The 57,671-nt window shown below is 56.7% G+C and carries 44 protein-coding genes and 1 CRISPR repeat array (2 of these 45 only partly in view); of the genes, 30 read left to right on the top strand and 14 right to left on the bottom strand.

Annotated features, from left to right (window positions below):
• The 16 genes from AFK63_RS15000 to mutT all read left to right on the top strand — a co-directional run.
• Nucleotides 1–1,739, top strand: the 3' portion of a protein-coding gene (locus tag AFK63_RS15000) for a peptidoglycan glycosyltransferase FtsI (protein ID WP_038864862.1). It extends 25 nt beyond the left edge of the window; only the last 1,739 of its 1,764 coding nucleotides appear in the window; the start codon falls outside the window, past its left edge; it ends in the stop codon at nt 1,737–1,739.
• Nucleotides 1,726–3,213, top strand: a complete 1,488-nt coding sequence (gene murE, locus AFK63_RS14995) for a UDP-N-acetylmuramoyl-L-alanyl-D-glutamate--2,6-diaminopimelate ligase (protein ID WP_038864860.1) — start codon at nt 1,726–1,728, stop codon at nt 3,211–3,213. Before AFK63_RS15000 ends, murE begins: the two co-directional genes overlap by 14 nt.
• Nucleotides 3,210–4,568 carry a UDP-N-acetylmuramoyl-tripeptide--D-alanyl-D-alanine ligase gene (gene murF, locus AFK63_RS14990; RefSeq protein ID WP_038864858.1) on the top strand — a complete coding sequence of 453 codons (1,359 nt, stop codon included), beginning with the start codon at nt 3,210–3,212 and terminating at the stop codon, nt 4,566–4,568. The genes murE and murF overlap by 4 nt, the downstream gene beginning before the upstream one ends.
• On the top strand, nt 4,562–5,644 hold the full coding sequence (gene mraY, locus AFK63_RS14985) for a phospho-N-acetylmuramoyl-pentapeptide-transferase (protein WP_007709802.1): 1,083 nt from the start codon (nt 4,562–4,564) through the stop codon (nt 5,642–5,644). The genes murF and mraY overlap by 7 nt, the downstream gene beginning before the upstream one ends.
• Nucleotides 5,645–5,646: 2 nt before the next feature.
• Nucleotides 5,647–6,963 carry a UDP-N-acetylmuramoyl-L-alanine--D-glutamate ligase gene (gene murD, locus AFK63_RS14980; protein WP_038864856.1) on the top strand — a complete coding sequence of 439 codons (1,317 nt, stop codon included), beginning with the start codon at nt 5,647–5,649 and terminating at the stop codon, nt 6,961–6,963.
• A complete protein-coding gene (gene ftsW, locus AFK63_RS14975; RefSeq protein WP_038864851.1) occupies nt 6,963–8,207 on the top strand; it encodes a cell division protein FtsW in 1,245 nt (414 codons plus the stop codon). Before murD ends, ftsW begins: the two co-directional genes overlap by 1 nt.
• A complete protein-coding gene (murG, locus tag AFK63_RS14970) occupies nt 8,204–9,271 on the top strand; it encodes an undecaprenyldiphospho-muramoylpentapeptide beta-N-acetylglucosaminyltransferase (RefSeq protein ID WP_038864849.1) in 1,068 nt (355 codons plus the stop codon). The genes ftsW and murG overlap by 4 nt, the downstream gene beginning before the upstream one ends.
• A 68-nt stretch (nt 9,272–9,339) precedes the next feature.
• Nucleotides 9,340–10,806 carry a UDP-N-acetylmuramate--L-alanine ligase gene (gene murC, locus AFK63_RS14965; protein WP_038864847.1) on the top strand — a complete coding sequence of 489 codons (1,467 nt, stop codon included), beginning with the start codon at nt 9,340–9,342 and terminating at the stop codon, nt 10,804–10,806.
• Nucleotides 10,799–11,719: a D-alanine--D-alanine ligase gene (locus AFK63_RS14960; RefSeq protein WP_038864845.1), complete on the top strand. Its 921-nt coding sequence runs from the start codon at nt 10,799–10,801 to the stop codon at nt 11,717–11,719. The genes murC and AFK63_RS14960 overlap by 8 nt, the downstream gene beginning before the upstream one ends.
• 1 nt (nt 11,720) lies before the next feature.
• Nucleotides 11,721–12,551, top strand: a complete 831-nt coding sequence (ftsQ, locus tag AFK63_RS14955; protein ID WP_038864843.1) for a cell division protein FtsQ — start codon at nt 11,721–11,723, stop codon at nt 12,549–12,551.
• Nucleotides 12,548–13,804, top strand: coding sequence for a cell division protein FtsA (gene ftsA, locus AFK63_RS14950; protein WP_004388394.1), 1,257 nt, complete (start codon nt 12,548–12,550; stop codon nt 13,802–13,804). The genes ftsQ and ftsA overlap by 4 nt, the downstream gene beginning before the upstream one ends.
• Nucleotides 13,805–13,867: 63 nt before the next feature.
• Nucleotides 13,868–15,019 (top strand): cell division protein FtsZ, encoded by a 1,152-nt coding sequence (gene ftsZ / locus AFK63_RS14945; RefSeq protein ID WP_007677031.1) that lies wholly within the window; start codon nt 13,868–13,870, stop codon nt 15,017–15,019.
• Nucleotides 15,020–15,120: 101 nt separating this feature from the next.
• Nucleotides 15,121–16,038 (top strand): UDP-3-O-acyl-N-acetylglucosamine deacetylase, encoded by a 918-nt coding sequence (gene lpxC, locus AFK63_RS14940; RefSeq protein ID WP_004388392.1) that lies wholly within the window; start codon nt 15,121–15,123, stop codon nt 16,036–16,038.
• Nucleotides 16,039–16,326: 288 nt separating this feature from the next.
• Nucleotides 16,327–16,830 (top strand): secA translation cis-regulator SecM, encoded by a 504-nt coding sequence (gene secM / locus AFK63_RS14935; RefSeq protein ID WP_071603733.1) that lies wholly within the window; start codon nt 16,327–16,329, stop codon nt 16,828–16,830.
• A gap of 58 nt (nt 16,831–16,888) precedes the next feature.
• Complete coding sequence (gene secA, locus AFK63_RS14930) at nt 16,889–19,594, top strand: preprotein translocase subunit SecA (RefSeq protein ID WP_038864833.1); 2,706 nt, start codon at nt 16,889–16,891, stop codon at nt 19,592–19,594.
• Between the two features lie 59 nt (nt 19,595–19,653).
• Nucleotides 19,654–20,049 (top strand): 8-oxo-dGTP diphosphatase MutT, encoded by a 396-nt coding sequence (gene mutT, locus AFK63_RS14925; RefSeq protein ID WP_038864830.1) that lies wholly within the window; start codon nt 19,654–19,656, stop codon nt 20,047–20,049.
• Here mutT and yacG read toward each other — a convergent pair.
• Genes yacG through coaE form a run of 3 tightly spaced genes read right to left on the bottom strand, consistent with a single transcriptional unit; the run spans nt 20,046 to nt 21,619 of the window.
• A complete protein-coding gene (yacG, locus tag AFK63_RS14920; protein ID WP_007748637.1) occupies nt 20,046–20,246 on the bottom strand; it encodes a DNA gyrase inhibitor YacG in 201 nt (66 codons plus the stop codon). The two genes, mutT and yacG, sit on opposite strands and share 4 nt — an antisense overlap.
• A gap of 9 nt (nt 20,247–20,255) precedes the next feature.
• Nucleotides 20,256–20,999: a cell division protein ZapD gene (gene zapD, locus AFK63_RS14915; protein WP_038864825.1), complete on the bottom strand. Its 744-nt coding sequence runs from the start codon at nt 20,997–20,999 to the stop codon at nt 20,256–20,258.
• A complete protein-coding gene (gene coaE / locus AFK63_RS14910; RefSeq protein WP_038864822.1) occupies nt 20,999–21,619 on the bottom strand; it encodes a dephospho-CoA kinase in 621 nt (206 codons plus the stop codon). The genes zapD and coaE overlap by 1 nt, the downstream gene beginning before the upstream one ends.
• A gap of 265 nt (nt 21,620–21,884) precedes the next feature.
• Between coaE and AFK63_RS14905 the strand changes: the two genes are divergently transcribed.
• Nucleotides 21,885–22,928, top strand: coding sequence for a GMP reductase (locus tag AFK63_RS14905; protein WP_038864818.1), 1,044 nt, complete (start codon nt 21,885–21,887; stop codon nt 22,926–22,928).
• Between the two features lie 38 nt (nt 22,929–22,966).
• Here the strand turns inward: AFK63_RS14905 and hofC are convergent, their stop codons facing one another.
• From hofC to nadC, 4 genes are all read right to left on the bottom strand, one after another.
• Complete coding sequence (hofC, locus tag AFK63_RS14900; RefSeq protein ID WP_038864815.1) at nt 22,967–24,166, bottom strand: protein transport protein HofC; 1,200 nt, start codon at nt 24,164–24,166, stop codon at nt 22,967–22,969.
• Nucleotides 24,159–25,541 (bottom strand): type II secretion system protein GspE, encoded by a 1,383-nt coding sequence (gspE, locus tag AFK63_RS14895; RefSeq protein ID WP_038864812.1) that lies wholly within the window; start codon nt 25,539–25,541, stop codon nt 24,159–24,161. Before gspE ends, hofC begins: the two co-directional genes overlap by 8 nt.
• Nucleotides 25,542–25,555: 14 nt before the next feature.
• Nucleotides 25,556–25,990 carry a prepilin peptidase-dependent pilin gene (gene ppdD / locus AFK63_RS14890; RefSeq protein WP_038864809.1) on the bottom strand — a complete coding sequence of 145 codons (435 nt, stop codon included), beginning with the start codon at nt 25,988–25,990 and terminating at the stop codon, nt 25,556–25,558.
• A gap of 264 nt (nt 25,991–26,254) precedes the next feature.
• Entirely contained in the window at nt 26,255–27,145 is an 891-nt protein-coding gene (gene nadC / locus AFK63_RS14885) for a carboxylating nicotinate-nucleotide diphosphorylase (protein ID WP_038864805.1), read from the bottom strand.
• 87 nt (nt 27,146–27,232) lie between these two features.
• Between nadC and ampD the strand changes: the two genes are divergently transcribed.
• Nucleotides 27,233–27,796, top strand: a complete 564-nt coding sequence (gene ampD, locus AFK63_RS14880; protein ID WP_038864804.1) for a 1,6-anhydro-N-acetylmuramyl-L-alanine amidase AmpD — start codon at nt 27,233–27,235, stop codon at nt 27,794–27,796.
• The gene (ampE, locus tag AFK63_RS14875; RefSeq protein ID WP_038864803.1) at nt 27,793–28,647 is read left to right on the top strand and encodes a beta-lactamase regulator AmpE; all 855 of its coding nucleotides are present in this window, start codon (nt 27,793–27,795) and stop codon (nt 28,645–28,647) included. The genes ampD and ampE overlap by 4 nt, the downstream gene beginning before the upstream one ends.
• A gap of 18 nt (nt 28,648–28,665) precedes the next feature.
• On the opposite strand, the gene AFK63_RS14870 is transcribed toward ampE, so the two are convergent.
• From AFK63_RS14870 to aroP, 3 genes are all read right to left on the bottom strand, one after another.
• The gene (locus AFK63_RS14870) at nt 28,666–29,619 is read right to left on the bottom strand and encodes a glycoside hydrolase family 43 protein (protein ID WP_038864802.1); all 954 of its coding nucleotides are present in this window, start codon (nt 29,617–29,619) and stop codon (nt 28,666–28,668) included.
• A gap of 9 nt (nt 29,620–29,628) precedes the next feature.
• Nucleotides 29,629–31,029 (bottom strand): glycoside-pentoside-hexuronide (GPH):cation symporter, encoded by a 1,401-nt coding sequence (locus tag AFK63_RS14865; RefSeq protein ID WP_038864798.1) that lies wholly within the window; start codon nt 31,027–31,029, stop codon nt 29,629–29,631.
• Between the two features lie 156 nt (nt 31,030–31,185).
• Complete coding sequence (gene aroP, locus AFK63_RS14860) at nt 31,186–32,556, bottom strand: aromatic amino acid transporter AroP (RefSeq protein WP_038864895.1); 1,371 nt, start codon at nt 32,554–32,556, stop codon at nt 31,186–31,188.
• A 541-nt stretch (nt 32,557–33,097) separates the two neighbouring features.
• Between aroP and pdhR the strand changes: the two genes are divergently transcribed.
• From pdhR to acnB, 5 genes are all read left to right on the top strand, one after another.
• The gene (gene pdhR / locus AFK63_RS14855) at nt 33,098–33,862 is read left to right on the top strand and encodes a pyruvate dehydrogenase complex transcriptional repressor PdhR (protein WP_038864792.1); all 765 of its coding nucleotides are present in this window, start codon (nt 33,098–33,100) and stop codon (nt 33,860–33,862) included.
• A gap of 254 nt (nt 33,863–34,116) precedes the next feature.
• Entirely contained in the window at nt 34,117–36,780 is a 2,664-nt protein-coding gene (gene aceE / locus AFK63_RS14850; protein ID WP_038864790.1) for a pyruvate dehydrogenase (acetyl-transferring), homodimeric type, read from the top strand.
• Nucleotides 36,781–36,794: 14 nt separating this feature from the next.
• Nucleotides 36,795–38,696: a pyruvate dehydrogenase complex dihydrolipoyllysine-residue acetyltransferase gene (gene aceF / locus AFK63_RS14845; protein ID WP_038864788.1), complete on the top strand. Its 1,902-nt coding sequence runs from the start codon at nt 36,795–36,797 to the stop codon at nt 38,694–38,696.
• 207 nt (nt 38,697–38,903) lie between these two features.
• The gene (lpdA, locus tag AFK63_RS14840; RefSeq protein WP_038864893.1) at nt 38,904–40,328 is read left to right on the top strand and encodes a dihydrolipoyl dehydrogenase; all 1,425 of its coding nucleotides are present in this window, start codon (nt 38,904–38,906) and stop codon (nt 40,326–40,328) included.
• 810 nt (nt 40,329–41,138) lie between these two features.
• Nucleotides 41,139–43,736 (top strand): bifunctional aconitate hydratase 2/2-methylisocitrate dehydratase, encoded by a 2,598-nt coding sequence (acnB, locus tag AFK63_RS14835; protein WP_108695705.1) that lies wholly within the window; start codon nt 41,139–41,141, stop codon nt 43,734–43,736.
• Nucleotides 43,737–43,820: 84 nt separating this feature from the next.
• Here acnB and AFK63_RS14830 read toward each other — a convergent pair whose 3' ends face one another.
• Complete coding sequence (locus tag AFK63_RS14830) at nt 43,821–44,207, bottom strand: hypothetical protein (protein WP_038864784.1); 387 nt, start codon at nt 44,205–44,207, stop codon at nt 43,821–43,823.
• A 184-nt stretch (nt 44,208–44,391) separates the two neighbouring features.
• Here AFK63_RS14830 and yacL point away from each other — a divergent pair, with 184 nt between their 5' ends.
• Entirely contained in the window at nt 44,392–44,757 is a 366-nt protein-coding gene (gene yacL, locus AFK63_RS14825; RefSeq protein ID WP_038864782.1) for a protein YacL, read from the top strand.
• 27 nt (nt 44,758–44,784) lie between these two features.
• Here the strand turns inward: yacL and speD are convergent, their stop codons facing one another.
• From speD to AFK63_RS14810, 3 genes are all read right to left on the bottom strand, one after another.
• Entirely contained in the window at nt 44,785–45,579 is a 795-nt protein-coding gene (gene speD, locus AFK63_RS14820; protein WP_038864780.1) for an adenosylmethionine decarboxylase, read from the bottom strand.
• Nucleotides 45,580–45,593: 14 nt separating this feature from the next.
• Nucleotides 45,594–46,445 (bottom strand): polyamine aminopropyltransferase, encoded by an 852-nt coding sequence (gene speE / locus AFK63_RS14815; protein WP_108695704.1) that lies wholly within the window; start codon nt 46,443–46,445, stop codon nt 45,594–45,596.
• A 124-nt stretch (nt 46,446–46,569) separates the two neighbouring features.
• Nucleotides 46,570–46,917, bottom strand: coding sequence for a YacC family pilotin-like protein (locus AFK63_RS14810; RefSeq protein WP_015386992.1), 348 nt, complete (start codon nt 46,915–46,917; stop codon nt 46,570–46,572).
• A gap of 378 nt (nt 46,918–47,295) precedes the next feature.
• Nucleotides 47,296–50,029: direct repeats of the CRISPR family, unit length 28 nt; unit sequence GTTCACTGCCGTACAGGCAGCTTAGAAA.
• Between the two features lie 238 nt (nt 50,030–50,267).
• On the opposite strand from AFK63_RS14810, the gene cas1f reads away from it, so the two are divergent.
• The 5 genes in view from cas1f to csy3 are tightly spaced (at most 16 nt apart) and all read left to right on the top strand, a layout consistent with a single transcriptional unit that may run on beyond the window.
• The gene (gene cas1f, locus AFK63_RS14805; protein ID WP_038864776.1) at nt 50,268–51,251 is read left to right on the top strand and encodes a type I-F CRISPR-associated endonuclease Cas1f; all 984 of its coding nucleotides are present in this window, start codon (nt 50,268–50,270) and stop codon (nt 51,249–51,251) included.
• Nucleotides 51,248–54,511 carry a type I-F CRISPR-associated helicase Cas3f gene (cas3f, locus tag AFK63_RS14800; protein WP_038864774.1) on the top strand — a complete coding sequence of 1,088 codons (3,264 nt, stop codon included), beginning with the start codon at nt 51,248–51,250 and terminating at the stop codon, nt 54,509–54,511. Before cas1f ends, cas3f begins: the two co-directional genes overlap by 4 nt.
• 16 nt (nt 54,512–54,527) lie before the next feature.
• Nucleotides 54,528–55,841, top strand: a complete 1,314-nt coding sequence (csy1, locus tag AFK63_RS14795) for a type I-F CRISPR-associated protein Csy1 (protein ID WP_038864772.1) — start codon at nt 54,528–54,530, stop codon at nt 55,839–55,841.
• A complete protein-coding gene (gene csy2 / locus AFK63_RS14790) occupies nt 55,838–56,794 on the top strand; it encodes a type I-F CRISPR-associated protein Csy2 (RefSeq protein WP_038864770.1) in 957 nt (318 codons plus the stop codon). Before csy1 ends, csy2 begins: the two co-directional genes overlap by 4 nt.
• A 14-nt stretch (nt 56,795–56,808) precedes the next feature.
• Nucleotides 56,809–57,671: the 5' portion of a type I-F CRISPR-associated protein Csy3 gene (gene csy3 / locus AFK63_RS14785; RefSeq protein WP_038864768.1), read on the top strand. The gene runs 136 nt beyond the window's last position; the window shows 863 of its 999 coding nt (coding positions 1–863); its start codon is at nt 56,809–56,811; its stop codon lies off the right edge, out of view.

The following is a 57,671-nucleotide window of genomic DNA, read 5'->3' as shown; positions in this document are numbered from 1 at the left end:
CAAAACGTCAGGAAGAACAGGCCAACTTTATCAGTTGGCGTTTTGCGTTGCTTTGCGGCTGCATTTTGTTGGCTCTGGCATTTCTGCTGGCGCGCGTCGCCTGGCTGCAAATCATCGACCCGGATATGCTGGTGCGCCAGGGCGATATGCGTTCGCTGCGCGTGCAAGAGGTGTCTACCGCGCGCGGTATGATAACCGACCGCTCCGGCCGCCCGCTGGCGGTGAGCGTGCCGGTAAAAGCCATCTGGGCGGATCCGAAAGAGCTGCACGATGCGGGCGGCATCACTCTCGATAATCGCTGGAAAGCGCTTTCAGACGCGCTCAAAATTCCGCTCGACCAGCTTTCCGCGCGCGTCAACGCTAACCCGAAAGGCCGCTTTATTTATCTCGCCCGTCAGGTGAACCCGGATATTGGCGATTACATCAAAAAACTTAAGCTGCCAGGCATTCATTTGCGTGAGGAGTCGCGCCGTTACTATCCTTCAGGCGCAGTGACCGCTCACCTCATCGGCTTTACCAACGTCGACAGCCAGGGCATCGAAGGCGTTGAAAAAAGCTTTGATAAATGGCTCACCGGTCAGCCTGGCGAGCGTATCGTGCGTAAAGACCGCTATGGCCGCGTGATTGAGGATATCTCCTCCACAGACAGCCAGGCGGCGCACAACCTGGCGCTCAGTATCGACGAACGCCTGCAGGCGCTGGTCTACCGCGAACTCAACAACGCCGTGGCGTTTAACAAGGCGGAATCCGGCAGCGCCGTGCTGGTGGACGTTAATACCGGCGAAGTGCTGGCGATGGCCAACAGCCCCTCCTATAACCCGAACAACATTACCGGCACGCCGAAAGATGTGATGCGTAACCGCACCATCACCGACGTTTTCGAGCCGGGCTCCACCGTAAAACCGATGGTAGTGATGACGGCGCTGCAGCGCGGCGTGGTGCAGGAAAATACGGTGCTTAACACCGTTCCTTACCGAATTAATGGTCACGAAATCAAAGACGTCGCCCGTTACAGCGAGCTGACGCTTACCGGGGTTCTACAGAAGTCGAGTAACGTCGGGGTTTCCAAGCTGGCGTTAGCGATGCCGTCCTCAGCGTTAGTAGACACTTACTCACGTTTTGGACTCGGCAAGTCCACCAATCTGGGGCTGGTCGGAGAACGCAGTGGCTTATTTCCACAAAAACAACGGTGGTCTGACATAGAGAGGGCCACATTCTCATTCGGCTACGGGCTAATGGTAACGCCGTTACAGTTAGCGCGAGTCTACGCGACGATTGGCAGCTACGGCGTTTACCGCCCGCTGTCTATTACAAAAGTCGACCCACCGGTACCAGGCGAGCGTATCTTCCCGGAATCCATCGTGCGCACCGTGGTGCATATGATGGAAAGCGTGGCGCTGCCGGGCGGTGGCGGCGTGAAGGCGGCTATCAAAGGCTACCGCATTGCGATTAAAACCGGTACGGCGAAGAAAGTCGGGCCGGACGGACGATACATCAACAAATACATTGCTTACACCGCAGGCGTTGCACCTGCCAGCAATCCGCGTTTCGCGCTGGTGGTGGTGATTAACGATCCGCAGGCGGGTAAATACTACGGCGGCGCCGTTTCCGCGCCGGTCTTTGGTGCCATCATGGGGGGCGTTCTGCGCACCATGAACATTGAGCCGGACGCGCTGACAACGGGCGAAAAAAGTGAATTTGTAATTAATCGAGAAGAGGGAACAGGTGGCAGATCGTAATTTGCGCGACCTTCTCGCTCCGTGGGTAGCTGGTCTCCCTGCGCGAGCTCTGCGGGAGATGACCCTGGACAGCCGCGTTGCGGCGGCAGGGGATCTCTTTGTGGCGGTGGTCGGTCATCAGGCGGACGGGCGTCGGTATATCCCGCAGGCGATAGCGCAAGGTGTAGCTGCCATCGTTGCTGAAGCGAAAGGCGAGGCGACGGACGGCGAAGTCCGTGAGATGCACGGCGTGCCGGTTATCTATTTAAGCCAGCTCAACGAACGCCTTTCGGCGCTGGCGGGGCGTTTTTATCACGAGCCGTCTGAACGCCTGCGTCTTATCGGCGTGACGGGCACTAACGGCAAAACCACGACCACGCAACTGTTAGCGCAGTGGAGCCAACTGCTGGGCGAAACCAGCGCCGTGATGGGCACCGTCGGCAACGGCCTGTTGGGTAAAGTGAGCCCGACTGAAAATACAACCGGCTCGGCGGTTGACGTACAGCATGTGCTGTCAGGGCTCGCCGACCAGGGCGCGAGCGTTGCCGCGATGGAGGTCTCCTCCCACGGGCTGGTGCAGCATCGCGTGGCCGCGCTGAAATTCGCCGCCAGCGTGTTTACGAATTTAAGCCGCGATCATCTCGACTATCACGGCGATATGGAGCATTACGAAGCGGCGAAATGGCTGCTGTTTTCCTCGCATCACTATGGCCAGGCGATTATTAATGCCGATGATGAAGTTGGCCGCCGCTGGCTGGCGAAGCTGCCGGATGCGGTAGCGGTGTCGATGGAAAATAACATCAATCCAGGCTGTCATGGACGCTGGCTGCGTGCCGATGCGGTGGAATACCACGACCGCGGCGCGACCCTGCGTTTCAGCTCTTCCTGGGGCGACGGGGAAATCGACAGCCGCCTGATGGGGGCATTCAACGTCAGCAATCTTCTGCTGGCGCTCGCGACGCTGCTGGCGCTGGGCTATCCGCTCGCCGCGCTGCTGGAAAGCGCGCCGCGCCTCCAGCCGGTCAACGGACGCATGGAAGTATTCAGCGCACCGGGCAAACCGACGGTAGTGGTGGATTACGCGCACACGCCGGACGCGCTAGAAAAAGCGTTGCAGGCCGCGCGCCTGCACTGCACGGGCAAGCTCTGGTGCGTCTTCGGCTGCGGCGGCGATCGCGACAAAGGCAAGCGTCCGCTGATGGGGGCGATTGCCGAACAGTTTGCCGACATCGTGGTGGTGACTGACGACAACCCGCGTACGGAAGATCCCAAAGCGATTATCGCCGATATCCTTACCGGCATGCTCGACGCGGGCCGCGCGCGCGTGGTTGAAGGCCGCGCTGAGGCGGTGACGAACGCCATTATGCAGGCGTCGGAAAACGACGTGGTGCTGGTGGCCGGTAAAGGCCACGAAGATTATCAGATTGTCGGCACCCGCCGACTTGATTACTCCGACCGCGTCACCGCGGCGCGTCTGCTGGGAGCAGTGGCATGATTCGCGTATCTCTGAGCCAGCTCGCCGCTGTTCTGAACGGCGAATTGCATGGCGTCGACGCTGATGTCGACGCGGTAACGACCGACACCCGTAAGCTGACGCCGGGCTGTCTGTTTGTGGCGCTGAAGGGCGAGCGCTTCGACGCGCACGATTTCGCCCATCAGGCACAGGAAGGCGGCGCGGGCGCGCTGTTGGTAAGCCGTAAGCTGGATATCGCTCTGCCGCAACTGGTGGTGGCCGATACCCGCCTCGCCTTCGGCGAACTGGCCGCCTGGGTCAGACAGCAAATGCCGGCACGCGTGGTGGCGCTGACCGGCTCTTCCGGCAAGACCTCGGTAAAAGAGATGACCGCCGCCATTCTTGGCGAGTGCGGCAACACGCTCTACACCGCGGGCAACCTGAATAACGATATCGGCGTGCCGATGACGCTGCTGCGCCTCACGCCGGAACATCAGTTCGCGGTGATTGAGCTTGGCGCGAACCATCAGGGCGAAATCGCCTGGACCGTAAGCCTGACGCGCCCTGAAGCGGCGCTGGTAAACAACCTGGCGGCGGCGCATCTGGAAGGTTTCGGCTCGCTCGCCGGTGTGGCGAAAGCGAAAGGCGAAATCTTCACCGGGTTGCCGGAAAACGGCATCGCCATTATGAACGCTGATAACAACGACTGGCTGAACTGGCAGAGCGTGATTGGTAACCGCAAGGTCTGGCGTTTCTCGCCGAACCTCGCTACCAGCGATTTCAGCGCCACCAATATTCATATCACCAGCCACGGCACTGAATTTACGCTGCGTACTCCGACGGGTGACGTTGACGTTCTGCTGCCGTTGCCGGGCCGCCATAACATCGCCAATGCGCTGGCCGCCTCCGCGCTGGCGATGGCCGTGGGCGCGCCGCACCAGGCGATTAAAGCCGGTCTGGCGAAGCTGAAAGCGGTGCCCGGACGTCTGTTCCCGGTGCAACTGGCGGAAAACCAGCTGCTACTGGATGACAGCTATAACGCCAACGTCGGGTCGATGACCGCTGCGGCGCAGGTGCTGTCTGAAATGCCTGGCTATCGCGTGATGGTTGTCGGCGATATGGCGGAACTGGGCGAGGAAGCCGCGGCCTGCCATCAGCAGGTGGGCGAGGCGGCGAAAGCCGCGGGCATCGATAAAGTTCTGAGCGTCGGTACGCTCAGCGAAGCCATCAGCCGCGCCAGCGGCGTGGGCGAACATTTCAGCGATAAGCAGGCCGTGGTTGCACGCCTCAGAACCCTTATCAACGAGCATTCCATCATCACCCTTTTAGTGAAAGGTTCACGTAGTGCTGCCATGGAAGAGGTGGTGCGCGCATTACAGGAGAACGGGACATGTTAGTGTGGCTGGCCGAGTATCTGGTCAAATATTATTCCGGCTTTAACGTCTTTTCATACCTGACGTTTCGCGCCATCGTCAGCCTGCTGACCGCGCTGTTTATTTCGCTCTGGATGGGGCCGCGCCTGATCGCGCATTTACAGAAGCTCTCTTTCGGCCAGGTCGTGCGTAACGACGGCCCGGAGTCGCACTTCAGCAAACGAGGCACGCCGACGATGGGCGGCATCATGATCCTCACCTCTATTGTGGTGTCGGTGTTGCTGTGGGCGTATCCGTCCAACCCGTATGTCTGGTGCGTGCTGTTTGTGCTGGTGGGTTACGGCGCGGTGGGGTTTGTCGACGATTACCGTAAAGTGGTGCGTAAAGATACCAAGGGCCTGATCGCCCGCTGGAAATATTTCTGGATGTCCGTGATTGCGCTGACCGTGGCGTTTGCGCTCTATATCACCGGGAAAGATACGCCCGCGACCGAACTGGTCGTGCCGTTCTTTAAAGATGTCATGCCGCAGCTTGGTCTTTTCTATGTGCTGCTGGCCTATTTCGTGATTGTTGGCACAGGGAACGCAGTGAACCTGACTGATGGCCTGGATGGTCTGGCGATTATGCCGACCGTGCTGGTGGCCGCCGGGTTCGCGCTGGTCGCCTGGGCGACCGGTAACGTCAAGTTCGCGGAGTATCTGCATATCCCGTATCTGCGCCACGCGGGCGAGCTGGTGATTGTCTGCACGGCGATTGTCGGCGCGGGGCTTGGCTTTTTGTGGTTTAACACCTATCCGGCTCAGGTTTTCATGGGCGATGTCGGCTCGCTGGCGCTCGGCGGCGCGCTCGGCATTATCGCCGTGCTGCTGCGTCAGGAATTCCTGCTGGTGATCATGGGCGGCGTCTTTGTGGTGGAAACCCTGTCGGTCATCCTGCAGGTCGGCTCCTTCAAGTTACGTGGTCAGCGCATTTTCCGTATGGCGCCGATTCATCACCATTATGAACTGAAAGGCTGGCCGGAGCCGCGCGTCATTGTGCGCTTCTGGGTTATCTCGCTGATGCTGGTGCTGATTGGCCTGGCTACGCTTAAGGTGCGTTAATCATGGCAGATTATCAGGGAAAAAAAGTCGTCATTATCGGGCTTGGGTTAACCGGCCTTTCCTGCGTGGACTTTTTCCTGGGACGCGGCGTGACGCCGCGCGTCATGGATACCCGAATCTCTCCGCCGGGGCTTGATAAGCTGCCGGAAGAGGTGGAGCGCCATCTCGGCTCGCTGAATGACGCCTGGCTGTTAGAGGCCGATCTGATTGTGGCGAGCCCGGGCATTGCGCTCGCGCATCCGTCATTAAGCGCGGCAGCGGAGGCCGGCGTTGAGATCGTCGGCGATATCGAGCTGTTCTGTCGCGAAGCGCAGGCCCCCGTTATTGCGATTACCGGCTCAAACGGGAAAAGCACCGTGACCACGCTGGTAGGCGAAATGGCGAAAGCGGCGGGCGTGAACGTTGGCGTCGGCGGCAATATTGGCTTGCCGGCGTTAATGCTGCTGGAAGAAGGGCGTGAGCTTTATGTGCTTGAGCTTTCCAGCTTCCAGCTGGAGACCACGTACAGCCTGAAGGCAGCAGCCGCGACTATCCTTAACGTGACCGAAGATCACATGGATCGTTACCCGCTCGGCCTGCAGCAGTATCGCGCGGCAAAATTACGGATTTATGAAAACGCGACGGTGTGCGTGGTGAACGCGGACGATGCGCTGACCATGCCGGTGCGCGGCGCTGACGCGCGCTGCGTAAGCTTCGGTATTGATGTCGGAGATTATCACCTCAATCGCCAGCAGGGCGAAACCTGGCTGCGCGTGCGGGGCGAGAAAGTCCTGAATGTCAAAGAGATGCAGCTGGTTGGACAGCATAACTACACCAATGCGCTGGCGGCGCTGGCGCTGGCTGACGCCGCGGGCCTGCCACGCGCCAGCAGTCTGAAAGCGCTCACCACATTTGGCGGTCTGGCGCACCGTTTCCAGCTCGCTTTCGAGCATAACGGCGTGCGCTGGATTAACGACTCCAAAGCGACCAACGTTGGCAGCACCGAGGCGGCGCTGAACGGCCTGCATCTCGATGGTACGCTGCATCTGCTGCTGGGCGGCGACGGTAAATCAGCGGATTTCTCGCCGCTGGCGCGCTACCTGACGGGCGATCGCGTGCGTCTCTATTGCTTTGGCCGCGACGGCGACGCGCTGGCGGCGCTGCGCCCGGAAGTGGCGGAACGCACAGAGACGATGGAAGAGGCGATGAAATTGATTGCCGGGCGCGTGCAGCCGGGCGATATGGTGCTGCTTTCACCGGCCTGCGCCAGCCTCGATCAGTTTAAGAATTTCGAACAGCGCGGCGACGTCTTTACGCGTCTTGCGAAGGAGCTTGGCTGATGCGTTTATCTCTCCCGCGCCTTCGCCTGCCGCGTCTGCCCGGTATGGGTATTCTCGCCTGGCTGTTTATGGCGCTCCGTGGCTGGGTAATGGGCTCGCGCGAGAAAGACACCACCAGCCTGGTCATGTACGACCGCACGCTGCTATGGCTGACGTTCGGGCTTGCGGCGATCGGTTTTATCATGGTGACTTCGGCGTCGATGCCGGTGGGGCAGCGTCTGGCAAACGATCCGTTCCTGTTCGCCAAGCGTGACGGCATCTACATTCTGCTGGCATTTGCTCTGGCGCTTGTTACGCTGCGTCTTCCGATGGAATTCTGGCAACGCCACAGCGCCGCGATGCTGATAGCTTCCATAGTGATGCTGCTGATCGTGCTGGTAGTAGGGAGCTCGGTCAACGGGGCGTCCCGCTGGATTGCGCTCGGCCCGCTGCGTATCCAGCCTGCGGAATTCTCCAAGCTGTCGCTCTTTTGTTACCTCTCGAACTACCTGGTGCGTAAGGTTGACGAGGTGCGCAACAACCTGCGCGGCTTCTTAAAACCGATGGGCGTGATCCTCGTCATGGCGGTACTGCTGCTCGCGCAGCCTGACCTCGGTACCGTGGTGGTGCTGTTCGTCACGACGCTTGCGATGCTGTTTCTTGCAGGTGCCAAGCTCTGGCAGTTCATCGCGATTATCGGCATGGGCATCTCGGCGGTCGTGCTGCTGATCCTCGCCGAGCCGTACCGTATTCGCCGCGTAACCTCGTTCTGGAACCCGTGGGAAGATCCGTTTGGTAGCGGCTACCAGCTTACCCAGTCGCTGATGGCGTTTGGCCGCGGCGAGTTGTGGGGACAGGGGCTGGGAAATTCCGTCCAGAAGCTGGAGTATTTACCCGAAGCGCATACCGACTTCATCTTCTCCATTATTGGGGAAGAACTGGGATATATCGGTGTGGTACTGGCGCTTTTGATGGTATTCTTCGTGGCTTTTCGCGCCATGTCGATCGGGCGTCGCGCGCTGGAAATCGATCAGCGTTTTGCGGGCTTTTTGGCCTGTTCTATCGGCATCTGGTTTAGCTTCCAGGCGCTGGTTAACGTCGGCGCGGCGGCGGGTATGCTGCCAACGAAGGGCCTGACGCTGCCGCTTATCAGTTACGGCGGCTCGAGCCTGCTTATCATGTCGACGGCGATTATGTTTTTGTTGCGCATAGATTATGAAACGCGTCTGGAGAAAGCCCAGGCGTTTACACGAGGTTCACGATGAGTGGTCAACCAAAGCGGCTGATGGTGATGGCGGGCGGAACGGGCGGACACGTCTTTCCGGGGCTCGCCGTAGCGCACCATCTGATGGCGCAGGGATGGCAGGTTCGCTGGCTGGGGACCGCCGATCGCATGGAGGCAGACCTGGTGCCGAAACACGGCATTGAGATCGATTTTATTCGCATCTCCGGCCTGCGTGGTAAAGGCATGAAGGCGCTGCTGCTGGCGCCGGTGCGTATTTTTAACGCCTGGCGTCAGGCGCGGGCGATCATGAAGCGTTTCCAGCCCGATGTGGTGCTGGGCATGGGCGGCTATGTTTCTGGTCCTGGCGGGCTGGCGGCGTGGTCGCTCGGTATTCCGGTCGTGCTGCATGAGCAAAACGGCATCGCGGGGCTGACGAATAAGTGGCTCGCGAAAATCGCCAGCCGCGTCATGCAGGCGTTTCCTGGCGCGTTCCCGAAAGCGGACGTGGTGGGTAACCCGGTGCGCACTGACGTGCTGGCGCTGCCGTTGCCGCAGGCGCGTCTGGCTGGCCGCGAGGGGCCGGTACGGGTGCTGGTGGTTGGCGGCTCCCAGGGCGCGCGCGTATTGAACCAGACGATGCCGCAGGTGGCGGCGCAACTGGCCGATGCCGTGACTATCTGGCATCAGAGCGGTAAAGGCGCGCAGGCGGACGTGCAAAAGGCGTATGCCGACGCGGGTCAGCCGCAGCATAAAGTGACGGAATTTATCGACGACATGGCGGCTGCCTACGCGTGGGCGGATGTGGTTGTCTGCCGCTCCGGCGCGCTGACGGTAAGTGAAATCGCCGCGGCGGGCTTACCGGCGCTGTTCGTACCGTTCCAGCATAAAGACCGACAGCAGTACTGGAACGCGCTGCCGCTGGAGAAAGCTGGCGCCGCGAAGATTCTGGAGCAGCCGCAGTTTACCGTTGAGGCGGTAAGCGAGACGCTGAAGGGATGGGATCGCGTCACGCTGCTCGACATGGCTGAGCGGGCGCGCGCTACCGCTATTCCCGACGCGACCGAACGGGTCGCGGATGAAGTACGCGCGGTCGCCCGCGCGTAACGATTGCGGATAATGTTTGTTCCGCGTGAATTGATGATGTTATGGCGTTTGCCAAAGGCTTTTAAAGAATGAATACACAACAACTGGCGAAACTGCGTTCTATCGTGCCCGAGATGCGTCGCGTCCGGCACATTCACTTCGTTGGCATCGGCGGCGCCGGTATGGGCGGTATTGCGGAAGTGCTGGCTAACGAAGGCTACCAGATCAGCGGGTCCGATCTGGCACCGAACGCTGTCACGCAGCAGTTGACGGCGCTGGGCGCCACGATTTATTTCAACCACCGTCCGGAAAACGTTCTGGATGCGAGCGTGGTGGTGGTCTCCAGCGCCATTTCTGCGGATAACCCGGAAATTGTGGCGGCCCACGAGGCGCGCATTCCGGTTATTCGCCGCGCGGAGATGCTGGCGGAGTTGATGCGCTTTCGCCACGGCATCGCTGTCGCCGGTACGCATGGCAAGACCACGACCACCGCGATGGTGTCGAGCATTTACGCTGAAGCCGGGCTGGACCCAACTTTCGTTAACGGCGGGCTGGTTAAAGCGGCAGGGACGCATGCGCGCCTTGGCAACAGCCGTTATCTGATTGCTGAAGCGGACGAAAGCGACGCGTCATTCCTGCATTTGCAGCCAATGGTGGCCATTGTGACGAATATCGAAGCCGACCATATGGACACGTATCATGGTGATTTTGAGAACCTGAAACAGACGTTTATTAACTTTCTGCACAATCTGCCGTTTTACGGCCGTGCGGTGATGTGTGTGGACGATCCGGTTATCCGTGAGCTGCTGCCACGCGTTGGCCGTCAAATTACCACTTATGGTTTCAGCGAAGATGCCGATGTACGTGTGGAAAATTATCGTCAGACCGGCGCGCAGGGCCATTTCACTCTCGTGCGTCAGGACAAGCCTGAACTGCACGTGACTCTTAACGCCCCTGGCCGCCATAACGCGCTCAACGCGGCGGCGGCGGTGTCGGTGGCCACGGAAGAAGGGATTGAAGACGAGGCCATTCTGCGCGCGCTGGAGAGCTTCCAGGGCACCGGGCGTCGTTTCGATTTCCTGGGCGAGTATCCGCTTGCTGATGTGAACGGCAAAGCGGGCACCGCAATGCTGGTGGATGACTACGGTCATCACCCGACGGAAGTCGACGCGACCGTACGCGCGGCGCGCGCGGGCTGGCCGGAGAAAAATCTGGTGATGATTTTCCAGCCGCATCGTTATACCCGTACGCGCGATCTGTATGACGATTTCGCCAACGTATTGTCCCAGGTTGACGTACTGTTAATGCTGGACGTATACCCGGCGGGCGAAGCGCCGATTCCTGGCGCCGACAGCCGTTCGCTGTGCCGCACCATTCGTGCGCGCGGCAAAGTAGACCCGATTCTGGTCTCCGATCCGACGCAAGTCGCCGCCATGCTGGCGCCGGTCCTGTCGGGCAACGATTTGATTCTGGTTCAGGGCGCGGGCAATATCGGTAAAATTGCCCGCCAGCTGGCGGAAGCGAAGCTGCAACCGGAGGAGAACGCGCATGGCTGAGAAAATTGCCGTACTGCTGGGCGGCAGCTCAGCGGAGCGTGAGGTCTCCCTGCAATCAGGCAGCGCCGTGCTGGCGGGCCTGAAACAGGCGGGCGTCGATGCGTATGCGATTGACCCGCGCGACGTGTGCGTCACGACGCTGAAAGAAGAAGGGTTCGATAAAGTTTTTATCGCGCTGCATGGTCGCGGCGGTGAAGACGGCACGCTGCAGGGGACGCTGGAATATCTCGGCCTGCCTTACACCGGCAGCGGCGTGATGGCTTCGGCGATCACGATAGATAAATTGCGCACCAAACTGCTCTGGCAGGGCGCCGGGTTGCCGGTCGCGCCGTGGGTGGCCCTGGAGCGCCGCGATATCGTAAGCGGCCTGAGCGAGACGCTGAAAGCGCGTATCGCCGCGCTTGGCCTGCCGGTTATCGTGAAGCCGAGCCGTGAGGGTTCAAGCGTTGGTATGTCGAAAGTCGACAGCGCCGATGCGCTGATGCCTGCACTGGCGCTGGCGTTTGAACATGACAGCGAAGTGCTGGTCGAAAAATGGCTGAGCGGCCCGGAGTTTACCGTGGCTATCCTGGGAGACGACATCCTGCCCTCGATTCGCATTCAGCCTGCCGGCGTGTTTTACGACTACGAGGCGAAATATCTCTCGGACGAGACGCAATATTTCTGCCCGAGCGGGATTTCAGCCGACCGCGAGCAGGCGCTGCAGGCGCTGGTAATGGACGCCTGGCGCGTGCTGGGCTGTCAGGGCTGGGGCCGCGTGGACGTGATGCAGGACAGCGACGGCGGGTTTTATCTGCTTGAAGTGAACACGGCGCCGGGTATGACCAGTCATAGTCTGGTGCCGATGGCGGCGCGTCAGGCAGGGATGAGCTTCTCGCAGCTGGTGGTGCGTATTCTGGAGCTGGCGGACTGATATGTCGCAGGCTGCGCTGAACACGAAAAATCGTCCTGAAGAAAATACGGTTTCGCGCCGTAATAATGGGACGCGTCTTGCAGGCATCGTCTTTCTGCTGGCGGTCGTGTTAACCGTGATATTCGGCGGCTGGATGGTGCTGGGATGGATGGAAGACGCCCAGCGCCTGCCGCTGTCAAAGCTGGTGGTGACAGGCGAACGCCATTACACCCGCAACGATGATATTCGTCAGTCCATTCTGGCGCTGGGCGCGCCGGGAACGTTTATGACGCAGGACGTGAATATCATCCAGAATCAGATAGAACGCTTGCCGTGGATCAAACAAGCAAGCGTAAGAAAGCAGTGGCCGGACGAATTGAAGATTCATCTGGTTGAATATGTGCCGATAGCACGCTGGAATGACCAGCACATGATCGATACCGACGGCACCGCTTTTAGCGTGCCGTCCGATCGCGCCAATAAGCAGAGCTTACCGCTGCTTTACGGCCCTGAAGGCAGCGAGAACGAAGTGCTGCAAGGTTACCGGGCGATGGGCCAGGTACTGGCGAAAGATAAATTTACGTTGAAAGAAGCGGCGATGACCGCGCGTCGCTCCTGGCAGGTGACGCTGAGCAATGATATCAAGCTCAACCTCGGCCGGGATGACACCATGAAACGCCTGGAACGCTTTGTAGAGCTGTACCCGGTTCTGCAACAGCAAGCGCAAACTGACGGCAAGCGGATAAGCTACGTCGATTTACGCTACGATTCCGGCGCGGCGGTCGGCTGGGAGCCGGCCCCCACTGAGGAAATTAATCAGCAACAGAATCAGGCACAGGCAGAGCAACAATGATTAAGGCGACGGACAGAAAACTGGTAGTTGGACTGGAGATTGGCACCGCGAAGGTCGCCGCTTTGGTAGGGGAAGTTCTGCCCGACGGTATGATCAATATCATTGGCGTGGGGAGCTGTCCGTCCCGCGGGATGGATAAAGGCGGCGTCAACGATCTGGAGTCCGTGGTGAAGTGCGTTCAGCGCGCAATAGACCAGGCCGAACTGATGGCGGATTGCCAGATTTCTTCGGTCTACCTGGCGCTTTCCGGCAAGCATATCAGCTGCCAGAACGAAATTGGCATGGTGCCGATCTCTGAAGAGGAAGTAACGCAGGAAGATGTTGAAAATGTTGTCCATACCGCAAAATCAGTACGCGTTCGTGACGAACATCGCGTTTTGCATGTAATTCCTCAGGAATACGCTATTGATTACCAGGAAGGGATTAAAAACCCCGTTGGGTTATCCGGCGTTCGCATGCAGGCGAAAGTACATTTAATCACCTGTCACAACGACATGGCGAAAAACATCGTCAAGGCAGTGGAACGTTGCGGCCTGAAAGTTGACCAACTTATTTTTGCGGGCCTGGCGTCCAGTTATTCCGTATTAACGGAAGACGAGCGTGAGCTGGGCGTCTGCGTAGTGGATATCGGCGGTGGTACAATGGATATCGCCGTCTATACCGGCGGTGCGCTGCGTCATACTAAAGTTATTCCTTACGCGGGTAACGTCGTGACCAGTGATATTGCTTACGCGTTTGGCACGCCGCCGAGCGATGCCGAAGCGATAAAAGTACGCCACGGTTGCGCGCTGGGCTCCCTCGTTGGCAAAGACGAGAGCGTTGAAGTGCCGAGCGTGGGCGGTCGTCCGCCGCGCAGCCTGCAGCGTCAGACGCTGGCGGAAGTGATTGAGCCGCGTTATACCGAGCTGCTTAATCTGGTGAACGAAGAAATTCTGCAGTTGCAGGAGCAGCTTCGCCAGCAGGGTGTGAAACATCATCTTGCGGCGGGGATTGTATTAACCGGCGGCGCGGCGCAAATTGAAGGTCTGGCAGCCTGCGCGCAGCGGGTGTTCCATACGCAAGTACGTATTGGACAACCTTTAAATATTACTGGCCTTACCGATTACGCCCAGGAGCCTTATTACTCCACGGCGGTGGGTTTACTGCATTATGGTAAAGAATCGCATCTGAGCGGTGAGGCGGAAGTGGAAAAACGGACTTCAGTTGGCTCGTGGATCAAACGGATCAACAGCTGGCTGCGAAAAGAGTTTTAATTTTTTTCAGAGACCGGACAAAATTAGCGGTCTCAGGCGAAAGGCACAAAACGGAGAGACATTATGTTTGAACCTATGGAACTGACCAACGACGCGGTGATTAAAGTCATCGGCGTCGGTGGCGGCGGCGGTAACGCCGTAGAACATATGGTGCGCGAGCGCATCGAAGGCGTGGAGTTCTTCGCAGTAAACACGGATGCCCAGGCGCTGCGTAAAACCGCAGTCGGCCAGACTATCCAGATTGGTAGCGGCATCACTAAAGGTCTGGGCGCAGGCGCAAACCCGGAAGTCGGTCGTAACGCTGCGGAAGAAGACCGTGAAGCGCTGCGCGCCGCCTTAGATGGCGCAGACATGGTGTTTATCGCAGCCGGTATGGGCGGCGGCACCGGTACCGGCGCAGCACCGGTTGTTGCTGAAGTGGCGAAAGACCTCGGCATCCTGACCGTGGCTGTTGTCACCAAGCCATTTAACTTTGAAGGCAAAAAGCGCATGGCGTTTGCCGAACAGGGTATTGCCGAACTCTCCCGTCATGTCGATTCCCTGATCACCATTCCTAACGACAAGCTGCTGAAAGTGCTGGGTCGTGGGATCTCCCTGCTGGATGCGTTCGGCGCAGCCAACGACGTGCTGAAAGGCGCGGTACAGGGTATCGCCGAGCTGATTACGCGCCCGGGTCTGATGAACGTCGACTTTGCGGACGTGCGCACCGTAATGTCTGAAATGGGTTACGCCATGATGGGCTCCGGCGTTGCGAGCGGTGAAGACCGTGCGGAAGAAGCCGCCGAAATGGCTATCTCTTCTCCGCTGCTGGAAGATATCGATCTGTCCGGCGCGCGTGGTGTTCTGGTCAACATCACCGCGGGCTTCGACCTGCGTCTGGATGAGTTTGAAACCGTGGGTAACACTATTCGTGCTTTCGCGTCGGATAACGCGACCGTGGTTATCGGTACGTCTCTCGACCCGGATATGAACGACGAACTGCGCGTGACCGTTGTTGCGACCGGTATCGGTATGGACAAGCGCCCTGAAATCACGCTGGTGACTAACAAGCAGGCGCAACAGCCAGCTATGGATCGCTACCAGCAGCATGGTATGGCGCCGCTGACTCAGGAGCAGAAACCGGCTTCTAAAGTCGTCAACGACCCGACGCCGCAGACCGCGAAAGAGCCAGATTATCTGGATATCCCGGCGTTTCTGCGTAAGCAGGCTGATTAAGAATAAGCCGGAAGTTGGGCATATGCGCTCTTTGTGCTAAAATGCCCCACCGGTTGTGATGTACACTATCGGTAAGGTGAATTATTTGGCGAGATTATACGATGATCAAACAAAGGACTCTTAAACGTATCGTTCAGGCGACTGGCGTCGGTTTACATACCGGCAAAAAAGTCACCCTGACGCTGCGCCCTGCGCCGGCAAATACCGGGGTCATCTATCGTCGCACCGACTTGAATCCTCCGGTAGACTTCCCGGCCGATGCCAAATCTGTGCGTGATACCATGCTCTGTACTTGCCTGGTCAATGAGCATGATGTGCGGATTTCTACCGTCGAGCACCTGAACGCGGCCTTAGCTGGCCTTGGTATCGACAACATCATCGTCGAAGTCGACGCGCCTGAAATCCCGATTATGGATGGCAGTGCCGCGCCGTTCGTTTACCTGCTGGTTGATGCAGGTATTGATGAACTGAACGTTGCGAAGAAATTTGTACGCATCAAAGAAACCGTGCGTGTTGAAGACGGTGATAAGTGGGCGGAATTCAAACCGTATAACGGTTTTTCGCTGGATTTCACCATTGACTTCAATCACCCGGCGATTGATGCCAGCAATCAGCGTTACTGCATGAACTTCTCTGCAGACGCCTTTATGCGCCAGATTAGCCGTGCCCGTACCTTCGGTTTTATGCGTGATATCGAATATCTGCAGTCCCGCGGTTTGTGCCTGGGCGGCAGCTTCGATTGTGCCATCGTTGTTGACGATTATCGCGTTCTGAACGAAGACGGCCTGCGTTTTGAAGATGAATTTGTTCGTCACAAAATGCTGGATGCGATTGGTGACCTGTTCATGTGTGGCCACAACATTATCGGCGCGTTTACCGCCTATAAATCAGGCCATGCGCTGAACAACAAACTGCTTCAGGCTGTCCTGGCCAAACAGGAAGCCTGGGAATATGTCACCTATGAAGACGAGGCTGAACTGCCTCTGGCTTTCAAAGCGCCGTCGCTGGTGCTGGCGTAACAGCATAGTCTGACTAAAGACGACTGGTAAACCAGGTACTCTCTCCGGCCTGTGTTCGCCAGTCGTTTTTTATTGCGCTTTTGCATTGCTCTTGTACAACCATTTTTCTCGTCGCCTTTTTCCCTGCTTTAGCATCTCTCTGGTAATGACTAACTGCTGGTTTCTTGTGCGGATTGCGTAAGGTATCGCAGCGATACTGCTGCCGCCTCGCAGGAATGATGGTAGTATTTATGCCCTTATTAATGACAATCTAACGCTGGCCCTGCCGGCGTTATCCGGTGGGTTACAGTGCCTGGTATATTCACGCGTTGGCGACAGTTTGGAAGACGCTATTTCTGGCCGCATCTCCTGTTGGGGATGGTCGCGGCCAGTCTTGGCCTGCCTGCGCTCAATAATAACGCTGAACCTGCCGCGCCTGCGGAGGCCAGCAGCAGTCATACCGGCACGCTGCGCAGTTTCGATTCACTGGTACTGCTCGGCGAAACATCCCGCCGTTCGGCGGCATTCGGGGTGGATTACTGGCAACAACACGCCATTCGCACCGTTATCCGTCATCTCTCTTTCGCTATGGCACCGCAAGCGTTGCCCATGGCGATGGAGGAAAGCTTTCCGCTTAAAGCGCAGCATCTTGCGCTGCTCGACACCTTAAGCGCGATGCTGACGCAGGCGTTTCAGCCTGCTGCCGCGCCTGTCCAGCCCGCGCCGCGTTTGCGTCCGCGTCTTTCCTTTACGGTTCCCGCCTGGATAAGCCAGGTGCAGGGCATCCGCGCCGGTCCTCGTCTCCTCGCCTGAGTCTGTCCGTTTTTTAATTATCTTATTTTTGCCTGTGCGAGGCTTGAGAGAATTTATTATGTTAATCAAAATGTTAACCAAGGTATTTGGTAGTCGTAACGATCGTACTTTACGCCGTATGCGTAAGGCCGTTGCGCTTATTAATGGTATGGAACCGGCGCTGGAAAAGCTTTCCGATGAAGAGCTGAAAGGTAAAACCGCTGAGTTCCGCGCGCGTCTGGAAAAGGGCGAAACGCTGGAAAACCTGCTGCCGGAAGCCTTCGCGGTGGTACGTGAGGCAAGCAAGCGCGTCTTTGGCATGCGTCACTTTGACGTACAGCTTCTGGGCGGTATGGTGCTTAACGATCGCTGCATCGCGGAAATGCGTACCGGTGAAGGTAAAACCCTGACGGCGACGCTGCCGGCCTACCTGAATGCGCTGACCGGTAAAGGCGTTCACGTTGTGACCGTCAACGACTACCTGGCGCAGCGTGACGCCGAAAACAACCGCCCGCTGTTTGAATTCCTGGGCATGAGCGTCGCGGTGAACATGTCCGGCATGCCAGCCCCTGCGAAACGCGAAGCCTATGCTGCGGATATCACCTACGGCACCAACAACGAATACGGTTTCGACTACCTGCGCGACAACATGGCGTTCAGCCCGGAAGAGCGCGTACAGCGTAAACTCCATTACGCGCTGGTGGATGAGGTTGACTCCATTCTTATCGATGAAGCCCGTACGCCGCTTATCATCTCCGGCCCGGCGGAAGACAGCTCTGAGCTTTACAAAAAAGTTAACAAAATCATCCCCCATCTGGTGCGTCAGGAGAAAGAAGACTCCGACACCTTCCAGGGCGAAGGTCACTTCTCTGTCGACGAAAAAGCGCGTCAGGTTAACCTGACTGAACGCGGGCTGGTGCTGGTCGAGGAGCTGCTGGTTAAAGAAGGCATCATGGACGAAGGCGAGTCGCTTTATTCGCCGGGCAACATCATGCTGATGCATCACGTCACCGCCGCGCTACGCGCGCATGCGCTTTTCACTCGCGATGTTGACTACATCGTTAAAGATGGTGAAGTCATCATTGTCGATGAACACACCGGTCGTACCATGCAGGGCCGTCGCTGGTCTGATGGTCTCCATCAGGCGGTGGAAGCCAAAGAAGGCGTGGAAATTCAGAATGAAAACCAGACGCTGGCATCCATTACGTTCCAGAACTATTTCCGCCTCTATGAAAAGTTGGCCGGGATGACCGGTACGGCGGATACCGAAGCGTTTGAATTCAGCTCTATCTATAAGCTGGATACCGTTGTGGTGCCGACGAACCGTCCGATGGTGCGTAAGGATCTGCCGGATCTGGTTTACATGACCGAAGCCGAGAAGATAGACGCGATCATCGAAGATATTAAAGATCGTACGGCGAAAGGCCAGCCGGTGCTGGTGGGTACTATCTCCATTGAGAAATCCGAAGTGATTTCTCAGGCGCTGACCAAAGCGGGCATCCAGCACAACGTCCTGAACGCCAAGTTCCATGCACGTGAAGCAGATATCGTCGCGCAGGCGGGTTATCCGGGCGCAGTGACTATCGCCACCAACATGGCAGGCCGTGGTACCGATATCATGCTGGGCGGCAGCTGGCAGGCAGAAGTCGCCGAGCTGGAAGCGCCGACCGAAGAACAGATTGCGCAGATCAAAGCCGACTGGCAGAAACGTCACGATGCGGTACTGGCATCGGGCGGTCTGCACATTATCGGCACCGAGCGCCACGAGTCGCGCCGTATCGACAACCAGCTGCGTGGCCGTTCCGGTCGTCAGGGCGATCCGGGTTCTTCTCGCTTCTACCTCTCCATGGAAGATGCGCTGATGCGTATTTTCGCCTCGGATCGCGTAGCTAACATGATGCGTAAACTGGGGATGAAACCGGGCGAGGCGATTGAGCACCCCTGGGTCACGAAGGCGATTGCCAACGCGCAGCGTAAAGTGGAAAGCCGTAACTTCGACATCCGTAAACAGCTACTGGAATATGATGACGTCGCCAACGATCAGCGCCGCGCCATCTACACCCAGCGTAACGAGCTGCTGGATGTGGCTGACATCAGCGACACCATTAACAGCATCCGCGAAGATGTGTTCAAAGCGACCATCGATGCGCATATTCCGCCGCAGTCGCTGGAAGAGATGTGGGACATTCCGGGCCTGCAGGAGCGTCTGAAAAACGATTTCGATCTGGAGTTGCCGATTGCAGAGTGGCTGGATAAAGAGCCGGATCTGCATGAAGAAACCCTGCGCGAGCGTATTCTGGAAAGCGCGAAAGAGGTCTATGCCCGTAAAGAAGAAGTGGTTGGCGCTGAGATGATGCGTCACTTCGAAAAAGGCGTGATGCTGCAGACGCTGGATTCACTCTGGAAAGAGCATCTGGCGGCAATGGATTACCTGCGTCAGGGTATCCACCTGCGCGGTTATGCGCAAAAAGATCCGAAGCAGGAATATAAGCGTGAATCTTTCGCTATGTTCGCAGCCATGCTGGAGTCGCTGAAGTATGAAGTGATCAGCACGCTCAGCAAAGTACAGGTGCGTATGCCGGAAGAGGTGGAAGCGATGGAGCAGCAGCGACGTGAAGAAGCGGAGCGCCTGGCGCAGATGCAGCAGCTCAGCCATCAGGATGACGAAACCGCTGCCGCGGCCGCACTTGCCGAGCAGAGCGGCGAGCGCAAAGTAGGCCGCAACGATCCGTGCCCGTGCGGCTCCGGTAAGAAATATAAGCAGTGCCACGGCCGCTTAAGCTAACCCGTTATTAAGCATCACAAAAGGCGCAGATATCTGCGCCTTTTTTACAGGAAAAAAGAATGAAAAAACTGCAAATCGCGGTAGGCATCATACGTAATCCACAGGGCGAAATCTTTATTACGCAGCGTGCCGCCGATGCGCACATGGCGAATAAATGGGAATTTCCTGGCGGTAAAATCGAAGCGGGCGAAACGCCGGAGGCGGCGCTGCGCCGTGAGCTCCAGGAGGAGACCGGGATCGTCGTGACGTCCGCCACGCTGTTTGAAACACTGGAGTATGCCTTTACGGATCGCCACATCAGTCTGTGGTTTTTCCTGGTGGAAAGCTGGGAAGGGAAGCCGTGGGGGAAAGAAGGGCAGCCGGGGCGCTGGGTGCATCAGCAGGCTCTGGAAGCGGAGGCGTTTCCTCCGGCTAACGAGCCTGTGATTGCTAAGCTGCGCCGCGCGCAACCTTAAGGCAGGTTTTCTTCTTCACTCCAGCCGTCACTGTCGGAGCGATCGCCGCTGCTGGGAATGCGTTTCTCTTCAGCGGCCCATTCGCCCAGATCGATAAGCTGGCAGCGTTTCGAGCAAAAGGGACGATACGGGCTCTGTTCGCCCCAGATAATTTCTTTGCCGCAGGTTGGGCAGTTAACGATAGTTGCGTCTGACATAGAGATTCCTTAACAGCAGGCCAGTTCAAAATCGAATCGTTCCGGTACGCGCCCGTGCTCGCTGTCGAGCGGCATAAAGCGGATCGCGAAGCGGCTTTTATGGCCGGAAATCTGTGGGTAAAGCGCTTCTTCCAGCGGAAGCTGCAGGCGCAGCAGATCGGCATCATCGCCGTTGTCCTGATAAAACCCGTTCAGGCTGGTTTGCTTACGAAACGGCGCAGACTGACGAATCAAATCCAGAATCATCTCCAGCGTGTGCGTCAGGGGCTGTAACGTGGCGAGCCAGTTGCTCACCTGAATATCGCGCTCTTCCTGCGGCGAGCAGAGCCAGACGTGCAGCAGCGGTAAATCGAAGCTACAGCAGCCGCCCGGAATACTGAGGCGCTGGCGCACCAGTGCGATAAGACGATCTTCACGCAGCGTCTGCCCCAGGCGGGGCGCTGCCATTAAGACGCTACTGCGCGCTTTGAGCTCCCGACGCAGTGCGTCGATGCGTTCGTTATCGACCCCCGGCACTTCGGCCCAGCTTTGCAGTTTACGCTGCTGGCGTTCCAGCTCTTTCAGCAGTTCGGTGCGGGTGTCCCCGCGTTCAAACACGTCCAGCAAATCGCCTGCATTGCGAAAGAAGTGCAGCGCGCTGGCATGATCGCGAACAGGCAGCAGCGCTTTCATTTGCTGGATGAGAAATTCGATACGCAGCCAGGTGCGCATTTTTTCATTCAGGGGGTGTTCAAAAAGAACGTGAGTCTGCATTACTTATTTTCCTGTGGAACGGCTTGCGCCGCCAGTTGCAGATAGCGTTGATGCAGACGTGCCACATCTTCGACTATCGTTTCCGGCGAGCCGTTATTATCTATAACGTCATCAGCGACAGCTAACCGGGTCTCGCGGCTGGCCTGCGCGTTCAGGATCTGCCCGGCATGCTCACGGGACACTCCATCGCGCTGCATGGTGCGCTGTATCTGCGTTTCTGGCGTCACGTCCACCACCAGCACGCGGTTAGCCTTCGTATGGAGTTCATTTTCAACCAGCAACGGCACGACCCAAAGCACATACGCCGAAGCGGCATGCGCAATTTCAGCCTGCGTCTGTTGATGGATAAGCGGATGCAGAAGCCCGTTAAGCCAGGCTTTTTCCTGCGGGGTTGAGAAGATAATTTCACGCAGCGCACGGCGATTGAGCGTGCCGTCGGGGTTGCAAATCGTCTGTCCGAAACGGGAGATAATGGCGTTTAATCCGGCGGTGCCCGGCTCAACCACCTGGCGGGCGATGATATCAGCATCCACTACGGTAACGCCGAGACGGGCAAAGGCGTCGGCGACTGTACTTTTGCCGCTCCCGATACCGCCCGTCAGTGCTACCGTATAAACCATAAAGCCTTTATCCCGAATCGTAAAATATGCGTAAGCCTCATGAAATAGCTGTTATTTCATCGCGTTGCGATGCGCAAGCAAACGGTGGCTGCGGCCTCGTTTATCGTCCTCGCGCACAAGGTAAATTTATAGGATTGTAGCGTAAAAAAGCGCGCTTTCGCAGTCTTGCGGCGCCATTATTAGTGCGTATGATAACGTCACTGGAGTTGGCAGTTGTCCCGCCGCACACGTTACGCGCTCATCGCCATTAACCCAGGAATCGCACATGCGTATTGAAGAAGATCTGAAGTTAGGTTTTAAAGACGTTCTTATCCGCCCGAAACGCTCTACCCTCAAAAGTCGCTCTGATGTTGAACTTGAGCGTCAGTTCACCTTTAAACATTCCCGCGTACAATGGTCTGGTGTTCCGATCATCGCTGCCAATATGGATACGGTCGGTACCTTTGGCATGGCGCAGGCGCTGGCGGCTTTCGATATTCTGACCGCTGTTCATAAGCATTACAGCGTGCAGGAGTGGGGCGAATTCATTCAGTCAGTGCCATCTACCGTGCTGAAACATGTGATGGTATCGACCGGCACCTCTGATGCTGACTTTGAAAAAACCAAAGAAATTCTCGCCCTTTCGCCGTTGCTCCAGTTTATCTGTATCGACGTTGCGAACGGCTACTCGGAGCATTTCGTTCAGTTTGTCGCGAAGGCGCGCGCCGCCTGGCCTGATAAAGCGATTATCGCCGGTAACGTTGTCACTGGCGAAATGTGCGAAGAGCTGATCCTGGCAGGCGCTGATATTGTTAAGGTCGGTATTGGTCCGGGCTCTGTCTGCACTACGCGTGTTAAGACCGGCGTGGGCTATCCACAGCTTTCGGCTGTTATCGAATGCGCGGATGCCGCACACGGCCTCGGCGGACAGATCATCAGCGACGGCGGTTGTACCGTACCCGGTGATGTAGCAAAAGCCTTTGGCGGCGGCGCAGACTTCGTGATGCTGGGCGGTATGCTGGCAGGCCACGACGAAAGCGGCGGCACCGTCGTTGAGCAGAACGGCGAAAAATTCATGCTTTTCTATGGTATGAGTTCCGAATCTGCGATGAACCGTCACGTCGGCGGTGTCGCGCAATACCGTGCCGCAGAAGGTAAAACCGTGAAGCTGCCGCTGCGTGGGCCGGTAGAAGAGACGGCGCGCGATATTCTGGGCGGGCTGCGTTCCGCCTGTACCTACGTCGGCGCCTCCCGTCTTAAAGAGCTGACCAAGCGCACCACTTTTATTCGCGTGCAGGAGCAGGAAAACCGGGTATTCAACAGCCTCTGAAGCGCTGATCTCACGCTGGCGCAGCCCTTGCGCCAGCATTAATTCATCCCGCTCATCGCATCTCCCAGCCGGAATATAGGCAGATACATCGCCACCACCAGCGTGCCGACAATGAGTCCAATCACCATCATCATCAGCGGTTCCAGCGTCGCCGCCAGCGTCTGGGCGCGATCGGACGTTTGCCCAAGATGCCATCCGGCGAGTTTCTCCAGCATAATATCCAGTGCGCCGGTCTCTTCTCCGGTACGAATCAACTGAATACACAGCGCGGTAAATACCACCTCCTGCTCCATCGCCTTCCATAACGGCAAGCCTTCTGCAATACCTTGTTTGACGCGTCCGACTGCCTGCTGCCATAAGGGCGACGTCAGCGTTTCCTCCACGCTGCCGAGGCTTTGTAGCAAAGGAATGCCGGCGCGCTGCATCAATGAAAGTACCGTATAAATCTGGCTTAGCTGCTGGCCGCGGATTAGCGGGCCGAACAGCGGGACTCTCAAAAGCCACGCCGCTTCGCGTAACTGCCATTTCGGGCTGCGCCGCAGCCTGACAATAACCACTGGAGCCAACAGCAACAGACTGAGCCACCAGATTGCATATTGCATTAACCCTTCTGAAAGCGCGATCACGGCGCGTGTTACCAGCGGTAGCGGGGTATTAAAAGAGCGATAGATAGCCGTAAACTGCGGTAGCACAAAACAGGTCATACCCAGCGTCAGCAACAGCGCGACGATAAAAATGAACGCTGGATAGCGCAGCGCCTTGATAACCTGTTTTCTTAGCTTTTGCTGATCTTCCTGCTGTTGCGCCAGTTGCTGACAGCATACGTCCAGCTTTCCGGTCAGCTCGCCCGTATGCATGAGCGAGATAAACAGCGGGGGAAAGATATCCGGCCACTGGCGCAGCGTCTCGGAAAAGGCGATCCCTCGTCCTAGCTGCTGCGCCAGTTGCCCAAGCAGCGCCTGCCATTGGGCCACCGGATGCTGACTCGCCAGCATGGTCAGCCCCTGCGTCAGACTGACGCCCGCCTGTAGCAGCGCAGCCAGCTGGCGGATCACCAGGATCCTGTGCTCGCTGCCCCAGTGGCGTTTATTAATGCTTGCCCGCTTAAGCATTAACGGGTGAACGTCGCTATCCATTAACTGTAGCGAGGCGCTGATTCTGTCCGGCGCCCAGAGCATGCCTGAATCGCTAACGCCGTCTTTATTCACGCCGCGCCAGCGCCATAACTGGTTATCCATGCGGCGCACCCGATACGCGATAAAGTTCTTCCAGCGTAGTTAGTCCCGCCTCCACCGTCTGTAAACCATGTTCAAAAAGCGTGGTCATGCCCTGCGCCCGCGCCTGTGAAGCTATCTCATCAAGCGGCGCGCCGCTGGCGACAGTCTGGCGCAGCGCCGCGTTGATGCTGAGCAGCTCGAAAAGCGCAATCCGGCCATAGTAACCACCATAGCAGCGCTCGCACCCGCAGGCCTTATAAGGGTGAAGCGGGCGCGGCCAGAGCGAGGCCGGGAGCGTTACTGGCTCCGGTGAAAATACCCGACAGTAAGGGCAGAGCTTTCTGACCAGACGCTGCGCGATGACCAGCTCCAGCGCGGAGGCGAGCATCCAGCGCGGCAGCCCCATTTGCTCAAGGCGCACTAATGTTTCCGTTGTGGAATTAGTGTGTAGCGTGGAAAGCACCAGATGCCCGGTCTGCGCCGCTTTAACGGCAATTTCCGCAGTTTCGAGATCGCGGATCTCGCCAATCATAATGACATCCGGATCCTGTCTTAACAGGGCGCGTAACACGGCCTGAAAGGTGAGCCCCGCTTTGGGCAATACGGGTGTCTGGTTCAGCCCGGTGACAGGGATCTCTACTGGATCTTCCACGCTACAGATATTTACCTGCGGATCGTTAAGCGCGCTGAGCGCGGTATACAGCGTGACGGTTTTACCGCTCCCGGTGGGGCCCGTAACCAGTATCAGTCCCTGTGGGCGTTGCAAAGAGTTGCAAAAAAGCGTCTCCTGCGCATGTGACAGGCCCAGCGCCTGAACCTCAAGCGGCTGTTCCGTTTGTTGTAGCAGACGCAGAACCACTTTTTCGCCACAGCGGCAAAGCAGGGTAGAGATACGAAACGAGACCGTTCGGCCTGCAAGCACAATACTGAACTGCCCATCCTGCGGCAGTCTGCGCTCGGCGATATCGAGGTTGCCAAGCACTTTCAGGCGGGCGGTAAGCGCGCTGGCAAGGGCCGCAGGCAGCGGCGGCAGCGCGTGTAACACGCCGTCAATGCGAAAGCGTATCTGGTAATGCGTTTCCGCGGGTTCAAAATGAATATCAGACGCGCGTCGCTGCAGCCCCTGTTGCAGCGTCTGGTCAATCAACTGAACAACGGAAGCGCCTTCCTCCTGTACGGCAGGGCGTAACGGGTCTGCCGCCAGCTGTCTTTCTTTCTCCAGCCGCTCGGCGCTCCAGCACTCAATATCAATATGCCGGTGCGTGGAAAAACGCAGCGCGTCCATCAGCTCAGCGCTGGGTTCGCCCGCCACGGCAATATGTACCGTGGCGTCGTCGATATTCAGCACCAGCGCGTTATAGCGCTGGCATAAGGTATGCAGATAATCGAGAGACATCATGGAGCCCTCGCTTAAGGTAGCGTGCTGCGAAAGACATCTTCGCAGGCCTGCTGCAATGCGGTATCGCTGGTAGCGCAGGTTCGCTTCCAGCCTTCCATGCCGTTAGCCGTGTTCCACTGGGGCGTCAGCGTCACTGACAAACCGTTAAGGCTGTCCTGGCCGGTAACGCTGATAACGCCTTGTGCGACGGTCATTTCGCTCACATAGCGGGTGGTTTTGGGGGCGGGAATACCATTGGTGCCGGCATCACAGCTGCTGAGCCCGCCGCGATCGATAACGCAAAGCTCAATCGCGGTGCGATAGGGGGTGACGGTTTGCAGCATATCCGTCAACGCCGCTTTGCGAAGGTAGTTTTGATATGCCGGTACGCCAATAGCGCTAAGAATGGCGATGATGCCTATCACCACCATCAGTTCAATCAACGTAAAGCCGCTTTGTCTGTTCATGTTTCCTCCTTGTGTGGGTGATGCCACTTTGGCAGGCCATAACAGGCGTCACCAGGAGGACAAACAGATTCAGGAATCTGTCTTCAGAAGAATTTCATACCGTTGCAAAGCCCAACAGCACCGTTGCGTAACGTCTCGCAAAATCGTTAAGAAACAAGCGTGTCTTGTAAAAAGAGCAGGACAAGGCAGAGGAGAAAATTGATGATAAAGCGCAAGGTGAGGGCAGGCGAAAACCTGCCCGGTGTTATTTAGCGAAACGCGGCTTTAGCGAAAGCGCATGGAGAGGTCGAGCGCGCGAATATGTTTAGTCAATGCACCGACAGAAATGAAGTCCACGCCGGTTTCGGCGAATTCACGCAGCGTTTCCAGCGTGACATTGCCAGACACCTCAAGCCGCGCCTGGCCTGCGGTACGCTTAACCGCGGCACGCATCTGCTCTACGTTAAAGTTGTCGAGCATGATGATATCTGCGCCAGCGTTGAGGGCGTCATCCAGCTCGTCCAGCGATTCCACTTCGACTTCTACCGGCACGTCCGGGTGCAGCCAGAACGCTTTTTCCACTGCCTGGCGCACCGAGCCGGAGGCAATAATATGGTTTTCTTTAATCAGAAACGCATCGGAAAGCCCGAGGCGATGATTCGCTCCGCCGCCGCACAGCACCGCGTATTTCAGCGCGCTACGCAGCCCCGGAACAGTTTTACGGGTGTCGAGCAGTTGAGTATGGGTACCTTCCAGCAGCGCCACGTACCGGCGCACTTCGCTGGCGACGCCAGAAAGCGTCTGGACGAAGTTCAGCGCGGTGCGCTCGCCGGTCAACAGCACGCGGGAAGGACCTTCGAGTTCGAAAAGCGGCTGATCGGGCTGCACGCTGTCGCCATCATTCACACGCCAGGTCACGCTGACATCGCCGCCAAGCTGGATAAATACCTCATCAACCCAGCGCTTGCCGCAGAACACACCCGCTTCGCGCGTAATGACAACCGCGTGCGAGCGACTGTCTGGCGGTAACAACTGTGCAGTAATATCGCGGCTGGCATCCGTTTCGCCGCCGAGATCTTCACGCAGAGCCTGAGCGACGGTAACGGGGATATCCAGGGTGATTCTTTCCAGTAGCGCGTCACGTCGATGGTCCGGATTGTAACGGCGAGGCGGCATGATATAACTCCAGATTGGTGGCTAATCAAAAGAATGAAACATGCTACTCTGAAGCGAGTTTGAGTACCACAGAAAGGAGAACTGCGCATGCAGGTGAAAGATGGCTGGCTGGTGGATGCCAGGCTCGCGCCCTCGCCGCATCATGATTGCCGACCAGAGGACGAAGCGCCTTCGTTGCTGGTGGTGCATAACATCAGCCTGCCGCCAGGGGAATTTGGCGGCCCGTGGATTGACGCGCTGTTCGCCGGCACGCTTGACCCGGACGCACACCCTTATTTTGCCGGCATCGCCCACCTGCGTGTATCGGCCCACTGCTTGATCCGGCGCGACGGTGAGATTGTGCAGTATGTGCCTTTTAATAAACGTGCCTGGCATGCTGGCGTATCCTGCTATCAGGGGCGCGAACGCTGCAACGATTTTTCTGTCGGCATTGAGCTTGAAGGTACTGACACGCTGGCGTACACCGATGCGCAGTACCGGCAGTTGGCCGCGGTTACCCGCACATTGCTGGCGCTGTATCCGGCGATGAAGGGGCATATGACCGGTCACAGCGATATCGCGCCTGAACGTAAAACCGATCCCGGCCCGGCTTTTGACTGGCAGCGCTTTCGCGCCCTGGTGGCCGCCCCGTCTGATAAGGAGATGAGATGACGCTTTTCACCCTGCTGCTGGTGCTTATCGCCGAACGGCTTTTCAAGCTGGGCGAGCACTGGCAACTGGATCATCGCCTCGAGCCGCTGTTCCGCCGCGTGCGCCGCTTTTCATTGTTCTATACGCTTGGCATGACGGCGCTGGCGATGCTGGTCGTTTTCCTGTGTCTGCATGCCCTGGAAGGGTGGTTCTTCAATGTGCCGCTGTTGATTTTCTGGATTGTCGTCGGCGTGCTGTGCATCGGCGCGGGTGGCGTGCGCAGGCACTATCACGCCTACCTCAAAGCGGCGAGCCAGGATGACGCCCATGCGCGCGAAAACATGGCGTATGAACTAACACTCATCCACGGCGTGCCGCCCGGCTGCGATGAGCGGGAGTACCTGCGCGAGCTGCAAAACGGTCTGCTGTGGGTAAACTACCGTTTTTACCTGGCACCGATGTTCTGGTTTGTTGTGGGCGGCATGTGGGGCCCGGTCACACTGACCGGTTACGCCTTTTTACGCGCCTGGCAAAGCTGGGTTGCCCGCCATCATACGCCGCACCAGCGACTGCTTTCAGGCATCGATGCGGTGCTGCATGTCCTTGACTGGGTGCCGGTGCGTCTGGCAGGCGTGGTGTATGCGCTGGTCGGGCACGGTGAAAAAGCACTCCCCGCGTGGTTCGCTTCTTTACTTGATCGCTTTACGTCACAGTATCAGGTACTGACCGGTCTTGCGCAGTTTGCGCTGGCGCGCGAGCCGCATGTGGATAAAGTGGAAACGCCGAAAGCAGCGGTATCGATGGCGAAAAAGGCGACGCTGGTGATTGTGGTCGTGGTGGCGTTGCTGACGATATACGGCACGCTCATGTGAGCGCGCCGTTGAGGGGCATTATGGGTGATCGGCGGGCGGTACGCCAAACTGCGGCATGCCGTTTTCATCCCAGATAACCAGCTTTACGCGGGTATGGCGGTTCGGGTCCCAGAGCGGATCGCCTTCGATTTCCGTGTAATTACGCGCGTGGTAAACCAGCACATCCTGGCCGTCCGGCGTCGTTGTAAAGCTATTGTGGCCAGGCCCGTACTGTCGGTTTTCATAACTGGTGGTAAAGACAGGCTGCGGCGATTTATGCCAGTTGCGCAGATCACGCATATCGGCCGCCTGATCTATCCAGAGCAGCCCCATGCAGTAGTTCTCATCAGTAGCGCTCGCGGAGTAGGCGATAAACAAACGCTCGCCATGTTTCACCACCGCCGGGCCTTCATTGACTAAAAAGCCGCGGCACTCCCACTCCAGCTCAGGCTTACTCAACATCACCGGTTCGCCTTTCAGCGTCCACGGGTTTTCCATCTCACACAGGTACAAATTGGAGTTGCCCGGAATATCGGGCGCTTTCTGCGCCCACAAATACCAGAGTTTGCCCTGATGCTCGAACGTCGTCGCGTCCAGCGAGAAGGTGTCATACGGCGTTTGGATTTGGCCTTTTTCCACCCAGGTGCCGGTCAGCGGATCGCTGTCTGCACACTCCAGGACATACATCCGGTGCTGGAACATATTGTCTTTCAGCCCGCGCGTCGGGGCGGCGGCGAAGTAGATGTACCATTTGCCCTGGATATGGTGCAGCTCCGGGGCCCAGATAAGCTCGCTCATCGGGCCGGTGTCCGGCTTACGCCAGACTACCGCGGGTGCGGCATGACGCAGAGACTCGATAGACGGCGCGCGGCGGATCTCCAGCCGGTCATATTCCGGCACGGAGGCGATAAAGTAGTACTGGCCCTGATGGCGCAGAATAAACGGGTCGGCGCGCTGTTCAATCAGCGGATTCGGCCAGGGAGAAGTATTCATCATCGCTCCTTAAGGTTTAACTTCCACAGGTTTGGTCTGCTGGTATTCAGCAAGTTCGCGGTAATTTTCGCGGCGTTTTTCCAGGTCGCTCTGAATACGCGCCATCAGTTCGCGGTCCACTTTCAGCATCCGCACAACGCCTGCGGTAATCAGATACCCGACGCCCGGGATCACGGTAAACAGCATGACGATGCCGTTAAGGGCGCTCGCGCTCTGGGCTTTAGCGCCCGCGTCATATCCATACCAGGAGAGCAAAAAGCCTACCAGCGCGCCTGCGATAGCCAGCCCCAGCTTCAGGAAAAAGAGATTGCCGGAGAAGCTGATGCCAGTAATGCGTTTGCCGGTTTTCCACTCGCCGTAATCATCCACGTCCGCCATCAGCGACCAGTGCAGCGGCGACGGGATCTGGTGCAGCACGTTTAGCAGGAAATACATCACCACAATCAGCACGGTGGCGTGCGGGTTCAGGAAGTAGAAACCGCAGGAGAAAATCGCCAGCACGATGTTGGTCCAGAAGAAGACTTTCAGCTTGCACCAGCGGTCGGTCAGCACTTTAGCCAGCGTGCTGCCGAGCATCATGCCGACCACGCCGAGGCTGATAAACAGCGTGGCGAAGCTGGTGCTTTGCTGCATCACCCAAGTGACGTAATACATGGTGGCCGCCATGCGGATAAAGCCAGGGCAGACGTTGCAGATGGTCAGCAGCAGGATGCGCACCCACTGGTCGTTTTTCCAGACGTCTTTAAGATCGGCTTTTAAATCGTCATTGGTTGGAACGGCCGGACGAATGCGCTCGCGTACCGTAGCGAAGCTGAACAGAAACATGCACATGCCAATCAACGCCAGAATGGTCATGGCAATCTGATAGCCTTTGGCTTTATCGCCGCCGCCAAAGTAGTCAACCATCGGCAGCAGGGTCAGGGAAAGCAGAAGGGTGGCGATCCCTACCATCACGAAGCGGTAAGACTGACAGGCGACGCGCTCTTTCGGGTCGTTAGTAATCACGCTGCCAAGCGAGCAGTAGGGGATGTTGATAGCGGTATAGGTAATGGAGAGCAGAAAGTAGGTCACAAAGGCATAGACAACTTTGCTGCTGTAGCTCCAGTCCGGGGTGGTAAACATCAGCACGCTGAACAGGGCATAGGGGAACGCAATCCACAACAGCCATGGACGAAAACGCCCGAAGCGGCTGCGGGTGCGGTCAGCAATGGCACCCATAATAGGGTCGGTCACTGCGTCGATAACGCGAATAGAGAGAAGCAATACGCCAACCAGGGCAGGGGCAAGGCCAAAAATATCGGTATAGAAGTAGTTAACAAACAACATGATGGCGCCAAAGATAATATTGCATCCGGCGTCACCCATTCCGTAGCCGATTTTTTCTTTGACAGAGAGTCTGCTGTTTTCCATCGACACATCTCCGGTGAATAATATGGACAGAAGTATTATTCGACTGCAGGCAAACTGCGCAGCAGTAATAGGTCGCAGAGATGGATAATCGTGTTGTGCGGAAGAATTTGTGAGGAAGGTAACAACCCTCACCCGGTCGGGCGAGGGTTTGGACGCTTAACGGGCGTGCGCCGCTTTCGCTTTTTTCTCTTTCACGATATAGCCGATACCGAGAATAACCAGCCATACCGGGATCAGCCACACGGAGATCGCCATGCCCGGCGTCATCAGCATGATGACCAGCACCGCCGCCATGAAGATCAGGCACAGCCAGTTACCGGCCGGATAGAGCAGCGCCGGGAAACGTGGCGTGACGCCCTGCTGCTGTTTGGCGCGGCGAAAACGCATATGGGCCAGGCTAATCATCGCCCAGTTAATCACCAGCGCGGAGACCACCAGCGCCATCAGCAGGCCGAAGGCTTCCTGCGGGGCCAGATAGTTAATCAGCACGCACAGCGCGGTAAAGGCTGCAGATACCAGAATGGTATTCACAGGCACGCCGCGCTTGTCGACTTTTTGCAGCGCCTGCGGCGCGTTGCCCTGTTTGGCGAGGCCGAACAGCATACGGCTGTTGCAGTAAACGCAGCTGTTATAGACAGAGAGCGCCGCGGTCAGCACCACGATGTTAAGCGCGTTGGCTACCAGCGAGTCGCCGAGTTCATGGAAAATCAGCACGAACGGGCTGGTGTCTGCGGTGATGCGCGTCCACGGCAGCAGGGAGAGCAGCACCGCCAGCGAGCCCACATAGAAGATCAGAATACGATAGATAACCTGATTGGTGGCTTTCGGAATGCTTTTTTCCGGCTCGTCCGCTTCCGCCGCCGTGATGCCGACCAGCTCAAGCCCGCCAAAAGAGAACATGATAATCGCCATCATCATGACCAGCCCGGAGACGCCGTTCGGCAGGAAGCCGCCCTGATCCCACAAGTTGCGAACTGTCGCCTGCGGGCCGGCGGTGTCGCTAAACAGCAGCCAGGCGCCGAAGAGGATCATCGCGACTACCGCGATGACTTTAATAATGGCGAACCAGAATTCCATTTCGCCGAACACTTTGACGTTTGTGAGGTTGATGGCGTTGATAACCACAAAGAAGACGGCGGCAGAAGCCCACGTCGGGATTTCCGGCCACCAGAACTGGATATATTTACCCACCGCCGTTAGCTCAGCCATCGCCACCAGCACATACAGCACCCAGTAGTTCCAGCCGGAGGCGAAGCCTGCGAAACCGCCCCAGTATTTATAAGCAAAATGGCTAAAAGAGCCTGCAACCGGTTCTTCCACGACCATTTCGCCAAGCTGGCGCATGATCAGAAAGGCAATAAAACCCGCAATAGCGTAACCGAGAATAATCCCCGGCCCTGCGGACTGGATTACGGAGGCGCTGCCCAGAAACAGGCCCGTACCGATAGCACCACCCAGCGCGATAAGCTGAATATGGCGGTTTTTGAGGCCGCGCTTCAGCGTGTCGCCGTGCTGTTGACCTTCCATCATAAAACCTCGTGTGTGGTTGTTTTTATCCGCAGCGTGACGCTGCTGTAATGTTGTTATGTCGCTGTGTGTAGTCTTTTCTTTACAGCCAATAAGGATGAAATTTGTAATAACGACTACCGCAGCGCCAAGAATAGTGATAAGCGCTGCCAAATGCACCTGCTTTCTCAGGGGTATCAAGCGGAGTGAATAAAAAGAAACCATTTGTAAATCGCTGCGTTTATTCAGCACGCGGGCACTTCAATTTATTTTAAGCGAGAATAATGCATGGATATTCATATTTTAAACTAATGAATCGGTTCAGGTTGCAAAGCTTTACGTTTCATTAAAGTTAAAACTACCGCTTTGGAGGTAACAGGTTCATTTGCCCGGAGTTACATTTCTGAAACGTTATTTCTTTATGATTGTTAAAATATGCGGGCTTTCCTGATTTCAATCAAAACCAGGATGGACAGAAGGTGAATACTTTGTTACTTTAGCAACACGAACGTTAAATTGGTCATACCAATTGACTCCGGGCGAATGGCAGAGACAGGGAATAATGGCCTACAGCAAAATCCGCCAACCAAAACTTTCCGATGTGATTGAGCAGCAACTGGAGTTTTTGATCCTCGAAGGGACGTTGCGTCCCGGCGAAAAACTGCCTCCTGAGCGCGAACTGGCCAAACAGTTCGACGTTTCCCGACCCTCCCTGCGAGAGGCAATTCAGCGTCTCGAAGCGAAGGGACTGCTGCTTCGTCGCCAGGGCGGCGGTACTTTTGTCCAGAATACGCTCTGGCAAAGCTTCAGCGACCCGCTGGTGGAACTCCTCTCTGACCATCCCGAATCCCAGTTTGATCTTCTTGAGACGCGTCACGCGCTGGAAGGCATCGCGGCATACTACGCGGCGCTTCGCAGTACGGATGAAGACAAAACGCGTATCAGCGAATGCCATCAGGCTATCGAGCGCGCCCAGGAGTCTGGCGATTTAGACGCGGAATCCAACGCTGTGCTGCAGTATCAGATAGCCGTCACGGAAGCCGCTCATAATGTAGTGCTGCTTCATCTGCTACGCTGCATGGAGCCGATGCTGGCGCAAAACGTGCGTCAAAACTTCGAATTGCTCTACGCGCGCCGTGAAATGCTGCCGCTGGTCAGCAGCCATCGCACCCGTATCTACGAGGCGATTATGGCGGGAGAGCCGGAGCAGGCGCGAGAAGCGTCGCATCGCCACCTGGCGTTCATTGAAGATATTTTGCTGGACCGCAGCCGTGAGCAGAGTCGTCGTGAACGCTCGCTGCGTCGTCTGGAGCAACGTAAGAATTAATATTTTTCCGGTTTTTGCCGGAAGATTTGTACCAAAAGCGCCATTGAAGCGCGGCAACTAAACCCAGAACCTGTCTTATTGCGCTTTGTTAAGTGCACGTCGTTCAGGTTGCATCGCGGCGGTAAGCGGCGAACCCCTTTGCAGGGCGCACGCGTAGCCACCGGTGGAGCAGCCGGACGCTGTAAGAGCATAGAGTGCAATGGGACAGGTTCCAGATTAATCAACGTATTAGATAGATGATAAGGAATACCCCCATGTCAGAACGTTTACAAAATGACGTGGATCCGATCGAAACTCGCGACTGGCTACAGGCGATCGAATCGGTAATCCGTGAAGAAGGTGTTGAGCGCGCTCAGTATCTGATCGATCAGCTGCTTTCCGAAGCTCGTAAAGGCGGTGTGAAAGTAGCGGCGGGCAGTGCAGCCCGTCAGTACATCAATACCATCCCCGTTGAAGAAGAGCCGGAATACCCGGGTAATCTGGAGCTGGAGCGCCGTATTCGTTCTGCTATCCGCTGGAACGCCATCATGACCGTGCTGCGCGCGTCTAAAAAAGACCTCGAGCTCGGCGGCCACATGGCCTCCTTCCAGTCTTCCGCGACCATCTACGAAGTGTGCTTTAACCACTTCTTCCGCGCGCGCAACGACAAAGACGGCGGCGACCTGGTGTACTTCCAGGGCCACATCTCTCCGGGCGTTTACGCACGTGCTTTCATTGAAGGCCGCCTGACCGAAGAGCAGATGAATAACTTCCGTCAGGAAGTGCACGGCAACGGTCTGTCTTCTTATCCGCACCCGAAACTGATGCCGGAATTCTGGCAGTTCCCGACCGTATCCATGGGCCTGGGCCCGATCGGCGCTATCTACCAGGCGAAGTTCCTGAAATATCTGGAACACCGCGGCCTGAAAGATACCTCTGAGCAGACCGTTTACGCGTTCCTCGGCGACGGCGAGATGGACGAGCCGGAATCTAAAGGCGCCATCACCATCGCGACCCGCGAAAAACTGGACAACCTGGTCTTCGTCATCAACTGCAACCTGCAGCGTCTGGATGGCCCGGTCACCGGTAACGGCAAAATCATCAACGAACTGGAAGGCATCTTCGACGGCGCCGGCTGGAACGTCATTAAGGTCATGTGGGGCTCCCGTTGGGACGAGCTGCTGCGTAAAGACACCAGCGGCAAACTGATTCAGCTGATGAACGAAACCGTTGACGGCGACTATCAGACCTTCAAATCCAAAGACGGCGCCTATGTGCGTGAGCACTTCTTCGGTAAATATCCGGAGACGGCAGCACTGGTTGCAGACTGGTCTGACGATGAGATTTGGGCGCTGAACCGCGGCGGCCACGATCCGAAGAAAATCTACGCTGCATTCAAGAAAGCGAAAGAAACCAAAGGCAAAGCGACCGTTATCCTTGCTCACACCGTTAAAGGTTACGGCATGGGCGACACCGCCGAAGGTAAAAACATCGCTCACCAGGTGAAGAAGATGAACATGGACGGCGTTCGCTATGTCCGTGACCGCTTCAGCGTGCCGGTGGCCGATGAAGACCTGGAAAAACTGCCGTACATCACCTTCCCGGAAGGCTCTGAAGAGCACAAGTACCTGCACGAACGCCGTCAGGCGCTGCACGGTTACCTGCCGTCTCGTCAGCCTAACTTCACCGAGAAGCTGGAGCTGCCGGCGCTGGAAGATTTCCGCTCCCTGCTGGATGAGCAGAGCAAAGAGATCTCCACCACTATCGCTTTCGTACGTGCACTGAACGTAATGCTGAAGAACCCGTCTATCAAAGACCGTCTGGTTCCTATCATTGCCGACGAAGCCCGTACCTTCGGTATGGAAGGTCTGTTCCGTCAGATCGGTATCTACAGCCCGAACGGCCAGCAGTACACCCCGCAGGACCGTGAGCAGGTGGCGTACTACAAAGAAGACGAGAAAGGTCAGATTCTGCAGGAAGGGATCAACGAGCTGGGCGCAGGTTCTTCCTGGCTGGCGGCTGCGACCTCTTACAGCACCAACAACCTGCCGATGATCCCGTTCTATATCTACTACTCCATGTTCGGGTTCCAGCGTATCGGCGACCTGTGCTGGGCAGCGGGCGACCAGCAGGCGCGCGGCTTCCTGATCGGCGGCACCTCCGGTCGTACCACGCTTAACGGCGAAGGTCTGCAGCACGAAGATGGTCACAGCCATATTCAGTCTCTGACGATTCCGAACTGCATCTCCTACGATCCGGCTTACGCTTATGAAGTTGCTGTCATCATGCATGACGGTCTGCAGCGTATGTACGGTGAAGCGCAGGAGAACGTGTATTACTACATCACTACGCTGAACGAAAACTACCACATGCCGGCTATGCCGCAGGGCGCCGAGGAAGGTATCCGTAAAGGTATCTACAAACTCGAAACCGTTGAAGGCGCGAAAGGTAAAGTTCAGCTGCTCGGCTCCGGCTCTATCCTGCGTCACGTACGCGAAGCCGCGCAGATCCTGGCGAAAGAATACGGCGTGGGCTCCGATGTCTACAGCGTGACCTCCTTCACTGAGCTGGCTCGTGACGGTCAGGATTGCGAGCGCTGGAACATGCTGCACCCGCTGGAAACCCCGCGCGTTCCGTACATCGCTCAGGTGATGAACGATGCGCCGGCGGTGGCATCCACCGACTATATGAAACTGTTCGCCGAGCAGGTTCGTACTTATGTACCGGCTGACGATTATCGCGTACTGGGCACCGACGGCTTTGGCCGCTCTGACAGCCGCGAAAACCTGCGCCACCACTTCGAAGTTGATGCTTCCTACGTGGTTGTTGCAGCGCTGGGCGAACTGGCTAAACGTGGTGAAATCGATAAGAAAGTTGTGGCTGACGCCATCGCTAAATTCAATATCGATGCAGATAAAGTCAACCCGCGTCTGGCATAAGAGGTAAAGAAAGAATGGCTATCGAAATCAATGTACCGGACATCGGGGCGGACGAAGTTGAAGTCACCGAGATCCTGGTCAAAGTGGGCGACAAAGTAGAAGCTGAACAGTCGCTGATCACTGTAGAAGGCGACAAAGCCTCTATGGAAGTTCCGTCTCCGCAGGCGGGCGTGGTCAAAGAGATCAAAGTGTCCGTGGGCGACAAAGTCGAAACCGGCAAACTGATCATGATTTTCGATTCCGCCGACGGTGCAGCAGCAGCTGCACCTGCTAAGGCAGAAGAGAAGAAAGAAGCGGCACCGGCGCAGTCTGCTGCCCCGGCTGCTGCGGCCGCAAAAGAAGTTAACGTACCGGATATCGGCGGCGACGAAGTTGAAGTCACCGAGATCCTGGTTAAAGTCGGCGACAACGTTGACGCTGAACAGTCTCTTATCACCGTAGAAGGCGATAAAGCCTCTATGGAAGTCCCGGCGCCGTTTGCGGGCACCGTGAAAGAGATCAAAATCAACACCGGCGACAAAGTCTCCACCGGTTCTCTTATCATGGTCTTCGAAGTCGCAGGCGCTGCGCCGGCAGCTGAAGCGAAACCGCAGGTGACTGAGCAGGCTGCAACCGCGCCGGCCGCCGCTGCGGGCGCGAAAGACGTCAACGTGCCGGATATCGGCGGCGATGAAGTCGAAGTGACCGAAGTGCTGGTGAAAGTGGGCGATAAAGTCACCGCTGAACAGTCTCTTATCACCGTAGAAGGCGACAAAGCCTCTATGGAAGTTCCGGCGCCGTTCGCAGGCACCGTGAAAGAGTTGAAAGTGAACGTGGGCGATAAAGTCTCCACCGGCTCTCTGATCATGGTCTTCGAAGTGGAAGGCGCAGCACCTGCTGCGGCTCCGGCGGCCAAACAGGAAGCGGCGGCACCGGCTCCGGCGGCGAAAGCGGATAAACCGGCTGCAACGCCTGCGAAAGCGGAAGGCAAATCTGAGTTTGCTGAAAACGACGCATACGTCCACGCCACTCCGCTTATCCGTCGTCTGGCGCGCGAGTTCGGCGTTAACCTGGCGAAAGTGAAAGGCACCGGTCGTAAAGGCCGTATCCTGCGCGAAGACGTTCAGGCTTACGTGAAAGACGCGGTGAAACGCGCTGAAGCGGCGCCGGCTGCTGCCACTGGCGGCGGTATCCCGGGCATGCTGCCGTGGCCGAAAGTGGACTTCAGCAAGTTTGGTGAAGTGGAAGAAGTCGAGCTGGGCCGCATCCAGAAAATCTCTGGCGCGAACCTGAGCCGTAACTGGGTGATGATCCCGCACGTTACGCACTTCGACAAAACCGACATCACTGACCTGGAAGCATTCCGCAAACAGCAGAACGCCGAAGCTGAGAAGCGTAAACTGGATGTGAAATTCACCCCGGTAGTCTTCATCATGAAAGCCGTTGCTGCGGCCCTTGAGCAGATGCCGCGCTTCAACAGCTCGCTGTCTGAAGATGGCCAGCGCCTGACGCTGAAGAAATACATCAACATCGGTGTTGCGGTTGATACCCCGAATGGTCTGGTGGTTCCGGTCTTCAAAGACGTGAACAAGAAGAGCATTACCGAGCTGTCCCGCGAACTGACGACTATCTCCAAAAAAGCGCGTGACGGTAAGCTGACTGCCGGCGAAATGCAGGGCGGTTGCTTCACCATCTCCAGCATCGGCGGCCTGGGCACCACCCACTTCGCGCCGATCGTGAACGCGCCGGAAGTGGCTATCCTCGGTGTCTCCAAGTCTGCGATGGAGCCGGTGTGGAATGGTAAAGAGTTTGTGCCGCGCCTCATGCTGCCGATCTCTCTGTCCTTCGACCACCGCGTGATCGACGGTGCTGATGGTGCGCGTTTCATCACCATCATTAACAACACCCTGTCGGACATTCGCCGCCTGGTGATGTAAGCGAAAAAGCCGGCCTGACGGCCGGCTTTTTTCTGGTAATTCCGCCAGACTGTGCGAAATTATCCGATGCCAAAAGGATTCGTTTGCCGTTTGTTGTTTCAAAATTGTTAACAGTTTTGTAAAATGCGAGCGGATAGAACGTCCCGGTGGATGATGGGCGTTAAAACATAAGCGTCAGACCCGCCGGAAAATTACAAAGAGGTCATGATGAGTACTGAAATCAAAACTCAGGTCGTGGTACTTGGGGCAGGCCCGGCAGGTTACTCTGCGGCCTTCCGTTGCGCTGACTTAGGTCTGGAAACCGTAATCGTCGAGCGTTACAACACCCTGGGTGGTGTTTGCCTGAACGTAGGCTGTATCCCTTCTAAAGCTCTGCTGCACGTTGCGAAAGTCATCGAAGAAGCGAAAGCGCTGGCCGAGCACGGTATCGTTTTTGGCGAGCCGAAAACTGACATCGACAAAATCCGCACCTGGAAAGAAAAAGTTATCAATCAGCTGACCGGCGGTCTGGCTGGTATGGCCAAAGGCCGTAAAGTCAAAGTGGTGAACGGCCTCGGTAAATTCACAGGCGCGAACACCCTGGAAGTGGAAGGCGAGAACGGCAAAACCGTGATCAACTTCGACAACGCGATTATCGCGGCGGGCTCTCGTCCGATTCAGCTGCCGTTTATTCCGCACGAAGATCCGCGCGTATGGGATTCCACCGACGCCCTGGAGCTGAAAGAAGTACCGAAACGCATGCTGGTCATGGGCGGCGGTATCATCGGTCTGGAGATGGGTACCGTTTACCATGCGCTGGGTTCAGAGATTGACGTGGTTGAAATGTTCGACCAGGTTATCCCGGCTGCCGACAAAGACATCGTTAAAGTCTTCACCAAGCGCATCAGCAAGAAATTCAACCTGATGCTGGAAACCAAAGTCACTGCCGTTGAAGCGAAAGAAGACGGTATTTACGTTTCCATGGAAGGCAAAAAAGCGCCTGCCGAAGCGCAGCGTTACGACGCCGTGCTGGTAGCTATCGGCCGCGTGCCGAACGGCAAAAACCTGGATGCGGGCAAAGCGGGCGTGGAAGTGGACGACCGTGGCTTCATCCGCGTTGACAAGCAGCTGCGCACCAACGTGCCGCACATCTACGCTATCGGCGATATCGTCGGTCAGCCGATGCTGGCGCACAAAGGCGTGCACGAAGGTCACGTGGCCGCTGAAGTGATCGCGGGCATGAAGCATTACTTCGACCCGAAAGTGATCCCGTCCATCGCTTACACCGAGCCGGAAGTGGCATGGGTGGGTCTGACCGAGAAAGAAGCGAAAGAGAAAGGCATCAGCTATGAAACCGCCACCTTCCCGTGGGCAGCTTCTGGCCGTGCTATCGCTTCCGATTGCGCAGACGGTATGACCAAACTGATTTTCGACAAAGAAACCCACCGTGTTATCGGCGGCGCGATTGTCGGCACCAACGGCGGCGAGCTGCTGGGTGAAATCGGTCTGGCTATCGAGATGGGTTGTGACGCGGAAGATATCGCGCTCACCATCCACGCGCACCCGACGCTGCACGAATCTGTAGGTCTGGCGGCGGAAGTGTTCGAAGGTAGCATCACCGACCTGCCGAACCCGAAAGCGAAGAAGAAATAAGTTTCTCGCCTGATGAATAAACGCCTCTACGGAGGCGTTTTTTTATGGCTGAAAAACCGCCCTTGCGGGCGGCAAGCCGCGTAATTGCCCGGATTCAACACCAGCGATTCAACACCAGCGATTCAACACCAGCAGCACCGTGGTGCCGGAAATCTTCCAGCCACCGTGCGACGCCGCCAGCAGTGAACCCCGCGCAACGATGAGCGTAATAAGCCAACGCATCTCCATTGCGAGTAGTCCCGAAGGCGCTACGTTGATCCTCTCATCACCGCGAAAGGCAGAACCAGGCAAGTATGTCATGCTTGCCACACAGGTTGATGGAACTGCTTCCGGGCCCGGTGACTGGCTGCTACACCAGCGAAGCAGGCCAGGCGCTAATTTAGCGGTTCGAAGAGAAGGGCGGAAGGGGATTTCAGCGCTTGCAGCAAGTTACATGTAAATTCTGAAAGCGGTACGCAAAACGTACAGCCGGGCTTACGAGCAGAGCATTCTGTTGCCATCATTCGCCCTGTGTCATGCTTGCCACATAAACGGTGCAACGGTGTCTGCTATCACCCGCGCACAACAAGGAAACCGCCACCCGGCGGTTTTTTTGTGCCTCAAATCGCACTTCGGAAATGCGTTCTGCGGACCTTAACGATTCAGCAAAGATTTAATGTTGCTTTTTTGTAAACAGATTAACACTTCACCAAATTCCTGCTATTCTGCCCGTCGCGGAACCGGGCATTTACCCTACAAACTGCTGTCTCACAGGAGCGTGAAGAGAGAAGCCTGGCTCCGACTATGACAATGAGAGCGAGGAGAACCGTCGTGCTAGAAGAATACCGTAAGCACGTAGCTGAGCGTGCCGCCGAGGGGATTGTAGCCAAACCCTTAGATGCAACCCAAATGGCCGCACTTGTCGAGCTGCTGAAGAACCCGCCCGCGGGTGAAGAAGAGTTTCTGTTAGACCTGCTGACCAACCGTGTACCCCCGGGCGTTGACGAAGCCGCCTATGTAAAAGCAGGTTTCCTTGCCGCTGTCGCCAAAGGTGAAGCATCCTCCCCGCTGGTAACCCCTGAAAAAGCCGTTGAACTGTTAGGCACCATGCAGGGCGGTTATAACATTCATCCGCTGATTGAAGCGCTGGATAACGAAAAGCTGGCGCCGATTGCCGCCAAAGCGCTGTCCCACACGCTGCTGATGTTCGATAACTTCTACGACGTGGAAGAGAAAGCCAAAGCGGGCAACGCGTACGCGAAGCAGATTATGCAATCCTGGGCAGACGCCGAATGGTTCCTGTCGCGCCCGTCGCTGCCTGAAAAAATCACCGTCACCGTGTTCAAAGTGACCGGCGAAACCAACACCGACGATCTCTCCCCGGCGCCGGACGCCTGGTCGCGCCCGGATATTCCGCTGCATGCGCTGGCGATGCTGAAAAACGCCCGTGAAGGCATTGAGCCGGATCAGCCAGGCGTCGTCGGCCCGATAAAACAGATCGAGGCCCTGCAGCAGAAAGGCTTCCCGCTGGCCTACGTCGGCGACGTGGTCGGCACCGGCTCTTCCCGTAAATCCGCCACCAACTCCGTGCTGTGGTTTATGGGCGATGACATCCCGTTCGTGCCGAACAAACGCGGCGGCGGCGTGGTACTCGGCGGCAAAATCGCGCCGATTTTCTTCAACACGATGGAAGATGCGGGCGCGCTGCCTGTCGAAGTGGATGTGTCAAACCTGAACATGGGCGATGTGATTGACATCTACCCGTTCAAAGGCGAAGTACGCAACCACGAAACTGGCGAACTGCTGGCGAATTTTGAACTGAAAACCGACGTGCTGATCGACGAAGTGCGCGCGGGCGGTCGTATTCCGCTGATCATTGGTCGCGGCCTGACCACCAAAGCGCGCGACGCGCTGGGCCTGCCGCACAGCGATGTCTTCCGTCACGCCAAAGATGTGGCGGAAAGCAACCGCGGCTACTCCCTGGCGCAGAAGATGGTGGGCCGCGCGTGCGGCGTCGCCGGCGTTCGTCCGGGCGCGTATTGCGAGCCGAAAATGACCTCCGTAGGTTCTCAGGACACCACCGGCCCGATGACCCGCGATGAGCTGAAAGACCTGGCGTGCCTGGGTTTCTCCGCCGATCTCGTGATGCAGTCCTTCTGCCACACGGCGGCGTATCCGAAGCCGGTTGACGTGACTACGCACCACACGCTGCCTGACTTCATCATGAACCGTGGCGGCGTGTCGCTGCGTCCGGGCGATGGCGTTATTCACTCCTGGCTGAACCGCATGCTGCTGCCGGATACCGTCGGCACCGGCGGCGACTCCCACACCCGTTTCCCGATCGGCATTTCGTTCCCGGCGGGCTCAGGGCTTGTGGCGTTCGCGGCTGCGACCGGCGTGATGCCGCTTGATATGCCGGAATCCGTGCTGGTGCGCTTTAAAGGCCAGATGCAGCCGGGGATTACGCTTCGCGACCTGGTGCATGCTATCCCTTACTACGCCATCCAGCAGGGCCTGCTGACCGTTGAGAAGAAAGGCAAGAAAAACATTTTCTCTGGTCGCATTCTGGAAATCGAAGGTTTGCCGGATCTGAAAGTCGAGCAGGCGTTTGAGCTGACCGACGCCTCTGCCGAGCGTTCTGCGGCGGGCTGCACCATCAAGCTCAACAAAGAGCCGATCATCGAGTACCTCAACTCCAACATCGTGCTGCTGAAGTGGATGATTGCAGAAGGCTACGGCGACCGTCGTACGCTGGAGCGTCGTATCCAGGGTATGGAGAAGTGGCTTGCCGATCCGCAGCTGCTGGAAGCGGATGCTGACGCGGAATACGCGGCGGTGATCGATATCGATCTCAATGAAATCAAAGAGCCTATCCTGTGCGCGCCGAACGATCCGGACGACGCGCGTCTGCTCTCTGACGTCACTGGCGATAAGATTGACGAAGTGTTTATCGGCTCCTGCATGACGAACATCGGCCATTTCCGTGCTGCCGGTAAGCTGCTGGATACCCATAAAGGCCAGCTGCCGACCCGTCTGTGGGTGGCACCGCCGACCCGTATGGACGCCGCGCAGCTCACTGAAGAGGGCTACTACAGCGTCTTTGGTAAGAGCGGCGCGCGTATCGAGATCCCGGGCTGCTCGCTGTGCATGGGTAACCAGGCGCGTGTGGCGGACGGCGCGACGGTGGTGTCCACCTCAACCCGTAACTTCCCGAACCGTCTGGGCACTGGCGCGAACGTCTATCTGGCGTCTGCCGAACTCGCCGCTGTCGCGGCGCTGATTGGCCGCCTGCCGACGCCGGACGAGTACCAGCAGTTCATGTCTCAGGTAGATAAAACTGCCGTGGACACGTACCGTTATCTGAACTTCGACCAGTTGAATCAGTACACAGAGAAAGCGGACGGCGTGATTTTCCAGACGGCGGTATAACGCAACCCGCCCTGGCGCGAAATGCGCCGGGCTGGTCAGTAAAAAGGGAAGCCACTGGCTTCCCTTTTTTATGGGCGTTACCGCTTACGAATTCGCTTTGCCGTCGTAACGCGGCAGACTCACAACAGGGTAAGTAAACTCGCCTTCCACCTGACAGCGTTCCGGTTTCTGTTTACCGGCATCGAACAGCACATAGCGTTCTTTTTCCGGGAAGTAGATGAGATCGTCGCCGTTACGAAAGGAAATCGTCTCGTAAGGCACGCCGTTGTCAGTTTTGCTCTTCTCAATGCCCGAGGCAATCTGGAAGTGATCTTCCCACTTCATCGTTGAAAGGTGGTATTTGAAAAACGAAACCAGCACGTTACCGCGGTTAACGCATTCAAGACGCACGGCCTCGCCGGCATACGCGCAGGAGAGCGGCAGCGCGGCGGTGGCGAGCAGCAGCGCGCGGCGAAGAAGAGAACTATTCACAGGCACATCCCATTACAGCAGTACTTAAGATAAACCAAGAGTAACACAGCTCATGCAACGGCTCGTCTACCGCGGCGTTTTCAGTTTCGTCGGCGGCGGCGCTTTTCTTTCCGTTTCATGCTGCGATAATAACAAGCGATAAACAATGCAGCGGCCAGGCAGCGCCGGGCCAGAGGAAAACACCATGGATTATGAGTTTTTACGCGACATCACCGGCGTGGTGAAAGTCCGTCTTTCAATGGGCCACGAAGCGCTCGGGCACTGGTTTAATGAAGAAGTGAAAGGCAACCTGGCGCTGCTGGATGAAGTCGAAGCGGCGGCGCGCGAGGTCAAGGGCAGCGAGCGGCAGTGGCAGAAGACCGGTCATGAATACACGCTGTGGCTCGATGGCGAAGAAGTAATGGTGCGCGCCAATCAGCTGGAGTTTTCCGGCGACGAAATGGAAGAAGGCATGAGCTACTACGATGAAGAGAGCCTGTCACTGTGCGGCGTCGAAGATTTCCTGCAGGTGGTGAATGCGTACCGCGACTTTCTGGCGCAGTACGGATAACGCGGCGCGTCCATGCGCCGCGCGGGGTTATACGGACGGAATATTGCGTCCGTAATAGATTTCACGCATCTCTTTCCAGAGCAGGTCGGTAATGACCTTACGCTCTTCTTCAGTTAACTCTTCCGGGCGGGTATGGAACATATAGTGCTTAAGGTCGAATTCCTTAAGCAGCATTTTGGTATGGAAGATGTTTTCCTGATAAACGTTCACGTCCACCATGTCATACAGCGCTTTCATGTCGTCAGACATAAAGTTCTGAATCGAGTTAATTTCATGATCGATAAAGTGCTTCATGCCGTTCACGTCGCGGGTGAAGCCGCGCACGCGGTAGTCGATGGTCACAATATCGGACTCAAGCTGGTGGATTAAATAATTCAGCGCCTTAAGAGGCGAAATCACGCCGCAGGTTGAGACTTCGATGTCGGCGCGGAAGGTGCACAGGCCGCCTTCAGGGTGGCTTTCCGGGTAAGTGTGGACGCAAATATGGCTCTTGTCGAGGTGCGCGACCACGGTCTCCGGCAGCGGGCCAGGGTGCTCGGTTTTGTCGATAAGCTGCGGGTCGACCGGCTCTTCGCTCACCAGAATCGTGACGCTGGCGCCCTGGGGCTCATAGTCCTGGCGGGCGATATTCAGAATATTGGCGCCGATAATCGAGCAGGTTTCCGTCAGGATTTCCGTCAGACGGTTAGCGTTATAGAGTTCATCGATATACGCGATATAGCCATCGCGCTCTTCCGCCGTTTTGGCGTAGCAAATATCGTAAATACAAAAACTCAGGCTTTTGGTCAGGTTGTTAAAGCCATGCAGTTTCAGCTTTTTCAATTTTTATCACCTCCTTAGGATGCCTGAGACGCCAGGGCATCTTGCAAATATTGCGGCAGAGCGAAGGCTGCCGTATGAATGGCCGGATTGTAATAACGGCACTTCAGCCCGGCGGCGTGAAAGCGCGCCTGTAAGGTCTCGGTCGGCAGTTTACGCAGGGCCTCGTTATCGGTCGCCCAGGCGAAGGTCATAATGCCGCCGTAATAGGTCGGGATGGCGGCCTGATAAAAGCTGACATCGCCAAAATAGTGGCTGAGCTTTTTATGGCTGCCGATGGCTTCATCCTGCTGCAGGAAGCAGACACCATTCTGCGCAACGAAAATCCCGCCCGGATTCAGGCAGCGCTTGCACCCTTCGTAGAACGCCGAGGTGAAGAGGCTCTCGCCCGGACCGATAGGATCGGTGCAGTCGGAGATAATCACATCGAATTTCTGGGTGGTCTGGTTGACGAAATTCACGCCATCGTCGATGACAAGCGTAAAGCGCGGATCGTCGTAGCTTCCGGCGTTGTGATTGGGCAGATGCTCGCGGCAAAACGCCACTACGCCCGCGTCGATTTCCACCATCGTGATGGATTCCACGCCCTTATGACGGGTCACTTCGCGCAGCATCGCGCCGTCGCCGCCGCCGATAATCAACACGCGCTTCGCGTGGCCGTGGGCCAGCAGCGGCACATGCGTCATCATTTCGTGATAGATGAACTCGTCGCGTTCGGTGGTTTGCACCACGCCGTCCAGCGCCATCACCCGGCCAAAGGCAGAGTTTTCGAAAATAATCAGATCCTGATGATCGGTCTTTTCGCGATAGAGCACTTTGTCGACGGCAAAGTATTGACCAAACTGATCGTGCAGCGTTTCATGCCACATAGGATTCTCGGTCACTGGCAGATACCTCCTTCGTTAACAACCCTTAAAAACGGGCGCAACATCATAGCTAACTATGACCGTGGATGCACGGTCACGATTTCACCAGAGGGGCAGGGGGAGGGGATTACTTCACGTAAGCAAGCAGGCTGAGCGAGTCTCGCGCCAGCGCTTTGCATTTTTTCGCGGTAGGAATAGCGATGCCGCTCAGATCGCGATAGCTGTCCTCGCCGAGCGCCTTCATATTAAAGCTGTCGTAGTTGCTTAAATCCCACTGATTCTGCTGGGCGAAAAAGACCAGCGCGCGGCGGATCTGCCCGTTCGGCAGGTTCTGGTAGCCGCAATCATTTTTCAGAAATACAAAAACAGCCGTCAGGTCGGCCATGTCTTCCGCTTCTGATTCACTCAGCGCAAAACTGTTGGTGGAAAAGGCCAACAGACAGCCCAGAAACATTAGCCTGACTACTTTTCTCATCACGTCTACCACTCGCCAACCGATACCAAACGATAGCACATTTCGTTCAGGCGCGACGAGGATATTTCGCCCTTCCATTGGCCGTTAAATGCCCATCTCAGGCGGCTTTGCGCCAACGTCAGAGGTAAGACAGCGAACAAAAAGGCTGTCTTTAACAGAGGAACGAAAAACCCGCAGGTTGATATGCCGAAGGCGGAACAATGAAGAGGTTTAAAATAAAACCACCGCTGTGAAATCTGCCGCTTAAGACCCTTTTTTACCGCCCGTCCTTAAGATATTGATTTTTATAGCGCTCGACGTTCACGTTAAAAAAAGGGTTTCAGGAAGAAAAAGAAGAAATTTGTTTTTAATTCAAACAACCTGGTAATATTCGCTCTTGTTCACTGCCGTACAGGCAGCTTAGAAAATGTAGGTAAAGCGCAAGTAATCAATGCTCGTGGTTCACTGCCGTACAGGCAGCTTAGAAACCGCGGCGCGGGCGAGTCAGCGAGCGGCAAACGTTCACTGCCGTACAGGCAGCTTAGAAATTTCCCGAACTCGCGAGTCGTGGGCACCAGACGTTCACTGCCGTACAGGCAGCTTAGAAATCTGGTGATATGGCTCGCGCTTACTACTCACATGTTCACTGCCGTACAGGCAGCTTAGAAAATAGATTCCTCTGCGGCGCGACAGGCTGTTAGGTTCACTGCCGTACAGGCAGCTTAGAAACTCAGCAGTACTGGCGCAGCACTGGCCGCACGGTTCACTGCCGTACAGGCAGCTTAGAAAATGGCGCTGGATGGCCTGAAGGACGATGATTTGTTCACTGCCGTACAGGCAGCTTAGAAAAACCGCTTCAAAAATCATGCTGACGACGCTTAGTTCACTGCCGTACAGGCAGCTTAGAAACACACGCCGCGTTTAATATCGTCAATGTCCTGTGTTCACTGCCGTACAGGCAGCTTAGAAATCATAACGCTTTACAATGAGGCCAAGCATCGGGTTCACTGCCGTACAGGCAGCTTAGAAATTTCGGCAATCCGCAAGCCGCGCGACGAAGTAAGTTCACTGCCGTACAGGCAGCTTAGAAAGCACACCGCGACACACAGACGCCAGGCAATACGTTCACTGCCGTACAGGCAGCTTAGAAAGATATCCGCAATCGCCTGGTCAATCTCGTATTGTTCACTGCCGTACAGGCAGCTTAGAAAGCAGGGAACACCGCGGCGGCATCCGTCACGCCGTTCACTGCCGTACAGGCAGCTTAGAAAAGCTCGCTCGCTCTGACGAGTGGCGGTGGGCAGTTCACTGCCGTACAGGCAGCTTAGAAAACACATCCTAAATCGACACATAAAATGATAATGTTCACTGCCGTACAGGCAGCTTAGAAACAAATGTCATGTTGACTGTATTGTCATCAGATGTTCACTGCCGTACAGGCAGCTTAGAAAATGAAAGATATAGCGATTAGAACGGTGCTTGAGTTCACTGCCGTACAGGCAGCTTAGAAATCAACGCCACTTTTGAGCGTTATTCCGTGCCAGTTCACTGCCGTACAGGCAGCTTAGAAAAGCAATCAAGGCTTACAGCGAACTGCAACAGGGTTCACTGCCGTACAGGCAGCTTAGAAATGACTCTGGCTATAGCTGGGAATCGCAGACACGTTCACTGCCGTACAGGCAGCTTAGAAATCGCCGCTGCGAGATTAATGAACTAATGGACGGTTCACTGCCGTACAGGCAGCTTAGAAATCCGGCGGCGTCTACTATCTGAACTGGGGTGAGTTCACTGCCGTACAGGCAGCTTAGAAATACCTCACTGGCGCGCCGCTAACTCTAAAGATGTTCACTGCCGTACAGGCAGCTTAGAAACGGCTGACGGCGTTAAGCGCCCGCCACAACGCGTTCACTGCCGTACAGGCAGCTTAGAAACATTCTCTTCAGCCAGATGCAGGCCATAGGCAGTTCACTGCCGTACAGGCAGCTTAGAAATCTGTGGATAACTTTTCATCCGGTAACGCAGTGTTCACTGCCGTACAGGCAGCTTAGAAACCGGCGGCCAGCTCTGGGCGATTGCCGTTCCCGTTCACTGCCGTACAGGCAGCTTAGAAATGTCGCTGTTACAGCGCCGGATATGACGGCATGTTCACTGCCGTACAGGCAGCTTAGAAAAAACGGCAGAACCGCCACATAGAAACGGCAGAGTTCACTGCCGTACAGGCAGCTTAGAAATATCTTCACTCGATGCAGATCGGGGAGCAATTGTTCACTGCCGTACAGGCAGCTTAGAAAATGTCCGCGGTCGCTCGCGCCTTCAACTTCAAGTTCACTGCCGTACAGGCAGCTTAGAAACAGCACCGCCAGCAGTGGGCAAAAAATCGCATCGTTCACTGCCGTACAGGCAGCTTAGAAACGACACCGGGCGCACTGACGTGCCGGGTATCGGTTCACTGCCGTACAGGCAGCTTAGAAAGCAGGGCGGTGTGCGTTTATGACGACGGGCGCGTTCACTGCCGTACAGGCAGCTTAGAAAACCCGACCCCCACCAGCGGAATACCTGCTGACGTTCACTGCCGTACAGGCAGCTTAGAAAGCCCGCAGGCACCGAGCCAGCTAAAGGCTGAAGTTCACTGCCGTACAGGCAGCTTAGAAAGCCAGCGCGTCGCGCTCGCCCTCGACTTTCGCGTTCACTGCCGTACAGGCAGCTTAGAAACACTCCTCATATTCCGACTCAGGCCAGCCGAGGTTCACTGCCGTACAGGCAGCTTAGAAAAAACGCCACGGCATTAAGCCGAACCCGCTCTATGTTCACTGCCGTACAGGCAGCTTAGAAATCCAATTAATTGTGGCCGTAGCTCGCGCGCCCGTTCACTGCCGTACAGGCAGCTTAGAAACGACAGACGAGGAAGACGACGAGGTGCTGCACGTTCACTGCCGTACAGGCAGCTTAGAAATCGGGCGCTACGGCATCCCCCCAGACCGCGTAGTTCACTGCCGTACAGGCAGCTTAGAAAAGTCAGGCTCGTTGCCCTCCGGGATAACTGCTGTTCACTGCCGTACAGGCAGCTTAGAAAGCACCGTACCTCGCAGCACCGCCCGCGCCGTTGTTCACTACCGTACAGGCAGTTAAAAAATGCCATTTTTAATGCCATCATCGACGGCAAAAGCCCATACCTAAAGATTAATAAATAAAATTCTTTATTTATTCGTGCCCTTTGACGTGGCGGAGTGCATGACGACCGTGTATTTGGGCTGATATATTTTAAAAATTAAAAGGATGTCACGATATGGTGCCTTAATTAATCACATAATAACGCGTTATTTATATCTCTCTGTGATACTTCCTCGGTAATTATATAACGGAATTATAAGATGGACCGAAATTCTGTCACGCCGTCTGATTTAAAAACGATTCTCCATTCAAAGCGCGCCAATATTTATTATCTGCAATACTGCCGGGTTCTGGTTAATGGCGGCCGGGTGGAATATGTCACCGATGAAGGGAAAGAGTCGCTTTACTGGAATATCCCCATTGCCAATACCACGGTGGTGATGCTCGGCACCGGGACATCGGTCACACAGGCGGCTATGCGGGAATTCGCCCGGGCGGGCGTGATGGTGGGTTTTTGTGGTGGTGGCGGCTCACCGCTTTATTCCGGGAATGAAAGAGAGATTGAGGTTTCCTGGCTTGCGCCGCAAAGCGAATATCGGCCTACTGAATATCTGCAAAACTGGGTCGCGTTCTGGTTTGATGACGCGCTGCGCCTGGCGGCGGCAAAACGCTTTCAGCAAGTCCGGCTGCAAAACATTGAGCGTCACTGGCTCAGCAGTCGTATGCGGCGTGAACCTCACTTTCCCCTGATGGAAGAACCTCTGCTGGCGCTGCTTTCAAAAGCACAGACGCAAATGGCGCAAGCCGATACGCATAACACGCTGATGCTTCAGGAAGCGCAACTGACGAAGGCGCTCTATAAACTGGTGAGCCAGACGGTGAAATACGGTGATTTCACTCGCGCCAAACGCGGCGGTGGAACGGACGCGGCCAACCGTTTTCTCGATCATGGTAATTATCTCGCCTACGGGCTCGCCGCTGTTGCCGCCTGGGTCACCGGACTGCCGCACGGGCTCGCGGTGATGCATGGTAAAACCCGGCGCGGCGGCCTGGTTTTTGATATTGCCGACCTGATTAAAGACGCGCTGGTCATGCCGCAGGCGTTTATCGCGGCGATGACGGGGGATGATGAGCAGGCTTTCCGTCAGCGCTGCATCACCGGTTTTCAGCAGGCAGATGCGCTGGATCTCATGATTAACACCCTGCAGGAAACCGCCTGCGAACTGGGCGGTAAAGCCAGATGAACGTGCTGTTGATTTCGCAATGTACGAAGCGCGCCAGAGAAGAGAGCTGCCGCATTCTCGATCAATTTGCCGAACGTAAAGGCGATGGCGCCTGGCAAACGGTGATTACGCTTGAAGGGTTAAACACGCTGCGGCGTTTACTGCGTAAAACGGCCCGGCGCAATACCGCTGTCGCGTGCCACTGGCTTAAAAAAGGCGGCGAGACAGAGCTGATGTGGATTGTGGGAAATCTGCGGCGGTTCAGTGCACAGGGCTGCGTTCCGACTAACCGTACCGCACGGGATATTGTTCGTCGCGGGCAGGAGCATAGCTGGCACAGCGCCGAAGCGATGGCGCTTTTAGCCGCGATCGCCGGGCTGTTTCACGATTTCGGTAAAGCAAACACGCTTTTTCAGCAGACGCTTTCGGGGAAGTCCTCGCTCACTTTTCAGCCTTACCGCCACGAATGGATTTCGGTTCGTCTGTTCCAGGCGTTTGTCGGGCAACAGTCCGACCGGGAATGGCTGGCGGCGCTGGGCGTACTTGAAGCCACGGACGAAACGCGCTGGCTGGAAAGGCTGAAGACCGACGTGCCGGGCGATTCCGGCAGCCCTTTTGTCGGGCTGCCACCGCTGGCGCAGGCCGTCGCCTGGTTGATCCTCTCGCACCACCGTTTACCGCAGTGCTTTCTCAAAAATCACAGGCCTGAACTGGAAGAGGCCGACGGCTGGCTGGTACGACAGCTTAACGCCGACTGGAATTCGCTCAACGCGCAGTGTCGCGAGTGGACCCCGCAGCAGGTTAACGCTGTGTGGCAGTTCCCACACGGTACGCCGTTGCAAAGCGCCCAGTGGCGCGATAAAGCAAGACAAATCGCCAGGCGGGCGCTCAACGCGGCATCGTTGTTCGGGTTCGGCAATATGCATCAGCTTTTTACGCTGCATATGGCAAGGCTTGCGCTGATGCTGGCCGACCATCACTACTCCGCCAGCGCGGCGTATTCGCGCTGGCAGGATGCTGATTACGCCGCCTGGGCCAACAGTGACAGAGCCACCGGCACGCTTAAGCAAAAGCTGGATGAACATAACGTGGGCGTGGCGCATAACGCGCTGCTGCTGGGAAGATCAATGCCCTGGGCGCGCCGGACGCTGCCTGCGATCGGCCGCCATAAAGGGTTCAGGGAGCGCGCCAGAGAGGGCCGCTTCAGCTGGCAGAATCGGGCCTGGGATATCGCCGAAGGGCTTCGCGAGCGCAGCCGTTCACAGGGGTTTTTCGGCATCAATATGGCATCGACCGGCTGCGGTAAAACATTTGCCAACGCGCGCATTATGTATGCGCTGTCTGAAGAGCAGGAGGGATGCCGTTTTACGGTCGCGCTGGGCCTGAGAACGCTGACGCTGCAAACCGGTGAGGCATTGCGGGAAAGGCTCCATCTTCAGGACGATGATTTAGCCGTCATGATTGGTTCGCAGGCCGTGCGACAGTTACATCAGCAGTTGCTTGCCGGACAGGATGCGGATAAAGACAGCGCCTCGCAGGAGGCCTTTTTCGATGCTCACCAGTATGTTCATTTCGAGGGCGCAATGGAAAGCGGACCGCTGCGTCACTGGCTTTCGGGCGATGAACGGCTCAACAAACTGCTCAGCGCGCCGGTGCTGGTGGCGACCATCGATCACCTCATGCCTGCCACCGAAGGCGTGCGGGGCGGCAAGCAGATCCCCGCGATGCTGCGCCTGCTGACCAGTGACCTGGTGCTGGATGAGCCTGATGATTTTGATATTGCGGACTTGCCTGCGGTTTGTCGGCTGGTCAACTGGGCAGGAATGCTCGGCTCACGCGTGTTGCTCTCTTCCGCTACGCTGCCGCCAGCGCTGGTTCAGGCCCTTTATGCGGCGTACTACAACGGCAGAAAACACTATCAACAGGCGTGCGGCGAACCCGGTTTACCAGTCAACATCTGTTGCGCGTGGTTTGATGAATATGGCGCGATGGCTGAAGAAATCGCCGACCCGCAAACGTTCCATACGACACACGCGGAGTTCGTGGCGAAGCGCGCCGGGAAGCTAAAAGAAAAGCCCGTTCTTTGTCGGGCCCGCATTGCCGCGATAGAAGCAGAGTCGTCACAAGCTGCTGTGGTGGTTGAGGCCGTTGCGCGCACGCTGCAACGGGAAATACTGGCGCTGCATCAGCAGCATCATGTTCAGCACCCTTCCGGCAAACAGGCGTCGCTGGGGCTGGTGCGCTTTGCCAACATCGATCCGTTGGTTGCCATTGCGCTGGCGCTGGCGGCGCTCCCTTCGCCCGAAAACGTCTGCATCCACTACTGTGTTTACCACAGCCATCATCCGCTGGCGGTACGCTCTTATATCGAAAATCATCTGGATAGCGCTTTTGACCGCAGCGGCAATAAGCCGCTGTGGCGGTTGCCGGAAATTGACAACGCGATGCAGTCTCATCCGGCGCAACACCATCTTTTTGTCGTGCTGGCGACATCGGTTTGTGAAGTCGGCCGGGACTGGGACGCTGACTGGGGCATTACTGAACCGAGCTCCATGCGCTCGCTTATCCAGTTCGCCGGGCGTATTCAGCGTCATCGCCAGCAAACGCCGGAGACAGAAAATCTGGTGATACTGGAGTACAACATCCGCGCATTACGTAAAAAGCAGCCTGTTTTTCACAAGCCGGGTTTTGAAACATCTCTCTTTCGGCTCCACAGCCACCGGCTGAGCGAGTTGCTTACCGAACCGCAATACCGCGCGATCAACGCCATTCCACGCATCCTTGCGCCAGTGCCTTTTCCACATGGCAAACGCGATTTTTCATCGTTGGTGGAGCTTGAACATGTGCGCCTGTACGAGGCGTTACTGGGCAAGCCTCAGAAGGATAATTTCCCGGCTTCGTCCTGGTGGCGCAAAAATGTGTCATGGAATGGCGAGTGCCAGCGGCGCACGCCGTTTCGGGATTCCGGCCCCGACGCCGCCTTTTATCTGCGTATGGAGGAAGATGATGACGAACCGGTGTTTGTACACCGTTCGGAAAACGGCGTGGACTGGAAACGTTCTTCTTTTACCGGGCAACCGGTGGCATTTGCCGACGGCGTTATGCCCTGGCTGCATACCGACTATCAGGACATTTTATTGCGGCTGGCGGAGCGGATGGAGATGGAACTGACGGTGGTTTGCGAGCGCTTTAGCGAAATTCGTCTGCCTGTCAGTAATGATGACGCGATAAGCGAATGGCAGTATCACCCATTTTTAGGGGTGTTTAAGACACTCAAATAAATCCAAAGGAGCAGGTATGTCACAAGGAGCACTGGCCGCTTTTATTGCCGACTACATCGCGACGCGACGGCAATCGAAGCTTGAGCAATTTGATAAAGATGCCGCTAAGCGCCTGGCGGCAGGAGAGCGTGACGAGGCCACGCTGTTACAGGAGCGGCGTGAACTGGAAACCCGTTATGAAACCCGTCACTGGCTGACGGATGCCGCCAGCCGGGCCAGCCAGATAAACCTGGTGACCCATGCGGCCAAGTTTACTCACGGCGATTCCAGAAGCAGCAGCGTCTACCGCACCACAAAAAACGGCGATGGCTATTTAAGTACGGCGTCTCTGGAAAACCCCGCTGCAGATGCGGTAGGTAATGCAGCCGCGCTGGATGTGGCCAAACTTCTGCAAACTGAGGTAGAAGGCGATTCACTGCTCGCGGCTTTACAGCGTGGCGACTATAGCGCACTACAGGCGCTGGCGCAGGATGATGCGCAGCGACAGCACTGGGTCGAGGGATTTTCCCGCGCGTTAACCACAAGCGCGCCCGCTTCACATAAGCTCGCGAAACAGATCTATTTCCCGGTGGGTGAGGGCTACCACCTGCTGAGCCCGCTATTTGCGTCTTCGCTGGCCCATGCGATGCACCAGAAAATGCTGGCGTATCGCTTCGGCGAGGAGGTAAAAGCCGCCTGGGCCGCACGTAAAGCCCAGCGCTGGCACAGTACGCCGCTGACGTTATTCCCTGCTACCGCAGAGATGCACTTCGGCGGCACCAAACCGCAAAATATCTCTTCATTAAACAGCAGTCGCGGGGGCCGGATATGGCTGCTTTGCGCTCGTCCGCCGCTCTGGCAGCGGCAGGAAAAGCCGCCGCGTTATTTATCTTCTATTTTCGCAGGCAAGGCATTTAATCGGGCGACAAGCGGTACGGTGCAACGTCTGGCTGACCTGCTGGTGGGCGTTAAAGATCACACCAACCTTGCCATCCGCCGGGCCCGCGATCGTTACGTGGATGAACTTATCGATCTGCTCTTTGCGCAGGCCAGTGAGTTACAGCGCCCGGAGTGGCAGGGCTGGAGTCTGGAGTGCGTAAAGCTAGTAGCGCATCAGCAGTGCTGGCTGGATCCGTGGCGTGCTCGCCAGGACGAGGCATTTTGTCGGGAGCGAGAGAGTGACCACTGGCAAGCAGCGGTGGAGGAAGACTTCGCGCGCTGGTTGAACTATCGCCTGAGCAAGCAGTTACCGGATGTGGGTAAGGTTGAAAAAGCATTCTGGGGCTCCCGCCCGCTGTTTCGCCAGCGCCTGCGTGAAATGGAATCCATTCTCAAGGAGGTGCTGAAATGAGCTCGCTAATCCTTCTTTCCCACCTGCGCGTGGAAAACGCGAATACCGTTGCCGGGTTAACGTGGGGATTTCCGGCCATAACGCACTTTCTGGGTTATATGCATGCGCTCTCCCGCAGGCTTACTGACAGCCACGGCGTGCGGCTTGATGGCTGCGCGGTGATTTGCCATGAGCATCAGGCTCATGCCTACTCTTCGGGGCGTGACTATCAGTTCGCTCTCACCCGAAACCCGCTCACGCGTGAAGGGAAAACGGCGGCTTTTAATGAAGAAGGCCGGATGCACCTTACGGTGTCGCTGGTCTTTGAATGTCACGGCGAGATAGCGAATGGCGAGCAGGGCAGGGCGGCGCTCGCAGACCATCTGCACACGCTTTGCCAGAGGCACAAACTGGCAGGCGGCAGCATCGTGGCGCTTCGTGACGTTAAGGTCATGGATTATCCACAGGAGGAGGGCGATACCCGGCGTCTGCTTTACCGGCTATTGCCCGGCTTTGCGCTGCTGGATCGCAGCCCTCTGCTCGCTGAACATCATCAGGCTCTCATGGCGAAAACGCCGCAGGCCACTTTGCTGGATGCCTGGCTTGATTTCGCGGCACTGAAGATAGCCGCCGCCGCGTCAGAAGATAACCCTGCGCCCACGCCTGATGACCCGGCGCAGTGGCGCTACGTGGAAAAACCGGCGCCGGGGTTTCTGGTGCCGCTGATGACAGGCTATCAGCGCCTCTCTGAACTCTACCCGGCAGGCGAGGTCGCGAACGCCCGCGATGATAAAACGCCCTTTGCCTGGGTAGAGGCCGCCTATGGCATCGGCGAGTGGTGCGGCCTGCATCGCATAAAGACGCTTGCCGATCTTTTCTGGCGTTACCGAATCACCGAAACCGGTTACTACTGCTGCGGCACGCCGCAGAGTGAAGACGTGCAATGTCACGATGACACATTTAATTATGAATAATGAGGGACGAAATTATGGCAAAGGCTTCTGCTTCTCTGAAAACCGCTTCTGTACTGGCTTTTGAACGCAAACTCGCTGTTTCTGATGCGCTGATGTATGCCGGAAACTGGGAGGGCGCTAACTGGCAGCCGATCCAGATTCAGGAAAAAGCCGTGCGCGGCACCATCTCCAACCGCCTGAAAAACGCGGCAACTACCGATCCGGCTAAGCTTGATGCCGACATACAAAAACCTAACCTCCAGCGCGTGGATGTGGCGGCGCTTGCGGCGCAGACCGATACGCTGAAAATCGTGTTTACGCTGCGCGTATTAGGTGGGCTTTCCACGCCGTCCGTCTGTAACGACCAGGCGTATCAGGACGCGCTGAAGGAGGTGATTGAAGGGTATGGCGAAGAGCACGGTTTTGGCGAGCTGGCGCACCGTTATGCCACTAACCTCGCGAATGGCCGTTTTCTCTGGCGCAACCGCGTTGGCGCAGAGCAGCTGCGCGTCGTGGTGAAGGGCAGCAACACATGGAGCTTTGACTGCCATGAATTTTCGCAGCGGGATTTCACCGCCCGAAACGCGGCTCTGAACGAACTGGCGCAGGAAATTGAACGTGGGCTTAACAGCGAAAGCTTTGTACTGCTGACGGTGGAGGCTTATGTACGGCTCGGCGCCGGGCAGGAGGTATTCCCCTCTCAGGAGTTAGTGCTGGACAGCAACAGCAGCAAAAGCCGCCTGCTTTATCAGGTTAATGGCGTGGCGGGCATTCATTCACAAAAAATCGGCAATGCGTTACGCACTATCGATACCTGGCACCCGCAGGTCGCCGAGCTCGGCGCAATTGCGGTGGAGCCCTATGGTTCTGTCACCAGCCGCGGGATCGCCTGTCGTCA

Source organism: Cronobacter muytjensii ATCC 51329, assembly GCF_001277195.1.
Lineage (GTDB): Bacteria > Pseudomonadota > Gammaproteobacteria > Enterobacterales > Enterobacteriaceae > Cronobacter > Cronobacter muytjensii.
This window is presented reverse-complemented; position numbering and strand designations above follow the sequence as displayed.

Excerpts from the sequence above, each read along its gene's own strand:
- yacL (WP_038864782.1), top strand. The coding sequence starts at position 44,392 with ATGGATTATGAGTTTTTACGCGACATCACCGGCGTGGTGAAAGTCCGT.
- nadC (WP_038864805.1), bottom strand. The coding sequence starts at position 27,145 with ATGCCGCCTCGCCGTTACAATCCGGACCATCGACGTGACGCGCTACTG.
- cas3f (WP_038864774.1), top strand. The coding sequence starts at position 51,248 with ATGAACGTGCTGTTGATTTCGCAATGTACGAAGCGCGCCAGAGAAGAG.
- ftsQ (WP_038864843.1), top strand. The coding sequence starts at position 11,721 with ATGTCGCAGGCTGCGCTGAACACGAAAAATCGTCCTGAAGAAAATACG.
- ftsW (WP_038864851.1), top strand. The coding sequence starts at position 6,963 with ATGCGTTTATCTCTCCCGCGCCTTCGCCTGCCGCGTCTGCCCGGTATG.
- AFK63_RS14960 (WP_038864845.1), top strand. The coding sequence starts at position 10,799 with ATGGCTGAGAAAATTGCCGTACTGCTGGGCGGCAGCTCAGCGGAGCGT.
- murC (WP_038864847.1), top strand. The coding sequence starts at position 9,340 with ATGAATACACAACAACTGGCGAAACTGCGTTCTATCGTGCCCGAGATG.
- yacG (WP_007748637.1), bottom strand. The coding sequence starts at position 20,246 with ATGTCAGACGCAACTATCGTTAACTGCCCAACCTGCGGCAAAGAAATT.
- aceF (WP_038864788.1), top strand. The coding sequence starts at position 36,795 with ATGGCTATCGAAATCAATGTACCGGACATCGGGGCGGACGAAGTTGAA.
- mraY (WP_007709802.1), top strand. The coding sequence starts at position 4,562 with ATGTTAGTGTGGCTGGCCGAGTATCTGGTCAAATATTATTCCGGCTTT.
- murF (WP_038864858.1), top strand. The coding sequence starts at position 3,210 with ATGATTCGCGTATCTCTGAGCCAGCTCGCCGCTGTTCTGAACGGCGAA.
- AFK63_RS14810 (WP_015386992.1), bottom strand. The coding sequence starts at position 46,917 with ATGAGAAAAGTAGTCAGGCTAATGTTTCTGGGCTGTCTGTTGGCCTTT.
- ampD (WP_038864804.1), top strand. The coding sequence starts at position 27,233 with ATGCAGGTGAAAGATGGCTGGCTGGTGGATGCCAGGCTCGCGCCCTCG.
- gspE (WP_038864812.1), bottom strand. The coding sequence starts at position 25,541 with ATGTCTCTCGATTATCTGCATACCTTATGCCAGCGCTATAACGCGCTG.
- speE (WP_108695704.1), bottom strand. The coding sequence starts at position 46,445 with ATGTGGCATGAAACGCTGCACGATCAGTTTGGTCAATACTTTGCCGTC.
- coaE (WP_038864822.1), bottom strand. The coding sequence starts at position 21,619 with ATGGTTTATACGGTAGCACTGACGGGCGGTATCGGGAGCGGCAAAAGT.
- mutT (WP_038864830.1), top strand. The coding sequence starts at position 19,654 with ATGAAAAAACTGCAAATCGCGGTAGGCATCATACGTAATCCACAGGGC.
- ampE (WP_038864803.1), top strand. The coding sequence starts at position 27,793 with ATGACGCTTTTCACCCTGCTGCTGGTGCTTATCGCCGAACGGCTTTTC.
- csy2 (WP_038864770.1), top strand. The coding sequence starts at position 55,838 with ATGAGCTCGCTAATCCTTCTTTCCCACCTGCGCGTGGAAAACGCGAAT.
- murG (WP_038864849.1), top strand. The coding sequence starts at position 8,204 with ATGAGTGGTCAACCAAAGCGGCTGATGGTGATGGCGGGCGGAACGGGC.
- ppdD (WP_038864809.1), bottom strand. The coding sequence starts at position 25,990 with ATGAACAGACAAAGCGGCTTTACGTTGATTGAACTGATGGTGGTGATA.
- hofC (WP_038864815.1), bottom strand. The coding sequence starts at position 24,166 with ATGGATAACCAGTTATGGCGCTGGCGCGGCGTGAATAAAGACGGCGTT.
- AFK63_RS14870 (WP_038864802.1), bottom strand. The coding sequence starts at position 29,619 with ATGAATACTTCTCCCTGGCCGAATCCGCTGATTGAACAGCGCGCCGAC.
- AFK63_RS14905 (WP_038864818.1), top strand. The coding sequence starts at position 21,885 with ATGCGTATTGAAGAAGATCTGAAGTTAGGTTTTAAAGACGTTCTTATC.
- AFK63_RS14865 (WP_038864798.1), bottom strand. The coding sequence starts at position 31,029 with ATGGAAAACAGCAGACTCTCTGTCAAAGAAAAAATCGGCTACGGAATG.
- zapD (WP_038864825.1), bottom strand. The coding sequence starts at position 20,999 with ATGCAGACTCACGTTCTTTTTGAACACCCCCTGAATGAAAAAATGCGC.
- secA (WP_038864833.1), top strand. The coding sequence starts at position 16,889 with ATGTTAATCAAAATGTTAACCAAGGTATTTGGTAGTCGTAACGATCGT.
- aceE (WP_038864790.1), top strand. The coding sequence starts at position 34,117 with ATGTCAGAACGTTTACAAAATGACGTGGATCCGATCGAAACTCGCGAC.
- lpxC (WP_004388392.1), top strand. The coding sequence starts at position 15,121 with ATGATCAAACAAAGGACTCTTAAACGTATCGTTCAGGCGACTGGCGTC.
- ftsA (WP_004388394.1), top strand. The coding sequence starts at position 12,548 with ATGATTAAGGCGACGGACAGAAAACTGGTAGTTGGACTGGAGATTGGC.
- murD (WP_038864856.1), top strand. The coding sequence starts at position 5,647 with ATGGCAGATTATCAGGGAAAAAAAGTCGTCATTATCGGGCTTGGGTTA.
- pdhR (WP_038864792.1), top strand. The coding sequence starts at position 33,098 with ATGGCCTACAGCAAAATCCGCCAACCAAAACTTTCCGATGTGATTGAG.
- ftsZ (WP_007677031.1), top strand. The coding sequence starts at position 13,868 with ATGTTTGAACCTATGGAACTGACCAACGACGCGGTGATTAAAGTCATC.
- cas1f (WP_038864776.1), top strand. The coding sequence starts at position 50,268 with ATGGACCGAAATTCTGTCACGCCGTCTGATTTAAAAACGATTCTCCAT.
- aroP (WP_038864895.1), bottom strand. The coding sequence starts at position 32,556 with ATGGAAGGTCAACAGCACGGCGACACGCTGAAGCGCGGCCTCAAAAAC.
- lpdA (WP_038864893.1), top strand. The coding sequence starts at position 38,904 with ATGAGTACTGAAATCAAAACTCAGGTCGTGGTACTTGGGGCAGGCCCG.
- csy1 (WP_038864772.1), top strand. The coding sequence starts at position 54,528 with ATGTCACAAGGAGCACTGGCCGCTTTTATTGCCGACTACATCGCGACG.